This window comes from Sedimentitalea sp., from assembly GCF_039973035.1.
Taxonomy (GTDB): domain Bacteria; phylum Pseudomonadota; class Alphaproteobacteria; order Rhodobacterales; family Rhodobacteraceae; genus Sedimentitalea.
In genome coordinates this window covers 1-55,684 of record NZ_JBDWLR010000050.1, presented here as the reverse complement: position 1 = coordinate 55,684, position 55,684 = coordinate 1, and the positions used below count along the sequence as shown (strand labels likewise).

Annotated in this window: 58 protein-coding genes and 1 pseudogene (1 of these 59 cut by a window edge); 24 read left to right on the top strand and 35 right to left on the bottom strand. The window is 57.6% G+C overall.

All coding sequences use genetic code 11. The features are described 5' to 3' along the window. The 4 genes in view from flhA to ABJO75_RS12365 are tightly spaced (each overlapping or abutting the next) and all read left to right on the top strand, a layout consistent with a single transcriptional unit that may run on beyond the window. Nucleotides 1–1,228: the 3' portion of a flagellar biosynthesis protein FlhA gene (flhA, locus tag ABJO75_RS12380; RefSeq protein WP_348124635.1), read on the top strand. Its footprint begins 854 nt before the window's first position; 1,228 of the gene's 2,082 nt are visible here — the last part of the coding sequence; the start codon falls outside the window, past its left edge; it ends in the stop codon at nt 1,226–1,228. After that, a complete protein-coding gene (locus ABJO75_RS12375) occupies nt 1,225–1,998 on the top strand; it encodes a flagellar biosynthetic protein FliR (RefSeq protein WP_348124633.1) in 774 nt (257 codons plus the stop codon). Before flhA ends, ABJO75_RS12375 begins: the two co-directional genes overlap by 4 nt. After that, nucleotides 1,995–3,086, top strand: a complete 1,092-nt coding sequence (locus tag ABJO75_RS12370) for a flagellar type III secretion system protein FlhB (protein WP_348124631.1) — start codon at nt 1,995–1,997, stop codon at nt 3,084–3,086. Before ABJO75_RS12375 ends, ABJO75_RS12370 begins: the two co-directional genes overlap by 4 nt. Next, nucleotides 3,083–3,493 (top strand): hypothetical protein, encoded by a 411-nt coding sequence (locus tag ABJO75_RS12365; protein ID WP_348124629.1) that lies wholly within the window; start codon nt 3,083–3,085, stop codon nt 3,491–3,493. Before ABJO75_RS12370 ends, ABJO75_RS12365 begins: the two co-directional genes overlap by 4 nt. A 107-nt stretch (nt 3,494–3,600) precedes the next feature. Here the strand turns inward: ABJO75_RS12365 and ABJO75_RS12360 are convergent, their stop codons facing one another. The 9 genes from ABJO75_RS12360 to ABJO75_RS12320 form a co-directional block, all read right to left on the bottom strand. After that, on the bottom strand, nt 3,601–3,957 hold the full coding sequence (locus tag ABJO75_RS12360) for a flagellar basal body-associated FliL family protein (protein ID WP_348124627.1): 357 nt from the start codon (nt 3,955–3,957) through the stop codon (nt 3,601–3,603). Between the two features lie 119 nt (nt 3,958–4,076). Continuing rightward, nucleotides 4,077–4,817 (bottom strand): flagellar basal body L-ring protein FlgH, encoded by a 741-nt coding sequence (gene flgH / locus ABJO75_RS12355; RefSeq protein WP_348124626.1) that lies wholly within the window; start codon nt 4,815–4,817, stop codon nt 4,077–4,079. Continuing rightward, nucleotides 4,817–5,233 (bottom strand): flagellar basal body P-ring formation chaperone FlgA, encoded by a 417-nt coding sequence (gene flgA, locus ABJO75_RS12350; RefSeq protein ID WP_348124624.1) that lies wholly within the window; start codon nt 5,231–5,233, stop codon nt 4,817–4,819. Before flgA ends, flgH begins: the two co-directional genes overlap by 1 nt. After that, complete coding sequence (gene flgG, locus ABJO75_RS12345; RefSeq protein ID WP_348124622.1) at nt 5,233–6,018, bottom strand: flagellar basal-body rod protein FlgG; 786 nt, start codon at nt 6,016–6,018, stop codon at nt 5,233–5,235. Before flgG ends, flgA begins: the two co-directional genes overlap by 1 nt. 20 nt (nt 6,019–6,038) lie before the next feature. Continuing rightward, nucleotides 6,039–6,752 (bottom strand): flagellar hook-basal body complex protein, encoded by a 714-nt coding sequence (locus ABJO75_RS12340; protein ID WP_348124620.1) that lies wholly within the window; start codon nt 6,750–6,752, stop codon nt 6,039–6,041. Further along, a complete protein-coding gene (locus ABJO75_RS12335) occupies nt 6,752–7,024 on the bottom strand; it encodes a flagellar biosynthetic protein FliQ (protein WP_316781774.1) in 273 nt (90 codons plus the stop codon). The genes ABJO75_RS12340 and ABJO75_RS12335 overlap by 1 nt, the downstream gene beginning before the upstream one ends. 1 nt (nt 7,025) lies before the next feature. Next, complete coding sequence (fliE, locus tag ABJO75_RS12330) at nt 7,026–7,313, bottom strand: flagellar hook-basal body complex protein FliE (protein WP_348124618.1); 288 nt, start codon at nt 7,311–7,313, stop codon at nt 7,026–7,028. Between the two features lie 12 nt (nt 7,314–7,325). Next, nucleotides 7,326–7,715, bottom strand: coding sequence for a flagellar basal body rod protein FlgC (gene flgC, locus ABJO75_RS12325; RefSeq protein WP_348124616.1), 390 nt, complete (start codon nt 7,713–7,715; stop codon nt 7,326–7,328). A 13-nt stretch (nt 7,716–7,728) separates the two neighbouring features. Continuing rightward, nucleotides 7,729–8,112: a FlgB family protein gene (locus ABJO75_RS12320; RefSeq protein ID WP_348124614.1), complete on the bottom strand. Its 384-nt coding sequence runs from the start codon at nt 8,110–8,112 to the stop codon at nt 7,729–7,731. A gap of 88 nt (nt 8,113–8,200) precedes the next feature. On the opposite strand from ABJO75_RS12320, the gene ABJO75_RS12315 reads away from it, so the two are divergent. Next, complete coding sequence (locus ABJO75_RS12315; protein WP_348124613.1) at nt 8,201–9,544, top strand: FliI/YscN family ATPase; 1,344 nt, start codon at nt 8,201–8,203, stop codon at nt 9,542–9,544. Here the strand turns inward: ABJO75_RS12315 and ABJO75_RS12310 are convergent. After that, nucleotides 9,541–11,277, bottom strand: a complete 1,737-nt coding sequence (locus ABJO75_RS12310) for an acyl-CoA dehydrogenase (RefSeq protein WP_348124611.1) — start codon at nt 11,275–11,277, stop codon at nt 9,541–9,543. The two genes, ABJO75_RS12315 and ABJO75_RS12310, sit on opposite strands and share 4 nt — an antisense overlap. Before the next feature lie 151 nt (nt 11,278–11,428). Here ABJO75_RS12310 and ABJO75_RS12305 point away from each other — a divergent pair, with 151 nt between their 5' ends. The 7 genes from ABJO75_RS12305 (at nt 11,429) to ABJO75_RS12275 (ending at nt 16,207) form a co-directional block, all read left to right on the top strand. Continuing rightward, the gene (locus ABJO75_RS12305) at nt 11,429–12,043 is read left to right on the top strand and encodes a ribonuclease H-like domain-containing protein (protein ID WP_348124609.1); all 615 of its coding nucleotides are present in this window, start codon (nt 11,429–11,431) and stop codon (nt 12,041–12,043) included. Next, nucleotides 12,040–13,002, top strand: a complete 963-nt coding sequence (locus ABJO75_RS12300) for a KpsF/GutQ family sugar-phosphate isomerase (RefSeq protein WP_348124607.1) — start codon at nt 12,040–12,042, stop codon at nt 13,000–13,002. The genes ABJO75_RS12305 and ABJO75_RS12300 overlap by 4 nt, the downstream gene beginning before the upstream one ends. A 14-nt stretch (nt 13,003–13,016) precedes the next feature. Further along, a complete protein-coding gene (locus tag ABJO75_RS12295; RefSeq protein ID WP_348124605.1) occupies nt 13,017–13,616 on the top strand; it encodes a hypothetical protein in 600 nt (199 codons plus the stop codon). Nucleotides 13,617–13,619: 3 nt separating this feature from the next. Then, nucleotides 13,620–14,114 carry an LptA/OstA family protein gene (locus tag ABJO75_RS12290; RefSeq protein ID WP_348124603.1) on the top strand — a complete coding sequence of 165 codons (495 nt, stop codon included), beginning with the start codon at nt 13,620–13,622 and terminating at the stop codon, nt 14,112–14,114. Continuing rightward, nucleotides 14,111–14,869, top strand: coding sequence for an LPS export ABC transporter ATP-binding protein (gene lptB, locus ABJO75_RS12285; protein WP_348124600.1), 759 nt, complete (start codon nt 14,111–14,113; stop codon nt 14,867–14,869). The genes ABJO75_RS12290 and lptB overlap by 4 nt, the downstream gene beginning before the upstream one ends. 255 nt (nt 14,870–15,124) lie before the next feature. Then, entirely contained in the window at nt 15,125–15,688 is a 564-nt protein-coding gene (raiA, locus tag ABJO75_RS12280; RefSeq protein ID WP_348124598.1) for a ribosome-associated translation inhibitor RaiA, read from the top strand. A 54-nt stretch (nt 15,689–15,742) separates the two neighbouring features. Beyond that, a complete protein-coding gene (locus ABJO75_RS12275; protein WP_348124596.1) occupies nt 15,743–16,207 on the top strand; it encodes a PTS sugar transporter subunit IIA in 465 nt (154 codons plus the stop codon). 2 nt (nt 16,208–16,209) lie between these two features. Here the strand turns inward: ABJO75_RS12275 and ABJO75_RS12270 are convergent, their stop codons facing one another. From ABJO75_RS12270 to cysQ, 8 genes are all read right to left on the bottom strand, one after another. After that, a complete protein-coding gene (locus tag ABJO75_RS12270) occupies nt 16,210–17,622 on the bottom strand; it encodes a nodulation protein NodH (protein WP_348124594.1) in 1,413 nt (470 codons plus the stop codon). Between the two features lie 15 nt (nt 17,623–17,637). Further along, nucleotides 17,638–19,332, bottom strand: a complete 1,695-nt coding sequence (locus ABJO75_RS12265) for a beta-1,6-N-acetylglucosaminyltransferase (protein WP_348124592.1) — start codon at nt 19,330–19,332, stop codon at nt 17,638–17,640. After that, nucleotides 19,329–20,339, bottom strand: a complete 1,011-nt coding sequence (locus ABJO75_RS12260) for a glycosyltransferase family 2 protein (protein ID WP_348124590.1) — start codon at nt 20,337–20,339, stop codon at nt 19,329–19,331. Before ABJO75_RS12260 ends, ABJO75_RS12265 begins: the two co-directional genes overlap by 4 nt. A 165-nt stretch (nt 20,340–20,504) precedes the next feature. After that, nucleotides 20,505–21,524 (bottom strand): glycosyltransferase family 2 protein, encoded by a 1,020-nt coding sequence (locus ABJO75_RS12255; RefSeq protein WP_348124588.1) that lies wholly within the window; start codon nt 21,522–21,524, stop codon nt 20,505–20,507. Nucleotides 21,525–21,543: 19 nt separating this feature from the next. Further along, nucleotides 21,544–22,527 (bottom strand): UDP-glucose 4-epimerase GalE, encoded by a 984-nt coding sequence (galE, locus tag ABJO75_RS12250; RefSeq protein ID WP_348124586.1) that lies wholly within the window; start codon nt 22,525–22,527, stop codon nt 21,544–21,546. 19 nt (nt 22,528–22,546) lie between these two features. Continuing rightward, nucleotides 22,547–23,440: a UTP--glucose-1-phosphate uridylyltransferase GalU gene (gene galU / locus ABJO75_RS12245; RefSeq protein WP_348124584.1), complete on the bottom strand. Its 894-nt coding sequence runs from the start codon at nt 23,438–23,440 to the stop codon at nt 22,547–22,549. Nucleotides 23,441–24,124: 684 nt separating this feature from the next. Further along, nucleotides 24,125–24,925, bottom strand: a complete 801-nt coding sequence (locus ABJO75_RS12240; protein WP_348124581.1) for a manno-octulosonate cytidylyltransferase — start codon at nt 24,923–24,925, stop codon at nt 24,125–24,127. Then, nucleotides 24,925–25,722: a 3'(2'),5'-bisphosphate nucleotidase CysQ gene (cysQ, locus tag ABJO75_RS12235; RefSeq protein ID WP_348124579.1), complete on the bottom strand. Its 798-nt coding sequence runs from the start codon at nt 25,720–25,722 to the stop codon at nt 24,925–24,927. The genes ABJO75_RS12240 and cysQ overlap by 1 nt, the downstream gene beginning before the upstream one ends. A 116-nt stretch (nt 25,723–25,838) precedes the next feature. Here cysQ and ABJO75_RS12230 point away from each other — a divergent pair, with 116 nt between their 5' ends. Then, nucleotides 25,839–26,660 (top strand): ABC transporter permease, encoded by an 822-nt coding sequence (locus tag ABJO75_RS12230; RefSeq protein WP_348124576.1) that lies wholly within the window; start codon nt 25,839–25,841, stop codon nt 26,658–26,660. Between the two features lie 116 nt (nt 26,661–26,776). Here the strand turns inward: ABJO75_RS12230 and ABJO75_RS12225 are convergent, their stop codons facing one another. Beyond that, nucleotides 26,777–27,379 carry an alpha-ketoglutarate-dependent dioxygenase AlkB gene (locus ABJO75_RS12225; RefSeq protein WP_348124574.1) on the bottom strand — a complete coding sequence of 201 codons (603 nt, stop codon included), beginning with the start codon at nt 27,377–27,379 and terminating at the stop codon, nt 26,777–26,779. 217 nt (nt 27,380–27,596) lie between these two features. Between ABJO75_RS12225 and dnaK the strand changes: the two genes are divergently transcribed. The 3 genes from dnaK (at nt 27,597) to radC (ending at nt 31,642) form a co-directional block, all read left to right on the top strand. Then, nucleotides 27,597–29,504 carry a molecular chaperone DnaK gene (gene dnaK, locus ABJO75_RS12220; protein WP_348124572.1) on the top strand — a complete coding sequence of 636 codons (1,908 nt, stop codon included), beginning with the start codon at nt 27,597–27,599 and terminating at the stop codon, nt 29,502–29,504. Nucleotides 29,505–29,580: 76 nt separating this feature from the next. Further along, complete coding sequence (gene dnaJ, locus ABJO75_RS12215; protein WP_348124570.1) at nt 29,581–30,729, top strand: molecular chaperone DnaJ; 1,149 nt, start codon at nt 29,581–29,583, stop codon at nt 30,727–30,729. Nucleotides 30,730–30,883: 154 nt separating this feature from the next. Continuing rightward, nucleotides 30,884–31,642, top strand: coding sequence for a DNA repair protein RadC (gene radC, locus ABJO75_RS12210; protein ID WP_348124569.1), 759 nt, complete (start codon nt 30,884–30,886; stop codon nt 31,640–31,642). Nucleotides 31,643–31,652: 10 nt separating this feature from the next. Here the strand turns inward: radC and secA are convergent, their stop codons facing one another. Then, nucleotides 31,653–34,367: a preprotein translocase subunit SecA gene (gene secA / locus ABJO75_RS12205; RefSeq protein WP_348124567.1), complete on the bottom strand. Its 2,715-nt coding sequence runs from the start codon at nt 34,365–34,367 to the stop codon at nt 31,653–31,655. A gap of 173 nt (nt 34,368–34,540) precedes the next feature. On the opposite strand from secA, the gene ABJO75_RS12200 reads away from it, so the two are divergent. The 3 genes from ABJO75_RS12200 to ABJO75_RS12190 are packed head-to-tail and all read left to right on the top strand — an operon-like array spanning nt 34,541 to nt 37,018. Beyond that, nucleotides 34,541–35,392: a peptidylprolyl isomerase gene (locus ABJO75_RS12200; protein WP_348124565.1), complete on the top strand. Its 852-nt coding sequence runs from the start codon at nt 34,541–34,543 to the stop codon at nt 35,390–35,392. Nucleotides 35,393–35,396: 4 nt separating this feature from the next. After that, a complete protein-coding gene (gene argJ / locus ABJO75_RS12195) occupies nt 35,397–36,623 on the top strand; it encodes a bifunctional glutamate N-acetyltransferase/amino-acid acetyltransferase ArgJ (protein WP_348124563.1) in 1,227 nt (408 codons plus the stop codon). After that, the gene (locus ABJO75_RS12190) at nt 36,620–37,018 is read left to right on the top strand and encodes a (deoxy)nucleoside triphosphate pyrophosphohydrolase (RefSeq protein ID WP_348124561.1); all 399 of its coding nucleotides are present in this window, start codon (nt 36,620–36,622) and stop codon (nt 37,016–37,018) included. Before argJ ends, ABJO75_RS12190 begins: the two co-directional genes overlap by 4 nt. Nucleotides 37,019–37,090: 72 nt before the next feature. Here the strand turns inward: ABJO75_RS12190 and ABJO75_RS12185 are convergent, their stop codons facing one another. From ABJO75_RS12185 to ABJO75_RS12155, 7 genes are read right to left on the bottom strand one after another with little or no spacing between them, the layout of a single operon-like run. Beyond that, nucleotides 37,091–37,360 carry an amphi-Trp domain-containing protein gene (locus ABJO75_RS12185; protein WP_348124559.1) on the bottom strand — a complete coding sequence of 90 codons (270 nt, stop codon included), beginning with the start codon at nt 37,358–37,360 and terminating at the stop codon, nt 37,091–37,093. 3 nt (nt 37,361–37,363) lie between these two features. Next, on the bottom strand, nt 37,364–38,716 hold the full coding sequence (locus ABJO75_RS12180; protein ID WP_348124558.1) for a metallophosphoesterase: 1,353 nt from the start codon (nt 38,714–38,716) through the stop codon (nt 37,364–37,366). 12 nt (nt 38,717–38,728) lie between these two features. Then, on the bottom strand, nt 38,729–39,427 hold the full coding sequence (locus tag ABJO75_RS12175; protein ID WP_348124555.1) for a histidine phosphatase family protein: 699 nt from the start codon (nt 39,425–39,427) through the stop codon (nt 38,729–38,731). Further along, nucleotides 39,424–40,527 (bottom strand): HprK-related kinase B, encoded by a 1,104-nt coding sequence (locus ABJO75_RS12170; protein WP_348124553.1) that lies wholly within the window; start codon nt 40,525–40,527, stop codon nt 39,424–39,426. The genes ABJO75_RS12175 and ABJO75_RS12170 overlap by 4 nt, the downstream gene beginning before the upstream one ends. Beyond that, a complete protein-coding gene (locus ABJO75_RS12165; protein ID WP_348124551.1) occupies nt 40,524–41,405 on the bottom strand; it encodes a GAK system ATP-grasp enzyme in 882 nt (293 codons plus the stop codon). The genes ABJO75_RS12170 and ABJO75_RS12165 overlap by 4 nt, the downstream gene beginning before the upstream one ends. Then, nucleotides 41,398–43,035, bottom strand: coding sequence for a phosphotransferase (locus tag ABJO75_RS12160; protein WP_348124548.1), 1,638 nt, complete (start codon nt 43,033–43,035; stop codon nt 41,398–41,400). Before ABJO75_RS12160 ends, ABJO75_RS12165 begins: the two co-directional genes overlap by 8 nt. Next, nucleotides 43,028–43,432 (bottom strand): hypothetical protein, encoded by a 405-nt coding sequence (locus ABJO75_RS12155; protein WP_348124546.1) that lies wholly within the window; start codon nt 43,430–43,432, stop codon nt 43,028–43,030. Before ABJO75_RS12155 ends, ABJO75_RS12160 begins: the two co-directional genes overlap by 8 nt. A 117-nt stretch (nt 43,433–43,549) precedes the next feature. Between ABJO75_RS12155 and ABJO75_RS12150 the strand changes: the two genes are divergently transcribed. Both ABJO75_RS12150 and ABJO75_RS12145 read left to right on the top strand, forming a co-directional pair. Continuing rightward, the gene (locus ABJO75_RS12150) at nt 43,550–44,737 is read left to right on the top strand and encodes a GAK system CofD-like protein (RefSeq protein ID WP_348124544.1); all 1,188 of its coding nucleotides are present in this window, start codon (nt 43,550–43,552) and stop codon (nt 44,735–44,737) included. 46 nt (nt 44,738–44,783) lie between these two features. Continuing rightward, nucleotides 44,784–45,734: an NUDIX domain-containing protein gene (locus tag ABJO75_RS12145; RefSeq protein ID WP_348124542.1), complete on the top strand. Its 951-nt coding sequence runs from the start codon at nt 44,784–44,786 to the stop codon at nt 45,732–45,734. 115 nt (nt 45,735–45,849) lie between these two features. Here ABJO75_RS12145 and ABJO75_RS12140 read toward each other — a convergent pair whose 3' ends face one another. Then, nucleotides 45,850–46,830 carry a YVTN family beta-propeller repeat protein gene (locus ABJO75_RS12140; RefSeq protein WP_348124540.1) on the bottom strand — a complete coding sequence of 327 codons (981 nt, stop codon included), beginning with the start codon at nt 46,828–46,830 and terminating at the stop codon, nt 45,850–45,852. A 16-nt stretch (nt 46,831–46,846) separates the two neighbouring features. After that, nucleotides 46,847–48,010, bottom strand: a complete 1,164-nt coding sequence (locus ABJO75_RS12135; RefSeq protein WP_348124658.1) for an ABC transporter substrate-binding protein — start codon at nt 48,008–48,010, stop codon at nt 46,847–46,849. Between the two features lie 266 nt (nt 48,011–48,276). Between ABJO75_RS12135 and ABJO75_RS12130 the strand changes: the two genes are divergently transcribed. From ABJO75_RS12130 to ABJO75_RS12120, 3 genes are read left to right on the top strand one after another with little or no spacing between them, the layout of a single operon-like run. Next, entirely contained in the window at nt 48,277–48,816 is a 540-nt protein-coding gene (locus tag ABJO75_RS12130) for an SRPBCC family protein (protein ID WP_348124538.1), read from the top strand. Next, nucleotides 48,782–49,750, top strand: a complete 969-nt coding sequence (locus ABJO75_RS12125) for a beta-propeller fold lactonase family protein (RefSeq protein WP_348124536.1) — start codon at nt 48,782–48,784, stop codon at nt 49,748–49,750. The genes ABJO75_RS12130 and ABJO75_RS12125 overlap by 35 nt, the downstream gene beginning before the upstream one ends. Before the next feature lie 2 nt (nt 49,751–49,752). Next, nucleotides 49,753–50,571, top strand: coding sequence for a quinoprotein dehydrogenase-associated SoxYZ-like carrier (locus ABJO75_RS12120; protein ID WP_348124534.1), 819 nt, complete (start codon nt 49,753–49,755; stop codon nt 50,569–50,571). Between the two features lie 121 nt (nt 50,572–50,692). Here the strand turns inward: ABJO75_RS12120 and ABJO75_RS12115 are convergent, their stop codons facing one another. The 6 genes and pseudogenes from ABJO75_RS12115 to ABJO75_RS12090 all read right to left on the bottom strand — a co-directional run. Then, complete coding sequence (locus ABJO75_RS12115) at nt 50,693–51,232, bottom strand: PQQ-dependent catabolism-associated CXXCW motif protein (protein ID WP_348124532.1); 540 nt, start codon at nt 51,230–51,232, stop codon at nt 50,693–50,695. Further along, nucleotides 51,229–52,053: a substrate-binding domain-containing protein gene (locus tag ABJO75_RS12110; protein ID WP_348124530.1), complete on the bottom strand. Its 825-nt coding sequence runs from the start codon at nt 52,051–52,053 to the stop codon at nt 51,229–51,231. Before ABJO75_RS12110 ends, ABJO75_RS12115 begins: the two co-directional genes overlap by 4 nt. Next, nucleotides 52,046–52,552: a c-type cytochrome, methanol metabolism-related gene (locus ABJO75_RS12105; RefSeq protein ID WP_348124528.1), complete on the bottom strand. Its 507-nt coding sequence runs from the start codon at nt 52,550–52,552 to the stop codon at nt 52,046–52,048. Before ABJO75_RS12105 ends, ABJO75_RS12110 begins: the two co-directional genes overlap by 8 nt. A gap of 73 nt (nt 52,553–52,625) precedes the next feature. Beyond that, nucleotides 52,626–54,428: a methanol/ethanol family PQQ-dependent dehydrogenase gene (locus ABJO75_RS12100; RefSeq protein WP_348124526.1), complete on the bottom strand. Its 1,803-nt coding sequence runs from the start codon at nt 54,426–54,428 to the stop codon at nt 52,626–52,628. 253 nt (nt 54,429–54,681) lie between these two features. Continuing rightward, a complete protein-coding gene (fghA, locus tag ABJO75_RS12095; protein ID WP_348124524.1) occupies nt 54,682–55,533 on the bottom strand; it encodes an S-formylglutathione hydrolase in 852 nt (283 codons plus the stop codon). A gap of 10 nt (nt 55,534–55,543) precedes the next feature. Beyond that, nucleotides 55,544–55,684 (bottom strand): annotated as a pseudogene (locus ABJO75_RS12090) (S-(hydroxymethyl)glutathione dehydrogenase); the annotation flags it as partial.

Genomic DNA, 55,684 nt, shown 5'->3' with positions numbered 1-55,684 from the left:
GACTGTTGCAGTACTGATGGTCCTGTTCGCGCTTGTCCCCGGGCTGCCCTTTCTCCCGTTCATGGCCGGAGGCAGCATTCTTGGCTTCGCCGCCTATGCCATGAAACGGCGCGCGAAATCGGCCGACGCAGATGATCAGCCTCTTGAAAGTCACGAGCCAGTCCAAAAGGCACTTGGAGATGTCCTTGACCTTGACGATGTGCATCTGGAATTTGCCCCCGATCTTGTCAGTATGGTATTGGATCCGGGAACTGGACTGGACACGAGGATCGCCAATATGCGGACGCATGTGGCGACGGTGTTCGGGCTGATCCTGCCCGATATCAGACTGACCGATCAACCGGAGCTGCCGGTCGGGACCTATGTGATCCGCGTTCAGGGGGTCGAACAGGCGCGCGGCTCTCTGCACCCGGACCTCGTTCTCGCGCTGATGCCGGAAGATCAGCAATCCTTGCCGAATGGCACGGATGTCACCGAACCGGTCTATGGCGCGCCGGCTCGGTGGATTGCGCCGAAAGATCAGGAATCCGCAGCCTTGGTCGGGGCAACCATCGTCAGCCCGCCGGAAATTCTGGCGACACATCTGCTGGAGGTGATCAAGCAAAATTTCGCGCGGCTTCTGACACTCAAATCATTGCGGCGCTTGCTGACTGAAATGACGCGGCTGTCTGATCCGGAGCGCGCCGAGGCCAACCGCAAGCTGTTGGATGAAATTGTGCCCGACAAAGTGCCGATTGATACGTTGCATGCGGTTCTGCGGCTGCTGCTGGAGGAACGGGTGTCGATCCGCAACATGCCCCTGATCCTTGAGGCAATAGCCGAGGCGCGCCTGAGCACGACCCAACCCGAAGCAATCTGCGAGCACGTGCGTCAGCGCATGGGTTTTCAGTTGGTTTCGGAACTAAAACGTGACGATGGCAGCATCCCACTCGTTCAGCTTGCACCGGAATGGGAAGACACGTTCCTCACATATCAGGTCGAGACCAAACAAGGAGGGTTCGATATCGCATTGCCGCCGGATATCTTTAACAGGCTGGCCGATGGTGTTTCCGAGCGTTTGAGCCAGACATCGCATCAAGGTCTGTTTCCAGCCGTTGTGACATCTACCCGACGGCGCCGCTTTCTTCGGACGATCATGCGCGCGCGGGGGATCGCGAACCCAGTCCTTTCATTTGAGGAAATCGGGTTAGAGGCGCGCCCCGCTTTGGTCGGGATGGTAGCCGCGTGATCGCGACGCTGAACGAACTTCTCCCTTTGCTCTCAGAAACACTCTGGCATGGGATCGTCGTGTTCCTGCGAATGTCCGCCATGGTTTCGGTGATGCCCGCCTTTGGCGAAAGGGCTGTGCCCATGCGGGTCAAACTGGGGATCGCAATTGCCTTTGCCCTGGTCGTCATACCCGCGTTGCCCCTGCAATCCGCACCACCTGATCCGCTGGTCTTGACCCGGCTTGCGTTGACCGAAGTGGTTGTGGGGCTGGCGCTTGGTTTGGGCATCCGGTTGTTTGTACTGGCCTTGCAAACCGCGGGTTCGATCGCCGCGCAGTCCACTTCGCTGTCGCAGATCCTTGGCGGCGCTGCCGTCGAACCGATCCCGGCCATGGGATATGTTTTGGTCGTCGGGGGGCTGGCGTTGGCAGTGATGGCCGGACTGCACGTGCGGGCGGCGGAGTTGATGATCTATTCTTATCAGATTTTTCCCAGCGGCAACTTTCCCGCAGGACGGGACCTGTCGGTATGGGGCGTGGGGCGTATCGCGCATGCGTTTTCTCTCGCGTTCATGCTGGCCGCGCCATTTGTCATTACGTCTGTACTCTACAATCTGACGCTCGGGGTCATCAATCGGGCGATGCCTCAGTTGATGGTTGCCTTTGTTGGCGCGCCCGTCATCACGCTTGGCGGTATCTTTATGCTGTTTCTGTGCGCCCCGTACATGTTGTCTGTCTGGACCGATGCATTGACGGCTTTTTTGGCGAACCCGCTGGATGTTTCGAGATGAGCGGTGAACAACAGGACGAGTCGGAAAAGTCACACGAAGCAACACCGCAAAAGCTTCAAAAAGCACGAGAAAAGGGCGAAGTTGCGAAATCCAATGACCTGATGGTCGCCGCATCATACGCAGGTTTGTTGCTTGCGGCGATGGCGGTCGGAGCGGGGTCTTTGCAGTCGCTTGGCACTGCATTGATGGTCTTGCTGGATCAACCGGATCGTCTTGGTTCGCTGATGTTGGACGGTCCGGCCAGCGCCCCGGTCGGCGGATTGCTCATGGCCCTCACCAGATCGCTGATGCCCTGGTTTTTGGTCCCTGCAGTTTTGGTCGTGTTGTCCGTTCTCGCCCAGAAGGCTTTTGTCGTGGCTCCTGACCGAATCAAACCAAAGCTGTCGCGCATCTCGCTCGTCTCGAACGCAAAGAACAAATTTGGCCGATCTGGCCTGTTCGAATTTGCCAAGAGTTTCTGCAAGCTGGTTCTCTATTCGGTGTGTCTCAGCCTGTTCCTCGACTGGAGACTTACAGATATCGTTGCGATCACCGGTACGAGTGCGATGATCGCGGTGTCGCAGCTTTTGCATCTGTGCATCGAATTTCTGTTTCTGGTTCTTCTGATTGCCATTGTCATCGGTGGAGTCGATGCGGTCTGGCAGCATAAGGAACACCTGCGAAAAAACATGATGTCCCGCAAAGAGCTCACCGACGAAGCCAAGGAGGCTGAAGGTGATCCGCACATGAAACAGCAACGCCGGCAGCGTGGACAGGAAATCGCCATGAACCGGATGATGTCCGATGTGCCGACTGCAGATGTCGTCATCGTCAATCCGACCCACTTTGCCGTTGCGCTCAAATGGAACCGAAAACCCGGGGCTGCGCCGGTCTGTGTTGCGAAGGGCGTGGATGAAGTTGCCGCCCGAATTCGTGAAACGGCGCAGGCCTCAAGTGTGCCGATCCATTCGGACCCTCCGACAGCGCGCGCACTGCACGCCACTGTTGATCTGGGGCAGGAGATCCTCGAGGACCACTATATGGCCGTTGCAGCCGCGATTCAGTTCGCCGAAAAAATGCGTCTCCGCGCGCGAGGAGGAGTAAGATGAAGCATGACAAACTCGCACAGATGTCACAGGTCACTGAGGCCGTCTATCTCGCTGAGTTTCGAAAGGTTCAGCCGCTCTTACAAGAAGAAACCCGGCTTCGCGGCGCCCTCGCGCGCCTGAATGAGCAGGCCGATTCCGAGCGCAAAGCGCTTGCCACGGACATGCCTATGCAGACCATCGGCGCCGACCTGCTGTGGCAGGCGTGGCTGGTGCGCAGCCGCAAGCAACTCAACATCGAACTGTCACAGGTGCTTGCGAAAAAGTCTGTTGTCATGGAGCGCATTCGGCTGGCGTTTGGCCGTCGTAACGCCGTTCAAGCTATGAGTGACCGGTTTATAACTGACCGAGCAATAGCGCAGCGCAAGAAGCAATTTGAGCGTCTGTTGCAAAACCACAGCGACGGTTGATACCGGGGCGAACCCTGCGGCGCGAACGGGCGCTTTGGCATTTGTGCCTACGCCGTCGGCAATTGCGCAGGCACTCACCGACGGCTTTCATTTCGGGTTGAGATGCGTCAGTTGTCTTGGCGCGCGATGTCGGTAATCAGTACACTTTCGACATCATCGCCCAGCTCTTTTTGAGCCACATCCGCAAGAGATTGCCTGAGGACGTCCAGCTTGCCGGGGCGGGTGAACGATCCATCAAAGCCACCCATATTGGCGTGATCAAACAGGACGCGTAGAAACATGTCCCGCAGCTTTGGTTCGCGTTCAAAAACGCGCTCTCGGGCGCCGGCTTGCGTTTCAAGGCTGAGCGACAGGACGACCAGCGCGGCAACACGATCCGCCTGCACGATCGGTACAACGAACTGGTTGTTCAGCTTGACGAATTCGGTCGGCCCGACCTCTCCCTCATCGTGGGAAGGTACCACTCTTGCTTCCGTGCCTTCAGGGGTTGATTCGGGGGCCATGAAAAGGCCCGCTGCAATTCCAGCTCCGCTACCAACGAGCAAGAGCAGCAAGGGAATTAACTTGAGCATGGCGTTTCCCTTCAGAACGGCAGAACCGTGTCCAGGATTTGCTGGCCATATCGCGGTTGCTGAACATCGGTGATCTGGCCGCGACCGCCATAGGACACCCGCGCGGACGCGATCTTGTCATAGGTGATCTCATTCTGACGAGAGATGTCTTCGGGGCGTACATACCCGGTCACCAACAGTTCACGCAGCTCAAAATTCACGCGAAGCTCTTGCGAGCCTGAAATTGAAAGAACACCGTTTGGCAGAACGTCGACAATCGTTGCGGCGATACGCAGCGTCAGCTTTTCCTTGCGCTTGACCGAACCTTTGCCTTGCGTGGCGCTGGTCGACCCCAGCCCGACAGCAGCGGCCATTGACGCCCCTTCCGGTAGCTTTTCGTCAATGCGTTGTGGCAATCCCAACAGATTTGGAACCTCCATGGTTTCCTCGCCACTACGCGATCGCGCAGTGTCGTTGCTGATTTCGGCCTTTTCGTCGATCTCAATGACGACGGTCATGATGTCGCCCTTTCGCACTGCGCGCCGGTCACCCAGCAGGGATTGCGGGGTCGCGCTCCAGAGAGAAGATTGATCAACTGTGCGACTTGGCTGCGTTTGCAGCGGCAATCCGGGCATCAGCATCGCCACATGTTCCGTCGTTTCAGTGTTGTCTGAAAATGACGGCGGCTTGCCCAGATGATCGATGCGCCCGCAGGCCGACACCAAGAGCAGGCCGGAACAAGTAAGGACTCCGGCGAGTTTCGTGCGTTTCATCAGTATACCTCGATGCTGCCGTCGCTTTGGATGCGACCGGTCACTGTTGTTCGCGATGACAGGTTCATCGCCCGGATGCTTTCCCCCGCCGCGCCCCGACCCAGAGAGCGACCTTCGGTCATGATCCGCAGTGGACCTTGGATAAAAACAAGGGACACAATATCATTGCGGCCGACAATCGCGGGTGGGCCGATGTCGCCGGCGCGCACGGGACGCCCCGGATAGAGCGCCACGCGAGCCTCTTGGCCAATAAGGTCGCGAGGATCGGTCAGGGCACCGGCAACCGCGACTTCTTTGATGACAAAGTCGGCAGGTCCGATGATTTCCTTTGCCCGGATGGTGCGGACAGGCACGAGGATCTCGGCCCCCAATTCGGGTGCTGCCAGCATCAGGAGCGTGAGGGTCAACCGTTTCATCATCTTACCTGAGTTGTTGCGCCCATCATTTGATCCGCTGCTGAGATCACCTTGGCGTTCATTTCGTAGCCACGTTGCGCCTCGATCAGTTCGGTCACTTCGCGTACCGCATCGACCGAGCTGGCTTCGAGATAGCCCTGCCGCAACGTTCCGAGTCCGTCTTCGCCTGCGGTCGAGGTCAGCGCGGGTCCGGACGCCTCGGTTTCAAGGAAGAGATTGCTCCCCATTGCCTCAAGACCCTTGGCATTTGTAAAACCCGCAATCGAAAACTGTCCGAGCAGTTGACCTTCGGCTGAGTCATCGAAATAGGCATAGACCTCGCCTGCTGCATTGATCGAAACACTTCGCGCATCCGAAGGGATGACGATTTCAGGTGCGACCGTGTGCCCATCCGAGGTTACGATCACGCCCTCGGCAGACCGCTTCAGGCTGCCGTCGCGCGTATAGGCTGAGCTGCCGTTGGGCAGCGTCAGCTCGATATAGCCCTTGCCCTCGATGGCGATATCCAGATCGTTGCCCGTCGCTTCGAGCGCACCCTGCGCCAGATGCACCGTAACCGAGCTTGGCCGAACACCCAGACCGAGTTGAATGCCGGTGGGAAGCACTGTTCCGTCCGACGCGCTGACCGTGCCTGCGCGCGAGACTTGCTGATAGTGCAAATCGGAAAACTCGGCTCGGCGGGCGTTGTAGCCAGTCGTATTCATGTTTGCCAGGTTGTTGGAAATCGTCTCGACGCGCAGTTGTTGTGCGCTCATCCCGGTGGCTGCGATCTTCAAGGCCCTCATGAGGCTCTCCCTTGTTCAGTTCACTTGATCAGCGTTTTCACCGCGCTGCGGATCCGCTGATCTTCGGTTTCCAGAAAGCTCTGCCCCATCTCGTAGGCGCGCTGAACTTCGATCATCCGCGACACCTGGAGGATCGGGTTCACGTTGGAACCCTCGACAAACCCCTGCAGAATTGTCGCGTTTTCAGCGGGTTCGACCCCGCCATCGGCGCGAAAACGGACTCCGTCTTCTCGGGTCAGGTCCAACGGATCGGAGGGTTGAACCAGTCCGATCTCGCCGAGCAGTTGCCCGTTCGCGCTGAGCGTGCCGTCGGCAGCGACGCTGATGCCGGTTTGATCCGGCGAAATGAACACGGGCGCACCGCCCGCATCCAGCACGCGATAGCCATCCATCGTGACTAGATCACCGTCCGCATTCGGAGAAAAGCTGCCTGCGCGGGTCAGCCGCTCGCCTGCCGGAGTTTCGATCAGAAAGAAACCATCGCCTTCGATCGCAAAATCAAAGCTGCCGTTGGTCTTCGTCAGCGCACCCTGTTCATGCGAGGTGTTTCGGATGCGGGCGCGGCTCATCGACAACGAAGATTGATCCTGACCGGCCTGAACGTATTCTGAAAAGATCAATCCTTCTTGCCGGTATCCGCTGGTTGCGGAATTGGCGATGTTGTTGGCGATAATTCGCATCTCACTCATCAGCCCGGATTGACGGGAAAGGGTCACGTATCCGGCGGCTTCCATCAGCTACCTCCAATTATCAGCGGGATGATCTGCCCGTCAAAGAACGACACCAGCGTCTGGGTCATAAAGCCCATGGACAGCCAGAACACGACGACGATGGCGGCAAGTTTGGGAACGAAGGTCAGCGTCATTTCCTGAATCGACGTCAGTGCCTGAAACAGGCCGATGACGAGCCCGGTAACCAGTGCCACGGTCAGGATCGGGATCGAGATGGTGACGGCGATCCACAACCCCTGCCGCAACGTGTCGTAAAAGACGCCTTCGCTCAGCATATCAGACCGGCATCCGCAGGATTTCCTGATAGGCTTCGACCACCTTGTTGCGTACGGTGATGGCGGTTTCGACGGCCAGTTCCGTCTGTGCCAGAGCCTGTACCAACGCATGCGGGTCGGCATCGCCGGACATGGCGGCCATGGCCGTGTTTTCGCCGTGCTGCATTGTCGCCGCAAAATCCTGGAACGCGGATTTGAGTTGCGCCCCCGCACCACCTTCCGGGTCGGGCTGGGTTGCCGGACGCGCGGCGCCATAGTTTTGTACTGCTGATAGGCTGCGAATATCCATTCTGGATCTCCTTTATTTGCGCAACAGGTCCATCAGTCCGGCGGACATCTGCCGGGTCTGGTCGAACATTTTCAGATTTGCCTCGTAGCTCCGCTGCGCCTCGCGCGCGTCTGCGATTTCGAGCATTAGGTCGACGTTTGAGCCTTCATAGTGGCCCGAGTCGTCTGCCATCGGATGGGCCGGATCAAACACGCGATCCAGGGCGGATTTATCAAGTTGAACACGCCCGACCGTAAGCAGGTCGGTCTCTTCCGGACCACGCATCGTTTCAAACGCGACGGTTTTGCGCCGGTAGCCGGGCGTGTCGGCATTTGAGATATTTTCCGAGACGTGACGGAGACGGGTCGCCTGCGCCTGCAGGGCGTGGGCTGAAACGGAAAGGGCATTGGAGAACTCACTCATCTGGCAACCCTCCTCAGACCCGACCGAGGCTGGTGCGCAGCACGGAGAGCGAGGATTTATAGATCGCGATGGCGCGATCATGCTCGCGTTTGATCTCGACGCCTTTCATCAGTTCCAATTCCACCGAAACCGAATTGCCATTGGGATCTGTTGGTGACTCACTTTGAAAAGTGGGCAGGTTGCCCGCGCTGTCAGGTGCATTCAGGTGTCCGACGCGTCTGGCCCGCATCCCGCTTGCCGCATCGCCATCGAATACCTCGGCAAAGGGACGTATATCCTGCGCCTTGTAACCCGGCGTATCAGCGTTCGCGATGTTCTGCGCCACCAGTGTCTGACGTTGGCCGGCATGTGTTGCCATGGCGTGCGCAGCTTTAAAGACGTTCAACCCTTGGAACATCGGGGCTTCTCCCTCGATCAATTTCAATCAAGGCTTAACCCTGATTCCTTTAAGAAAGCGTTGTCGGTGAACAAAAGGAGACCGCAACGTGACGATTGATCTGAAATTGCTTGCTGCGTCATTCGCGGATGCTGAACTTGTGCGGTCGGTTGGGCGGGTCGTCGGAATTCGTGGCGGAGCAGTGCAAATTGCGGGTCTCGCGGATGAGGCGCATATCGGCGATCAGCTTATGCTGCGTCGGCGCCCCGGTCCTGAGCTTGCCGGAGAAGTTCTGCAGATAGATCAGGACCTCGTTCATATGCTACCCGACAGCGCCGCTGAAGGCGTTGCGATCGGCGATCGTGCGATACTGTACCCGATGCCGGTCTTTGCACCCGGCGATCATTGGGTCGGTCGTGTTGTCGATCCCTATGGCGCGCCACTGGATGGAAAACCACTTTTACGCGGCGGCGACGCGCGCAACATCATGGCCTCGCCTCCGCCAGCGGTCGAAAGACTGCCGCTGGGTGCGCGTGTCGGAACCGGGCTGTCCGTGTTGAACACCATGCTGCCGATTGTTGAAGGACAGCGAATCGGACTGTTTGCAGGGTCCGGTGTCGGCAAATCGAGGCTGCTGGCGCAACTGGCGCGTCACATGGCTAGCGATATCGTGGTCATCGCGCTGATCGGTGAACGGGGGCGCGAGGTGAACGATTTTGTTGACCGTGTCCTCGGCCCCGAGGGGATGAAGCGCGCAGTGGTTGTGGCGGCAACTTCGGACCAATCCGCCTTGACCCGGCGGCGTTGTGCGTGGGCTGCGATGTCTGTTGCCGAGCACTTCCGCGATCAGGGGCGGAATGTCCTGTTTCTTGCGGATTCTGTGACGCGATTTGCCGAGGCGCACCGCGAGATTGCGGTTGCTGGGGGGGAGGCACCTGCCTTGCGTGGATTTCCCCCGTCGGTCACCCCATTGATCACGGCCCTATGCGAGCGGGCAGGGCCGGGAAAGCTGGGGCAGGGGCATATTACCGCTATCTTCAGCGTGCTGGTCGCCGGGTCGGACATGGATGAACCTGTGGCCGACATCATGCGCGGGGTCTTGGATGGGCATGTGGTGTTGAACCGCGAGATTGCCGAGAGGGGGCGCTTCCCCGCCATTGATGTCGGCAAATCAGTGTCGCGCAGCCTGCCTGATGCGGCAAGCGATGCCGAGAACGAGGTCATCGGCGAGGTGCGCAAACTGCTGGGAACCTATGAACAATCCGAGGTCATGATCAAGGCGGGGCTTTATGCAGAAGGCGCCGATCCGGTGCTGGATCAGGCGGTCAAGGTCTGGCCGGAACTGGATGCGTTCTTTGCGCGGCCAGAGCCGGAGGGAGTGCGCAACAGTTTTGACAGACTGGGGCTTATCCTGCGTCGGGCGCAGGGCCCGGGCGGCGCGCGAGGGCGCTAAAACCAGCCGTCTTGCATGTCATAGGCACTGGCGTCGTTGGACATCAGCGTTTGCGACCACCCTTGCGTTCGCACAAGTTCACGCTGATAGAAATAGCACGCCGCCTGATGTTTTCCGCGCAGAAAATCACTGTCTCCGTCACGTGTCGCGACCCGACTGGCGGCTTGTGTGATCCGGAGCCACATCCAGCCCATGATCACGTGACCGAAACAATCAAGATAAAGCGTTGCATTGGCGAGGCCCTTGTCCGGATTTTCGACAACCAACCCGACCAGATGGCTGGTAACCTGTTCCAGACGCTGCAAGGCCTCTTTCAATTGCATGGCCAGTTCGGAGCCGTCGGAGCTCTCGATATCTGCGCGGATCGCGGCTGCGACGGCTGCGAAACCTGCGCCACCGTCAATCAGAACCTTCCGCCCCAAAAGGTCCATGCCCTGAATGCCGTGCGTGCCTTCGTGGATGGGGTTCAGCCGGTTGTCGCGGTAATGTCGTTCGACGGGGTAGTCTCGCGTATATCCCGCTCCGCCCAATACTTGGATCGCATGTTTGTTCGCCTCCAGGCAAAATTCCGATGCCCAGGATTTTGCGATCGGTGTCAACATTCCAAGCAAACCACCAACTGCTGTGTCGCCCTGACGTTCGCGGTCAACTAGCGTTGCGCAGAGTATGGCTAGCGCCAGCGCCGGCTCGACGCTGGCCTTTTGTGCGAGCAGCAATCGCCGCACGTCTGCATGTTCGATAATGGCAATCTGTCGGGCCGTTGGGTCCTTGCTGGCAGGCGCGCGCCCTTGTGGACGTTCGCGGGCATAGGCGAGCGATGCCTGATACCCCGCCTGCCCAAGTGCTGTGGCGCCCATGCCGACGCCGATCCGGGCCTCGTTCATCATCTGGAACATATAGGACAGCCCCTTGTGCGGTTCGCCTAGCAATTCACCGTAGCATTCACCGGACTCACCAAAATTCAACGCGCAGTTCGTTGTCGCGCGGTACCCCATCTTGTGGTTGAGGCCTGCGAGCGTCACGTCGTTGCGGCTGCCATCGCTGCGCAACTTGGGAACGATGAACAGCGAAATGCCTTTGACACCCGGCGGCCCGCCCGGAATTTTGGCCAGGACCAGGTGCACGATATTCTCGCTCAGGTCATGGTCACCACCTGAGATCCACATCTTGCGCCCGCTGATCCGATAGCGACCATCCTCCGTCGGTTCGGCACGGGTGGTGATGTCCGACAGAGACGACCCCGCCTGTGGTTCGCTCAGACACATAGTGCCGAAAAAGCGCCCTTCGACCATCGGAGTAAGCCAGGTGTGTTTCTGTTCGTCGTTCCCAAAGCTCTGGATCAATCGACCAGAGCCCACGGTGAGCAACCCGTAGCCGGACAAGGATACGTTTGATGCCGCAAAGACAAACGCCGCCGCCTGATGCACAGTCTCGGGCAGGCCCATGCCGCCATGCTCTGGCGCAAACCCTGCCGCGATGAACCCGGCCTGAACAAAGGCATCCACCGCTGGCTTGACCGCATCTGGCAAGACCGCCCGACCGTCGATGAACGCGGGTTCCTGTTCATCGATCTCGCGCCCGATCGGCAGGAAAAAATCATTCGCTATCTGGTCTGCGGTGTCCAGAATGCCATTCACCGTCTCACGATCCAGATCGGTCTCTGCGATCAGATCGCACAACTCGGCCACCTCCCACAGTTGAAACTGCAGGTCTTCACGATCATAGGCGCGCATCCGGTTCCTCCATCCCTTGTGATTCTACCCTAGCGGAAGAAACTCCGGATGGGCCAGTTGTTGCCACGAATGACGCTGCGACAGTTGAGTTTACACCTTAAACCGCCTATCTCGGCGAGAACGTATTTGTGGTATTTCAGAGGACTTCAGCTTGGCCAATCATCTCTATCAGAACGATCTGCCCGACGGGCTTGACCTTGGGCCGGTTGTCGCCATCGATTGCGAAACCATGGGGCTGAACCCTCACAGGGACCGTCTTTGCGTGATCCAGATGTCGGGTGGCGATGGCGATGCCCATATCGTTCAGGTCGCCAAAGGGCAGACCGAGGCACCGAATCTCTGCGCCATGCTGGAAGACACCAATGTCTTGAAACTCTTTCATTTCGGGCGCTTTGACATTGCCGCAATGTATAATGCGTTCGCGGCACTTGCCGCGCCGGTCTATTGTACAAAAATCGCCTCGCGGCTGATCCGCACCTACACGGACCGGCACGGTTTGAGGAACCTGACACAGGAACTGATCGGGGTGGATATCTCAAAACAGCAACAAATGAGCGATTGGGGTGCCAAGGATCTGACGGCGGCCCAGCTTGAGTATGCGGCGTCCGATGTCCTGTACCTTCATCGGCTGCGCGAGGAACTGGACAAGCGATTGGCCCGCGAAGGGCGCAGTGATCTGGCGCAGTCATGTTTTGATTTTTTGCCCACACGGTCGCGGCTCGATCTTGCAGGCTGGCCCGAAACCGACATCTTCGCGCACTCATGAGCAGTACATTCCAAACCACCGCCCGGCGCGTCATTCGTATTGAAGCCGAAGCGCTCACCCTGCTTGAGCAGAGCCTGGACGGCGAATTCGATCGCGCGATAGAGCTGTTATTGGGCGCAAAAGGCCGGGTCATCATCAGCGGGATGGGCAAATCCGGCCATATCGCACGCAAGATTGCGGCGACCTTTGCCAGCACCGGCACACCGGCCCACTTTGTGCACCCGGCCGAGGCCAGCCACGGCGACCTTGGCATGATGGCGCAGGGCGACGTGGCGCTGGTTCTGTCAAATTCTGGCGAAACGCCGGAACTCGCCGATCTGGTGGCCTATACCCGCCGGTTCGGGATTCCGCTGATTGGCGTCGCCAGCCGTCCGAATTCAACGTTGTTGCGCCAATCCGATGTAGCACTTGTACTGCCCGCCGCAGAAGAGGCTTGCGGAACCGGCATTGTCCCAACCACCTCGACCACCATGACATTGGCACTTGGCGATGCGCTGGCCGTTGCCTTGATGGAACATCGCGCCTTTACACCGGAACACTTCCGCGAGTTTCATCCCGGTGGCAAACTTGGCGCACGGCTGTCCAAGGTTCGCGATCTGATGCACAAGGGTGATGCGTTGCCTCTGGTCGATGCCTCCGCCCCGATGAGTGATACGTTGATCGAGATCAGCCAGAAGGGTTTTGGCGTTGCCGGAGTCCGCAATGACGATGGAACCCTCGCCGGGATCATCACGGACGGCGATTTGCGTCGCAAGATGGACGGGTTGTTGGCCCACTTGGCGAGCGAAGTCATGACTGCAGACCCGACCGTGATTGGCCCCGATGCCCTCGCCGAAGAAGCGGTGGCCGTCATGAACCAACGCAAGATCACCTGCCTGTTCGTCGTTGATCCCGAAGGGCCGGCAACACCGCTTGGGCTCTTGCATATTCATGACTGCCTGCGCGTTGGTCTGGGCTGAATCGGGGGGCGCTTGTGGATCGTTACTCGCGCACGGTCGCCTTTTTGAGGGTCCTTCTGCCGCTATCGGCGTTGGCGATTCTGGCGACACTCTTCCTGTTGTCACGCAGTCAGGATCAGGTCGCGACCATTCCGTTCACCGACGCGGATTTATCTGAGCGTACAAAGGGTCAACAGGTCACGAAACCGTTCTTTTCTGGCACGACAACCCAAGGTGAAGAGATCATCGTGACCGCTGATAGCGCGCGTCCGGGAAACAAGTCGACACCGGGTGATGCGGACAATTTGAACGCTCGCCTGAAACTCGCCGACGGGCAGTTGATAACCCTGCGCTCGGATGCCGGGTCGCTCAACCTGCTGGGCGACACTGCGACGTTTGAGGGCAACGTGCGCATCGAAACGCCAACCGGGTTGGTGGTCTTGACCGACGTGATGAACACCGCGCTTGACGCGATCAAGGGGAATACGCCCGGTACCGTGACCGGCACAGGACCGATGGGGGATTTCACCGCTGGAAACATGGAGTTCTCTGCAAAAAGCGGTGATGGCGACGTGCACATGCTTTTCAAGAACGGCGTTAAGCTGATATACGACCCTAAACAGTCAGAAAGATAAATAGTGAACTATATTGTTGCCCTTCTCCTGTGTGTGGTGCTCGGTCCGGGTGCCGCGATGGCACAGGCGCAGGGCACCAAGGTTGCATTTGGTGCGATCAAGGCAGATCCGACACTTCCTGTTGAAGTCACCTCCGACACGCTTGACGTCAACCAGGCCAATGGCTCGGCTGAATTCAAAGGGAACGTGCTGGTGGGGCAGGGAGAAATGCGCCTCTCTGCCAATAGGGTTCTGGTTACCTACGCAGAGACGTCAGGTGGCGTCGAACGGCTGGAGGCGGTCGGTGACGTGGTGCTGGTCAATGGCCCTGATGCCGCGAGCGCGGAACGGGCGGATTACTCCATCAACAGCGGGGTCGTCGTTATGACGGGCGATGTCCTGCTGACCCAGGGACCGAATGCCCTGACCTCCGAAAAGATGACCGTGAACCTGACAACCGGAACCGCCAACATGATCGGTCGGGTCAAAACCATCCTGCTGCCGGAAAAATCAGAATGAGCACGCCGGAACTGACGGTCACCGATGGGGAGTCGGGCCTGAAAATCGAGCGATTGCGCAAATCCTACCGCAAGAAACTTGTCATTCGCGATGTAACAATGGCGGTCAACCGCGGCGAGGTTGCGGCGTTGCTCGGGCCAAACGGGTCGGGCAAGACGACGACGTTCTATGCCATCGCCGGGTTGGTCATTCCAGAAGCAGGAAGTGTCGCGATCGACGGACAGGTCGTGACCGGGCTGCCGATGTACCGGCGCGCGCGACTCGGCATCGGATACCTGCCGCAAGAAATGTCGATCTTTCGCGGTCTCAGCGTCGAAGACAACATTTCGGCCGTTCTCGATATCACCGAAACGCATCACCACAAACGCCGCGAGCGGCTCGAAGAGCTGCTGTCGGATTTTTCCATCGAGCACTTGCGCCGTGCCCCGGCACTGGCACTGTCAGGTGGTGAACGCAGGCGCGTTGAGATCGCACGCTGTCTAGCAGCGAACCCGAAATACCTGTTGCTTGATGAACCATTTGCCGGTGTCGATCCGATTTCCGTGGGGGACATTCGTCATCTTGTCGCCGACCTGAAAAAACGCGGTATCGGCGTGCTCATCACCGACCACAATGTACGTGAGACGCTGGAAATCGTTGACCGTGCCTATATCCTGCATGATGGTCAGGTCCTGATGTCGGGCACCCCTGCCGAAGTCGTGGAAAACGAAAACGTGCGCCGGGTGTACCTGGGCGAAAATTTTCGAATCTACTGACATTACAGTAGTTTTGTTCTGCCAAGAGCTATTTCCGACATTATTGACGCGGCTTTGCATTGACACCGACCCCGACTGTCGCCTCAAATGGTGTCATGGCAAAACTCCAGTTTGATGCAGTTTTTGATCCGCCCTTCATCGAAGGCGTTAAGCAAACTCAACGACAAGAACGATTGCCAGCCCCCCTCAGCCGGACCTGACGTCTACGCGGCCATTCTGTGCCGCATTGCCGGTTGAAACAGAGAAGGAGAACATATGCGTTACCAAATCAGCGGAAAACAGATCGACATCGGCGAGGCCTTGCAAACGCACGTCAAGACCGACCTGGATGCGGTGGTCGAAAAATACGCCGAGCGCCCAACCGGCGCCAATGTCATCTTTTCCCGCTCAGCGAGCGAGTATGTCTGCGAAGCAACGATCCACCTTTCGACCGGTCTGAACGCGACTGCAAAGGCACATGCGCATGAAATTTATGCAGCATTCGAGGCTTGTTCCCAAAAAATGGAAAAGCAGTTGCGCCGATACAAGCGGAGGCTGAAAGATCATCACCGTGACCGCTCACAACCGGTTGAACTCTATGGCGCCTCCTCTTATATCCTCGCCTCGGAAGAGCAGGCCGAGGATGCCGAACCTGACACGCTCCAGCCGATTATCGTTGCCGAGATGGAAACCCAGATACCGTCGTTGTCTGTGGGAGAAGCGGTGATGCAGATGGAGTTGGCAGGCGCACCGGTGCTGATCTTTCGCAACGAAGGCAAGGAAGGGCTGAACGTCGTGTATCGCCGCGAAGATGGCAATATCGGCTGGATTGATCCCTGATCGGCAGAAAATTACCCTGAGCGCCCCGCGGCGCCCAAGCGGAGACAATAAGACATGGAGCTGACAAGCATCCTCAAACCTGAGGCCGTGAAGGTCTTTTCGGCCGCATCCAGCAAGAAGCGGTTGTTTCAGGAGATCGGCGAGGTGGCTCATAGCGCTTATGGGCTGGATGCCTCTGTGACTGTGGACGCATTGTTGGAACGCGAAAGCCTTGGCCCCACAGGTGTGGGCCATGGCGTCGCGCTGCCTCATGCGCGGATGGATGGGCTGACCAAGGTTGTCGGTGCATTTGTAATGCTGGAAAAGCCGATCGACTTTGGCGCGGTCGATCGCCAGCCGGTTGACATCGCCTTTGCCCTCTTTGCACCTGAAGATGCGGGCGTGGATCACCTCAAGGCGCTGGCGTTGGTCTCGCGTACGCTGCGCGAACCATCCCTTTGTTCAAAGCTGCGCGCCAATCTGGACACAACAACGCTCTATGCGTTGCTCTCAGAAGCGCAGTCTGTTCAGGCAGCCTGACGTCAGCGCCGCGACCCAAAGCCAAAAAGCAGATAGTCGCGCCGGTAGATCTGTGCGGCTTTCTTCTCCAGGTCGGCATTGTAGATTTGTGACAGCGAAAACGGCTCATCCTCTGCCGGTTTGGGCGGCTTTGGGCCGACATCGCGCCCGGATAGCTCGACCAAAATTGGCGACATCCGTGGCAATTCATCTTCGCGCAGCACAAAGTCCGGCAATGCGAATTCCCCAAACCCGGTGAGCGCGTTGGATTGGCTGCACAGCGCGGGGTGCGGGGCCAAAGCGGTTTGTCCCGCGATGTTTGAGCGCGCGAAATCCAGAAAGACGGAAAAGGCGTTGCGATGTTCATCCGCCGTGGCCCAAGGCTCTCCGCGAGGAAGTTTCAGCTTGAACTGGCGGGCCAGTCCCTCGCGCATCTTCGGCTCCGCTAGGGGCCCGTCCGACAAGATCGCCGAGCAGAAAACAGAATGCGCGCGGGCAAGCGGATGACGTAGCACCGTAAAACTGCGGTGGGTGGGATGCTCCCGCATCCATTGGCGCAGACGTTTTTGGTTCATACCGGTTTGCAGCGCATCTACTGAAACACCGTCCAGTGCCGCGAGCCAGTTCTCGATCTCGGATTCTGGCCCGCCCGGGATCGGCATAAACAGCAGGGGGGCCTTGGCTGCGGCGACATAGTTCGGTACCGCAGGTCCACGGCGTGGCTCAAAATTCGGGGTGCGGGACAGGTTGAACCTGTCAAACTTTGCCAGCGCCTGTTCCATCTCAGCCGGGTTATCAACGCGGTCGACAGCTGCGGTGGGGTTCTGCGGCTTGAGGCTTTGGTCCAGTTTCGCAAGTCGGTCGCTTGCACCCAGCCACTTGGCCAGACCGTTCAGAACGTCGACCTCTCGGAGGTCTTCGTATGCTAGATAGAATGCACTTTGGCCGCTGACCTGCAGACGGTTCAGAATCTTGGCCTGAAAGGCCTGGGTTGCATCAAGGTGCCGAGCGAATTCCTCCGGATCAAAATGGGTTATGGCTTCCTTGCGGCGTTTGACGTCCGTCAGCTTCCATTGTCCGGTCTGTGCGGCGATCTTCCAGGATACAAAACTGTCCAACGGATTGCGGGTCAGCACGATCTTTGCACAGCGCGGATCGTCAATGACAGGCTCAAACACCCGCGCATCATGGTCGTGAAAATACCGAAATCCGTTGAGAGTTCCCGGCACAGATCGAATGGCGGAGAGCAATTTCTCGGGTGCGGCGTCGCGCTCGGCTCTGGTTATGGCCATCAATTCCGTGCGTTTGGGATAGCCAATGAAATTTGGATTGAATGCCTCGCCGTGGCATTGAACATCGGCGAGCGCATTCAAGTTGGTTTCCAGAAAATTGGACCCCGTCCGCATCTCGGCAAACAGGACGAAATAGTCAAACATGCCTGACATTCTGTTTTACTGTACCAGATAAGGTTTGCTTGGCCGTTTTGGCAGTACGACCTGTGGTTCCTCCAAGGGGAAATCGCCCATGAGATGGGGGTGCATCCCCTGATTCTTCAGATTTTGCAGGAATTGTCCGAACCCTGCCAGATCGTTCATCTTTGGCGCCTCCGTCAGAATTCGGCTGTTGGTCTGTCCGATTTCATCGACAATTTCCTGCAGCGCCTCCATCGGGGCGTCCACAAATTCCGCCAATGACCATATCCGGATCTGTGCCTTGGCTTCGCCTGACTTCAGAAAGGCCAATTGCTTGGCTTCAATTTTTTGCAGCTTTGCCACGCGTTTGCGCAGATCGGCGAAATTGCAGTTGGAATGAAACAGAGGGATCGCCCACGCCCCGGCAATGACGGAAATCTGGGCATTCGGATCACGCGCAATGAATTCAGCGATGCGCTGCACGTCGGCAGGGCCATACTGAAAAGACTGTCGCTCGCCCCGCGTGTTCCAGATCAGGCTGGTGAGAAAGGTCTCGGGAGCATAGTCTCGCTTGGCTGCACTGTCACTGAGTCCCCCATTGATCAATTTGGCCTGCCCGGCGAATGACACCCGGTCAGGCGCAAAGAGGTGCCCGTGCACCTGTGTTCCCGAGGTCTTGGTGAGCCAGTCCTCAAAATTGTAGAATAGGTCTGCAAACCCTTGAAAAACCGAATAGGGGTTCGAGGTCGGCGCGTTCACGGAACTTGGTCTCGGCATGCGACTTTGCATGTAGAGACCCGGCCGCCCTCGGGTGCGTTGTTCGACAGCTCGGGCAAAAACGCGGTCGATCTTGGCAGGATTGGGCTCTGTCTGGTTCGACGAATTGGCGTTATTAAGAAATGCGTCATATAGCCGGTTGGCACGAGGCCAGATCTTGCGGCCCACGAAACAATTTGAACGTCGGAGCAGTTGCAGGTGATCGTCATAGAAGACATGCGGTTTACCCTGATGGTCAAACTTCGACAGGGTCAGCGAACGGCTTTCTATATTGCTTGAAAAACGTCGTGCCAGTGTCTGGTAATAGCTTTCGTCCGGAATCCAGACGCCGCGGAAATAGCGATCGTACTTGTCCCGGTTTGGGTCCTGAAGAATTGCTGACAAGGTTTGACGTGTCAGGCACCACCACTGGCTGCCGATATGGGGGACCAACCCGTCGGGAATCTTTCTCTTGATGCCGAACCGGCGCTGAAGCCGCACATATTGATCAAACCAAGTACGCCGGCGTTTCCATGAAAATGGAAACCGCAATGTGAAACGTTCTTGCTGCAGGCCGCCCTTGGCCCAAGGTACATCGGCCGTCGTCGCACTTTCGATAAAGTCGGTGCGCCGTCGCTGGGCCAGATAGCCAACCAGCTCATGCACGGGGCGCAGCGGAAGGCAGGACCCCGATACGAGGTAGACATGGTGGATGTCTGGAAAAGTCGCGAGCAACAATTCCGAGGCTGATTGCGATGCGGCGACAATGCCCCAGCGGCCCCATTCGCATCGGTGTCGTTCACAAAAGCGGATCATTGGTTGGTCGGCCAAGGCTGCCTTTAGTCCGTCAAAAGCGTCTCGGGGTACATTCAGATCTACATGCAGCGCGACCGGACAGCCCGCCGCGGCCCAATGCCGCGCCACCTGTTCAACCCGGTCCAGCGCAGTGTGAACCAGCATGGCGATGCCAACGCTCATGCCCAGTTGCCCTTGGACATCAATCCCAAAATCTCGATCTGCCGCCAGTTGATGTACTTCTCGCTCCACTCGTTCCACGGCCCTGCGCCGTCTTTCAGTTTTTCCAGATAGGCCCGGTACTCAACCGAACCATAGAAATGTTGCTTGCGAGTCAATTCCTCGGATGCTTTCACCGAAAAATTGTCGAGGAACTTGGCATGTAGCAAGACACCGCTCGCCTTCTCTCCACCGGTCTCGTCATAGACAAGGTTCAGCCCGCGCGGCAGCAACATATGCGTCGAGCTGACATAGGTGTAGCGTCGGTCCCAATTTACCAATGGGATCTTGTTCAGGGCAGGGGCCTTTTCGGGGTTGTCGGCAAAGAACATGCGACTGCGCGGCCCACCCTGGATCCAGAGATTGCCCAGTTCGGGATTTCGTTTCAGCGTGTAGTTGCCGCTATCGAACCATTCCGCGATCTCCATCGGGTTCTGGCCCGGTTCATAGTGCTGAGCATCCAGTCGGCCCCGCGGGTACATATCAAGCAACATTGCTCCGAATGATTTCACCGATGAGGCCGAAAGCCAATCAGTCAAAGCGCGCAGGGGGCGGGTGTCACAGAACGGATAGACAAAGAATTCGTCCGGGTCCACGACCAGCGTCCAATGCCCGTGCCCATAGGTACGCAAGAGGTAATTCAGCCAATCCGTTCCATAGTTCGACGCCTTGTAACTATTTGCCGTGTGCCAGACCGAAATGTCCGGCTGTTCGGCAACGAGTTCCGAGGTGCTGTCATCACTATTGTTGTCGACAAACAGAAAGTGATCGACTCCCAGTTCGCGATAATATTCCAGAAAATAGGGCAAACGCGCGCCTTCGTTGCGAAAGGTGCTGAACAGGAGGATGTCTTCGGGACCGATTGCGGCGGTGTTGTCTTGTGTCGGTGTCAATTCACGGGATTTACGAAGGCAGCGCAACAGGCGGCGCCTGCGCCGCAGTCTCATACGATAGGAAGTCCACAGGCTCATGTATTGGCCCGCCCCTGACAGAATGATGCTTGGCAACCGTTGGATGGTTTTCGGTTTTGAAATACCTGTCTCATAATTGCCGTTTGGTTGCTCATATCAAAGAATTTTCAGAACCTTACGGGGAGCTTTGTTAAGATTGTCACCTATTTGAAACGTATGTCGGCGTTACCAGCCTCCGGACTGCATCAAACCCAGTGATTCGAGTTGCTTCCAACCTTTAAACCGAACCGAGTCCGGCGACCACAGATCAGGCCCGGCAGCGATTTCATCATAGTATTTCGTAAACTCGGTAGGCGCATGAAAATGCTGACTGCGCGCTTTTTCGATTGTGGACCGCTCGATCACCTGGGGCAGGAACTTGGTGTGCAGTAATACGCCGGACGGGGCGTCTGCGTCTGCGCCGGGGCCGTCATAGCCAAAGTTCAGGGCGCTGGGCAGAATGGAATGACAGGAATTGACATAGGCGTCTCTGCGAGACCACCGCACCAACGGTATCTTGTTCAGGGTCGGAGACCGTCGTGGAGAGTCAGCAAAGAATACGCGCTCGCGCGCACCGCCCTGCACCCACAGGTTTCCGAGAGGCTGCTGTCGTTGCACCCGGTAGGGTCCGGGATCAAACCAGGGCAGAACCGCGACCGGATCATCTCCTGCTGCGTATCGCTGATAGCCAAGCGGCCCCTTGGGATAAAGATCGAGCATCAGCGCGCCAAAGACCCTACGCCCCTGCGCCTCAAGCCAACTCGTCAGATTATGTAAACTGCGTGTTTCATGATGCGGATAGATCAACAGTTCGTCGGCATCGACCATTAGGGTCCAGTGATCATGGGCGTACCGCATCTGCAGCCACGTCATCCAGTCCAAGCCAAAGCGGGAGTTGCGATAGCTTTGATCGGTGCTCCAGAGCGAAACATCCGCCTGCTCGGCGAGATACGCGGCAGAGCCGTCGCCGCTGTCGTTGTCGACGATCAGAAAATGTTCGACGCCCAACTCGCGATGGTGGTTCAGAAACCAAGGCAGGCGATCGATTTCATTGCGGATTGTGCTGACAGCCAGAATAGCACCGCGTGTGATCCGGTCTGTGCGATCCTTGACGGACCGCAATTGTTGCCTGCTGCGAAAGGAACGCCACAACAGCCCGCGTCGCCTCCACCTCAGACGATAGGCGTCGTAGGCGCTGATCGGCACGGCGCCGCTGCTTATCCGGTCACTTGTCGTAATGACCTGTCTCGTGCCAGCGCCAGGCGTCCGCGATCATGGTGCGCAGATCGGAACGTGCCGGTTTCCAGCCAAGCTCTTGTTCTGCCCGAACAGAGCCTGACACCAGCTTGGTTGCATCTCCGGCGCGGCGCGAGCCGATGACATGAGGCACTTCGCGATTGGTGACGGTGTGGGAATGGTCGATCACCTCACGTACCGAGAAACCCGTTCCGGTGCCAAGGTTAAAGACCTTGCTGCCTTTGCCATCCTTGAGCCAGTTCAACCCAAGAACATGGGCGTCCACCAGATCGCTGACATGCACATAGTCGCGAATACAGGTGCCGTCAGGCGTGTCATAGTCCGTGCCAAACACGGTCAAGGCATCGCGCTTGCCATCAATCGCCTCGAGCATCAGCGGCACCAAATGTGTTTCAGGGCGGTGATGTTCGCCGACCTCGGCCTCAGGATCCGCTCCGGCGACGTTGAAATACCTGAAGATTACCTTCCGCAGCCCATAGGCGGCTTCGAAATCGCGCAGGATATCCTCGATTGCCCTTTTGGATGCGCCATAGGCGTTGAGCGGCATCTGAGGCGTGTCCTCGTCAAGCACGACATTGTCATGCTCGCCATAGGTGGCGCAGGTCGACGAAAACACGAAGTCCAGACAACCCGCAGCTACGGCTGCCTCAATCAGGGTTAAAGACCCTTCGACGTTGTTGCGCCAATAGCGACCGGGTTGGCTCATCGCTTCGCCAACCTGACTGAGTGCGGCAAAATGCATGACCGCCACCGGCTTATGGGTCGCAAACACCTCGTCCAGCCGCGCCCGATCCAGCAGGTCGCCTTTTTCAAATGGGCCGAACTTGACCGCGTCCTGCCAGCCGGTCTCAAGGTTGTCGAATGTAACCGGGATATAGCCCGCAGCTTTTAATGCCTTGCAGGCATGTGAGCCGATGTAACCGGCGCCGCCGGTCACCAGAACGGTGTTCATGTTTGATCCTCGTGCAGCCTTATTCGGCTGCTTTATCCAGTTGCACAATATCGCGCAAATACCGCGATAGGTCATCGCGCAGGTCGTCGCGCGCCAATGCAAATGCCACGGTGGCTTGCAGGAAACCAGCCTTGGAGCCGCAATCGAAACGCTGTCCCCGGAACCGGAAACCATGGACCGGATTGTCGGTGCCGATGTCTTGTGCAATCGCATCGGTCAACTGGATTTCGCCGCCAGCGCCTTCTTTCATCTTGTTCAGGTTCCGCAAGATCGACGGGCTGAGGATATAGCGACCAATCACCGCAAGGTTGGACGGAGCCTCGTTCTCTTTGGGCTTTTCGACCATGCCGCGAACCTTGACGATCGAACCTCGGTCTTCTTCCAGGTCGAGAACACCGTAAGAGGATGCCGCCTCGGGCGGAACCTCCATCGCCGCAACCATGTTGCCGCCGGTTTCTTCATAGGCCTCGACCATTTGCTGCAAGCAAGGTGTTTCAGCCGCGATCACGTCATCGGGTAGGATGACCGCAAAGGGTTCATTCGCGATCAGACGACGCGCGCACCAGACGGCATGGCCCAGACCCAACGCCCGATGCTGGCGGATATATGCGATCGCGCCGCTTTCCATGTTGGTCGCCTTGAGAATATCCAGAAGCTCGTTTTTCCCCTTACGGCGCAGCTCTTGTTCGAGCACGGGCGAATGGTCAAAATAGTCTTCAAGAGCGCCTTTGCCCTTGGATGTGACAAAGATGAACTCTTTGATCCCGGCTGCGCGTGCCTCGTCAATGGCGTATTGAACCAGCGGGCGGTCAACCAGCGTCATGATCTCCTTTGGCACTGATTTGGTCGCTGGAAGGAACCGTGTTCCCATCCCTGCCACCGGAAAAATTGCTTTCGTTACTTTCTTGCCCATGGATTTCTCTCAGTTCAAAAATTTCTAAGTCCGGAACGCGCCACCTGCATCATCGTACATGATCTGATGTCGGTAGTCACATGCGCTCCACTTTGGTGCTACAGAACGATATGCGAGCCTTTGCCATCCCCAAGTCTATGGCCTCAGGCCTTCATGCTGTCGAGACCTGCAACGCCTCGCGACACAAAACACATGTATTGGCTGGGCGTCAAAAGGGGAAATATCTCGATCTCCAGTCATTATGCGTAGACGGGTCATTGTCTGTAACCAGCATAGTGGGTGTGCAAATACCACTCTAGGTTGCTTTTTGAGCGATCGCAATCAAACGGTTGTAATCGGGCGGCTTGTCGCCATCGGGCCATTGTAAGAGCTTAGTCTTGCCATTTTGGCCTTTTCTATCAACGGGAAGCGACGAAGCCAGCATGAATGGTGCGATTTCTCACAGCACTTTTGGTCCGCACAAACCAAGACGTTATTCTTTTAGGATGGCGCACGCGACTTGTCATTTCGGTGTGTGGTTTCGGTCAGAAAGAGGACCGCGCAATCTCTGCGCCATATCGCCACGGAGAGTCGCCTCGCACGAAAGTTGGGCAGCCTGACCCGATCCGGCACTGGCCGTGTGAAACACGTCTGGCGTTTTTACGGATTCGTCCGATCAAGTAAGGCCGATGTCATGAGGCCCGATTACTCGAGTCCCATCTGTTTCATCATCGTCTCCAATCGCGGCACGTCTTCGGGATTGTTCAGCTCCCAGAACTGTCGGTCACGAGCCTCGACCTCGACGCATAATACCTTGCGGCCATTCTCCATAAACCGAAGCTGCTCGAGCCCTTCCAAACGTTCCAGTGGGCCGGTGGGCCATGCGCCATAGGACGCAAGCGCATCCGGTCTGTAGGCGTAGACCCCGACATGGTGAAACACCGGTGTTTCGGCGTCGTCGGCATATGTTTCGGAGGTAAACGGAACGACTTCCTTGGAAAAATACAGCGCACTCTTGTCGGCGGCAAAAACTGCGGTGGTTCCCCCGACGCGGTCGTCCTTGCGGTCCGCAAGAAACCCATTCAGTGCCGCCCCGTCGCAGCGCAGCACCGGCGTCGCGACACCGGCGTCAGGTGCCGCGCGCAGTCCGGCGATAAGGTCTTCGATGAACCAATGCGGCGTCAGCGGTGCGTCGCCCTGAAGATTGACGATGATGTCATATTTCCCCCCGAGCGCTGCATGTGCCTCGGCACAGCGTTCGGTGCCATTGGCGCAGTCCGAAGAGGTCATGACGACTTCGGCACCAAACCCCTCGCAGGCGCCGCGGATGCGGTCATCATCGGTTGCCACCACCACCCGGTCAACGCCATCGACCGCCTGCGCAGCACGCCACGAGCGTTCGATCAGCGTTCGTGCCAAACCGCTCGCCCCGGTCAACGGCACCAGCGGCTTACCGGGATAACGGGACGAGGCATAGCGCGCGGGAATGGCAACCAATACCGCCATCAGGCGCTCTTCAACTCGACACCGGGCGCGTAGGCAATGAAAAAGGGATTGGCATAGCCATCCTTGCCATAGGTCAGCGGGCTGTGGTCGTCAAAGCGTACGACCTTGCCGCCTGCACCCTGCAAAACGGCGTGACCGGCTGCCGTGTCCCATTCCATCGTGCGTCCCACGCGCGGATACAAATCGGCCTCACCCGTCGCCACCAGACAGAACTTTAGCGATGATCCCGCGCTCTTCATGTCCTGCACGCTGTATTTGTTGATATAGTCGTCGGTGGCCTGATCACGGTGCGACTTGCTGGCCACGACCATCAGCGCGGCGTTGTCGGATGCCGCAACATTGATCGGGCTGACCGGGCCGATGGCCTCCGCGCTCAGATCGCCGGTTTCTTCCACCGACTGCCCGTCGGCCAGCGTGTAGAACATGCGGTCCTTTGCCGGTGCATAGACAACGCCGCGCGTTGGCACGCCGTTTTCGACCAGCGCGATGTTCACTGTAAAGTCGCCCCGGCGATGGATAAACTCTTTGGTTCCGTCCAGCGGGTCGACAATCAGGAAGGTGTCGCCCTTCGCACTGTGGCTGTCTGCCTGTTCTTCGGTCACCAGCATCATATCGGGAAATGCGGCGCGCAGTCCGGCCGAGATGATTTCGTCGGCGGCTTCGTCGGCTGCGGTTACCGGGCTGTCATCGGATTTGACCTTTACGTCGAAATCATCCGAATTGTAGATCTCCATGATCTTGGCGCCAGCCTCAATGGACAGGCGGCGGATGACGGGGATCAGCTCTTCATGGGTCACGCGGGGCACTCCGATGCGGTTTGTTGATTAGCGATTGCCGACCCCTTATGATGGGATGGCAACGGTTCGGCAAGATTTCCGTGTCAAACTTGCCAGCGTCACAGGATCACAGGCCAATGTTCGTACAACCCCGACGTCAAACACGGCTGGCAGGCGCCGCACAGATCGCCGAACTGATATATCATGCGGTCGCGCGGAGCGTGCGTAAACGCCACAACAATGCGCTCGTCGCGATTCTGCTGAACATGGTGCAGATCGTGGTGTTCGTGCTGGTGTTCTATTTCATGTTCATTGTGCTTGGGCTTCGCGGCTCCGCTGTTCGTGGCGATTTCCTGCTCTATGTCATGTCGGGCATCTTCCTGTTCATTTGCCATACCAAGGCTGTCGGTGCCGTTGCCAGTGCCGAAGGTCCGAATTCGGCCATGATGCAACACGCCCCAATGAATACCATCGTCACCATCTCGGCTGCCGCTCTCGGCTCGCTCTATGTCCAGACGTTGTCGATGTTCCTGATTCTCCTCGTCTATCACATTGGCTTCACCCCGATTGAGATCGACCAGCCTGCCGCGGCCTTTGGCATGCTGCTGTTGGCCTGGTTTACCGGCTGTGGCGTGGGCTTGCTTTTCCTTGTTCTACGACCCTGGTTTCCCCTCGCGGTCGGCATCATGGTAACGATCTATCAACGGGCGAACATGATCGCGTCGGGCAAGATGTTTCTGGCCAACACCCTGCCAGGCTACATGCTAGCGATGTTTGACTGGAACCCGCTGTTTCACGCGATCGATCAGGCGCGCGGCTTTGTGTTCATCAACTACAACCCGCATTTCAGCAACTGGCATTATGCGTGGTGGGTCGGCGTGGTCTTAATCGTGATCGGCCTGATGGGAGAGTTCTATACCCGCCGCCATGTCTCAGTCAGTTGGTCTGCGCGCCGCTGATCCACCGCGCCGGGCCCCTCTTCATCTTTGGTCAAATACCCCGGGGAGTTTGAGGGGCAGCGCCCCTCATCTTACGGACGGTCCCTCTGTTCGCTGCTATCGTTGCCCTGCACCATTCAAGTCACAACACGGAGCGTCAGGTTCAAACGCCCGCCTCGTGACAACAGCCGGGACGACCCAAATCGAATGCGGTCGATACCATGATAGGTCAACCGCGCATCGCCACCCATGACCACCACGTCACCGGATGCCAGCCAGACCGACTCGGTCTTGCCGCCACGCGTCCGATTGCCGATGCGAAAGAGCCCGTCATCGCCCAAGGATACTGAAACCACAGGCCAGGAAAAATCCGCTTCGTCGCGATCCTGATGCAGCCCCATTCTTGCGCCTTCGCCATACCAGTTGACCAGACAACAATCCGGAGGGCGCTCAAGCCTGGTCACGCGATCCCAGATTGCCAGTATTTTCTTTGGGATTGCAGGCCATTCCATACCATCGGGATGTCTGGAAATGTAGCGATACCCACGTTGATCCGAATGCCAACCAAAGCTGCCCGCCGAGGTCATCCGCACCGACATTGGCCGTCCATAGGGCGTGTCGGGTTGAAACAGGGGGGCTGCCAGAACCAGTTGGCGCACGACCGCGACAACTGCTTCTTGAGTGGCTACATCCAGATAACCCTTCCATATCTGGAACCCGCGCATTTCAAGACAGGTCATCGGCGGTTCTCCATTCATTAACAAACCCATTCAAAATTCCGCAAAGATTCGTGAATTCAGACCCGCAACGATGGTTGCAGGCCGCATTGGCGCTCCCTATATACGCCGAGACGCGCAATGGCGGGACCCGCTATCGCGCAGAACAATCGGGGTCGGGATGCCATAACGGGTTCAGGCCTCGGGTCATCGCCTTGAAACAGCTTGGGATCAAAACAAAATGAGCAAAGTAATCGGAATCGACCTGGGAACCACCAACAGCTGCGTGGCCATCATGGACGGCAGCCAGCCCCGCGTTATCGAAAACGCCGAGGGCGCCCGCACAACACCATCCATTGTTGCCTTTACGGACGACGAGCGTCTGGTTGGCCAACCTGCCAAACGTCAGGCCGTCACCAACCCCGACAACACGATTTTCGGCGTCAAGCGCCTGATCGGTCGCCGCAATGACGATGCGGATCTGGCCAAGGACAAGAAAAACCTGCCCTTTAACGTCATCGACGGCGGCAACGGCGACGCGTGGGTTGAAGCCAAGGGCGAGAAATACAGCCCGAGCCAAATCTCGGCCTTCATCCTCGGCAAGATGAAAGAAACCGCTGAGTCCTATCTCGGCGAAGAAGTGACGCAGGCCGTCATTACCGTTCCTGCCTATTTCAACGACGCTCAGCGTCAGGCCACAAAAGACGCCGGCAAGATCGCTGGCCTTGAAGTGCTGCGGATCATCAACGAACCCACTGCTGCTGCGCTGGCCTATGGTCTGGACAAGGAAAATACCCACACGATCGCGGTCTATGACCTCGGCGGTGGTACATTCGACGTGACCATCCTGGAAATCGACGATGGCCTGTTCGAAGTGAAATCCACCAACGGTGACACGTTCCTGGGCGGTGAAGACTTTGATATGCGCATCGTCAACTATCTGGCGGGCGAGTTCAAAAAAGAAAACGGCGTCGATCTGACCAAAGACAAGATGGCTCTGCAGCGTCTCAAGGAAGCTGCGGAAAAGGCCAAGATCGAACTGTCCAGCTCCAGCCAGACCGAGATCAACCAGCCGTTCATCTCGATGGACCCCAAGGGCGGCCAGCCACTGCACATGGTCATGAAACTGACCCGTGCGAAACTGGAGAGCCTGGTTGGCGATCTGATCAAGGCATCGCTGAAGCCTTGTCAGGCAGCACTCAAGGATGCCGGCATGTCCGCCGGTGATGTTGACGAAATCGTTCTCGTCGGCGGTATGACCCGCATGCCCAAGGTCGTCGAAGAAGTCACCAAATTCTTCGGCAAAGAGCCCCACAAGGGTGTGAACCCTGATGAGGTTGTCGCGATGGGTGCGGCGATTCAGGCCGGCGTTCTGCAGGGCGATGTCAAAGACGTCGTACTTCTGGACGTGACGCCGCTGTCGCTGGGTATCGAAACGCTGGGTGGTGTCTTTACCCGTCTGATCGATCGCAACACGACGATCCCGACCAAGAAATCACAGATCTTCTCGACTGCCGAAGATCACCAGAACGCAGTGACCATCCGGGTGTTCCAGGGTGAGCGCGAAATGGCCGCAGACAACAAGATTCTGGGTCAATTCAACCTCGAGAATATCCCACCAGCACCCCGTGGTATGCCGCAGATCGAAGTGACCTTTGACATCGACGCCAACGGCATCGTGTCGGTTGGTGCGATGGACAAGGGCACTGGCAAGGAACAGAAGATCACCATTCAGGCTTCGGGTGGTCTGTCGGATGCTGACATTGAAAAAATGGTTCAGGACGCCGAAGAGAATGCCGAGGCGGACAAGGCGCGTCGCGAACTGGTCGATGCCAAGAACCAGGCGGAGAGCCTGATCCATTCGACCGAAAAGTCGGTGGAAGAGCACTCCGACAAGGTCGATCCGACAACCGTCGAAGCAATCGAACTGGCGATCGCCGCGCTCAAGGACGAGCTGGAAACAGAAAATGCCGACAAGATCAAATCCGGCATCCAGAACGTCACCGAAGCGGCGATGAAACTTGGCGAGGCGATCTACAAGTCCAGCCAGGAGGCCGAAGAAGAACCGACAGCCGCCGATGCGGGTCCGGCAGATGACGATATCGTCGATGCTGAGTTCGAAGATCTGGACGATAACAAGCGCGCCTAAGGCGCTTGTTTGAACCTGGACGGGCCGGCCCGATTGCGGCGCCGGCCCTCTGACGTTCAGACAGGAGGACAACAGAATGTCAAAACGCGACTTCTATGACGTGCTTGGCGTGTCCAAAGGCGCTTCGTCCGACGAGATCAAGAAGGGCTATCGCAAGAAAGCCAAGGAATTGCATCCCGACCGAAACTCGGACAACCCCGAGGCAGAAAGCCAGTTCAAGGAAGCCAATGAGGCTTACGAGATCCTCAAGGACGCTGAAAAGAAGGCGGCGTATGACCGGTTTGGTCATGCCGCGTTCGAAGGCGGTATGGGCGGCGGCGGTCAACGACCGGGGCAGGGCTATGGCGGAGGAGATTTTTCCTCGGCATTTTCCGATGTGTTTGACGACCTCTTTGGCGATTTCATGGGCGGGCAACGTGGTGGCGGTGGCCGACGCGCGGCGCGCGGCGCTGACCTGCGCTACAATCTGCGTATCACGATGGAAGATGCCTACTCCGGTCTGCAGAAAACGATCAACGTGCCTACTGCTGTGGCGTGTTCGGACTGTGACGGTAATGGCGCCGAAGGTGGTGCAGAACCCTCTACCTGTCCGACCTGCTCGGGCATGGGTAAGGTGCGCGCGCAACAGGGCTTTTTTACGGTTGAGCGTACCTGTCCGACCTGTTCCGGTCTGGGCCAGATCATCAAGAATCCGTGCAAATCCTGTGGCGGTCAAGGCCGCGTCGAAAGGGATCGCGCGCTGAACGTCAACATTCCCGCAGGTGTCGAGACGGGCACTCGCATTCGCCTTGCAGGCGAAGGCGAAGCAGGCATGCGTGGCGGCCCTCCGGGCGATCTCTATATCTTTGTCGAAGTTCAGGCACACGAGCTGTTTGAGCGGGACGGCACCAACCTCTATTGTCGCGTGCCGGTTAGCATGTCCAAGGCAGCACTTGGTGGTGCCATCGAGGTGCCGACGATCGACGGTGGCCGCGGTCGGGTTCAGATCCCGGCAGGCAGCCAGTCAGGCCGTCAGATGCGCCTGCGCAGCAAGGGTATGCCGGCGTTGCGTGGTGGTGGGACAGGTGACATGTTCATCGAGTTGGCCGTGGAAACCCCGGTGAACCTGACCAGTCGCCAGAAAGAGTTGTTGAAGGAATTCGAGGACCTCAGCGAGGACAACAATCCCGAATCCCATTCGTTCTTTTCGTCCGTAAAGTCCTTTTGGGATGGGATGAAAGGGTAAACGAGCGCCCTTCCCAGCGGCAGAGCATTCTAAGAAAAACGTCAGCCTTGCGGTTGGCGTTTTTTTGTTTCGCAGACATGTCTGCTGCCGTCTTGCCAGAGGATAGCAGGCCAAGCTTAACCAATAATTCACCTTGTCCCATGATCTTTGGGCCATGAGTAACGGTCATGCATTTCACGAAGCCCGGTCGCTGTTTGACAGCGATGAGGCCCCGGTCCAGCGACTACCGGATGGCAAGCTGCCCTCCTACATTGCCGATCACCGAAAAAGACTGAGGGCAAGGTTTATGCAGGGCGGTGCAGTTGCGGTGCCGGATTACGAGATGCTTGAGCTGATCCTGTTCCGTTCGATCCCGCGTCGGGATGTAAAGCCGCTTGCGCGGGAACTGCTGGAGAAATTCGGGGATTTCAACCGGGTCCTGTCCGCGCCGCCCGAGCGGCTGGCCGAGGTCAAAGGGGTCGCGGAGGCCGTGATCACCGATCTCAAGGTTGTCGAGGCTGCAGCGCACAGGATGGCCCGCTCCAAGGTGCTGCAAAAGCACGTGATTTCAAGCTGGGATGCGATCTTGGACTATTGCCATACCACCATGGCGCATCGCGAGACCGAGCAGTTTCGTGTGCTCTATCTGGATCGCAAGAACGTGCTGATCGCGGACGAAGAACAGGCCAAAGGCACGGTCGATCACGTGCCAGTCTACCCACGCGAGGTGGCCAAACGGGCTTTGGAACTGAACGCCTCGGCGCTCATTCTCGTCCACAATCACCCGTCAGGCGACCCTGCTCCGTCACAGGCAGACATTGATATGACCCGACAGATTCAGCAGGCCTGCACCGCCCTCGGGCTAACGCTGCATGACCATCTGATCATCGGCAAGTCCCGCGAACTCAGCTTTAGCGGACAAGGCTACCTCTGACGTCAGTCAGCTACAGCACGCGTCCGTGGCAATGCTTGAACTTCTTGCCGCTGCCACAGGGGCATTTGGAATTGCGGCCGGGATTGCCCCAGGTTTCCGGGTTGTTTTCATCAAACCCCGGCAAGGCCTCGCCCGGCTCTGTCGCCGCCTCATCTTCGACGATAGTCTCTGGGGCCGTCGCGGCCTTGTTCAGCTGAGCCTGCTGCGCCGCAATCTGCGCCATCATCTGTTGCTGTTCTTCCTCGGTCAGAGGGCGAATCTTGGCGAGGTTTTCGGTCACGGTTTCACGCAGCCCGTCCAGCAAGCTTTCGAACAGCTGGAACGCTTCGGTCTTGTATTCGTTCAAAGGATCCCGTTGCGCATAGCCGCGAAAGCCCACAACCGAACGCAGGTGTTCCAGCGTCAGCAAATGCTCGCGCCATTTGCTGTCGATTGTCTGCAAGAGGATTTGCTTTTCGATGTTGCGCATCGATTCCGGGCCAAAGTCGATGGCTTTCTTGGCCATCAATTCGTCGGTGGCCTTGACCAGCCGTTCGCGGATCACATCGTCATCCACGCCTTCTTCGGCGGCCCATTCCATGACCGGCAGATCGGCACCCAGCTTTTCGATTACCTGCGCATATAGCTTTTCGGTATCCCATTGATCGGCATAGGATTTTGGCGGCATGTAGGTGTCGATCAGGTCGTCAATGACCTGATATCGCATGTCGGCTGTAATCTCCGACAAGTCTTTGGCCGCCATGATCTCGCGCCGTTGACCAAAGATCACCTTACGCTGATCGTTCATTACATCGTCGAATTTCAACACGTTCTTGCGCATGTCAAAGTTGCGACCTTCGACCTTTGCCTGCGCCCGTTCCAGCGATTTGTTCACCCAGGGGTGAATGATCGCCTCGCCCTCTTTCATGCCGAGCGTCGACAGCACCTTGTCCAGACGGTCAGACCCGAAAATCCGCATAAGATCGTCTTCGAGGCTGAGATAGAACACCGTGCGGCCCGGATCGCCCTGACGACCAGAGCGGCCCCGCAATTGGTTGTCGATCCGGCGACTTTCGTGCCGTTCCGATGCCATGACATATAGCCCGCCAGCGTCCAGAACCTTTTGTTTTTCTTCGGCATGTAGTGCCTCTTCGGCTGCTCGAAGCTCTACCGGATCGGCATCGGGGTTCTCTTCGAGCGCTGCGAGTACTTTCAGTTCAACGTTGCCGCCAAGCTGGATGTCGGTGCCTCGACCGGCCATGTTGGTGGCAATGGTCACGGCCCCTGGACGACCCGCATCGGCGACGATCTGCGCCTCTTGCTCGTGCTGGCGCGCATTGAGAACATTGTGTGTGATCCCGTCCGTGGTCAGCAATTGCGACAGCATTTCCGACTTTTCGATCGACGTCGTGCCAACAAGAACGGGTTGCCCTTTTTTGTTGGCCTCTTCGATTTCCCGGATGATCGCCTCGTGTTTCTCGCGAGCGGTGCGATACACCTGATCGTCTTCATCAACTCGGGCGATGGGTCTGTTGGTGGGCACCTCAAGAACGCCCAGCCCGTAGATTTCTTCGAATTCATCCGCTTCGGTCAGCGCCGTCCCGGTCATGCCCGACAGCTTGTCATAGAGGCGGAAATAGTTCTGGAACGTCACGCTGGCCAACGTCACGTTTTCCGGCTGAATCTTGGCGCCTTCCTTGGCTTCGATGGCCTGATGCAGACCTTCGGACAGGCGCCGACCGACCATCATGCGGCCAGTGAATTCATCAATCAGAACGATCTGATTGTCCCGGACGATATAGTCCTTGTCCTTCTGAAACAACTTGTGCGCGCGCAGACCTTGGTTGACGTGATGCACGATTGTCGTGCTTTCCGGATCATACAGAGACTGTTCCGGCTCAAGCAGGCCGCGAGCGTGCAATTGCTCCTCCAGAAACTCGTTGCCTTCATCGGTGAAGGTGACGTTCCGGGTCTTTTCATCAATCGTAAAGTGCTCATCCGTCAACGACGGAATAACCGCATCGATCGCGACATAAAGCTCTGAGCGGTCTTCCGCAGGGCCGGAAATGATCAACGGTGTCCGCGCTTCGTCGATCAGGATGCTGTCGACTTCGTCCACGATGGCAAAGTTATGCTGCTTCTGGAACACTTCGCCCAAATCGGACTTCATGTTGTCACGCAGATAGTCAAAGCCCAACTCGTTGTTGGTGGCATAGGTCACATCGGCGGCATAAGCGGCTTTTTTCTCGGCCTCGGGCTGCTGAGGATAGACGACGCCGGTGCTTAGACCGAGGGCCGCAAACACCTTGCCCATCCATTCAGAGTCACGTTTGGCGAGATAGTCGTTGACGGTGACGACATGGACGCCCTTGCCGGTCAGAGCGTTCAGATAGGCAGGAAAGGTCGCAACAAGGGTTTTACCTTCGCCGGTTTTCATTTCGGCAATGTTGCCCTGGTGCAGGAACACGCCGCCCATCAACTGCACATCAAACGCGCGCAGGCCCAATGCCCGCCTTGCGGCCTCGCGACAGTTGGCAAAGGCTTCGGGCAACAGATCGTCAAGACTTTCGCCTTCCATGGCACGTTTGGCGAACTCTTCGGTTTTTTCCTTGAGCCCTTCATCAGTCAATTTTTCAAAGTCGGCTTCCAATGCGTTGATCTGTTCGATCAAGGGGCGCGTCGCCTTTACTTTGCGGTCGTTCGGTGTTCCGAACACCTTTTTGGCGATTGTTCCGAATCCCAGCATGATCACTCCAGCCGATCTGACTTTTACTCTTTGGTGCAGTCTTGCCCGTCCTGATCGCAACCCATAGATACACGACAGATAGACGGCGCTGCATAGGCCACAAGGCGATGTAAGGGTCGGGTGAAACAGTGTCAACGCCACGCCCCGTCGTGGCCCATGAATAGGAAGATTTCATGCCCAAACACCTCACATTTCTGCCTGCGCTGGTCCTGAGCGCCATAATATCGACAGGCGCCATGGCCGACTCGGCCCCAGATGCGGCTACGGTCGTCGCAAGTGTGAATGGCGAAGAGATCACCCTCGGCCATGTCATCATGGCGGGTGCGTCCCTGCCCGAAGAGTATCAGCAGGTGCCTGCCGATGTTCTCTACAATGCGATTCTGGACCAGTTGATCCAACAGACGGCGCTGGTTCAGTCCCGCGAGGGTGATGTTCCTGCCGTGGTCGAAATTTCGCTGGATAATGAGCGCCGGTCTTTGCTTGCGGCAGACGCGATCGAAAGTGCGATGGCCGAAGTTGGCAGCGAAGACGAAATCCGCGCGGCTTATGACGCCAAATATGCAGACGGGAAGGGCGAAGTTGAATTCAATGCTTCGCATATTCTGGTCGAGACCCAGGAAGCTGCCGATGCGATCAAGGCCGAACTGGATGAAGGAGCGGATTTTGCGGAAACCGCCAAGGCCAAGTCAACCGGTCCTTCAGGTCCGAGCGGCGGCGAACTAGGCTGGTTCAGCGACGGACAGATGGTTCCTGAGTTTCAAGAAGCCGTGAACACGTTGGAATCTGGGCAGGTATCGGACCCGGTGCAGACGCAATTTGGCTGGCATGTCATCATCCTGAACGACAAGCGCGACAAAGAAGCGCCCGAACTTGAGGCCGTCGCAGCAGAGCTGCTTGGCGAACTGCGCCAGAATGCGCTTGAGGACAAGATTGAAGAATTGACCAGCAAGGCCAGCATCGAACGGCCCGTGGTCGAGGGCCTGAAGCCCGAGATGATCAAGGACCTTGGACTGATCGGAAACTGATAGCATGGCAACGATCACATCTGTTTCTCCGCTTGCACCCGAAAGTTTCCCCGATTTGCCGGTGGTGAACGGAGTCCGCTTTGCAACGGTTGCTGCCGGGGTCCGTTATCAAGGGCGTACGGATGTGATGCTGGCAGTACTTGATCCCGGCACATCGGTTGCCGGGGTCTTTACCAAATCGGCGACCCGTTCGGCGCCGGTGCTGGATTGTCAGGCCAAGCTTGGCGGTGCCGCCGACGGGCCTGCGGCGATCTTGGTGAATTCAGGGAATTCCAACGCCTTTACAGGGCATTACGGCCAGACATCCGTGCGGGAAATTACCGATGCGGTTGCACGTATCAGCGGAGTGGCCTCCGAGCGGGTGTTCACCGCCTCAACTGGTGTGATTGGCGAGCCCTTGCCACATGACCGCATCGTTCAAAAGCTTGGCGAACTGAACGATGCGCTGGATGCTGATCGGATTGAGGATGCGGCACAGGCGATCATGACCACCGATACCTTCGCCAAGGGCGCCAGCGCCCAGGTCGAGGTTGATGGTCAGACTGTCACCATCGCGGGTATTGCCAAAGGATCAGGCATGATCGCGCCTGATATGGCGACGATGCTGGTCTATATCTTTACCGACGCGGTCGTGGCGCAGAACAGCTTGCAGACGCTGTTGTCGGAACTAACCGACACGACATTCAACTGCATCACGGTCGACAGCGACACCTCGACCAGCGACAGCCTGATGCTGTGTGCGACCAGCGCTTCCGGCGTGAATGCCGGGGGGAGTTCGGCATTTGCAAACGCGCTGCACGACGTCATGCTCGACCTGGCGCACCAAGTCGTGCGCGATGGAGAGGGCGCGACCAAGTTCGTGGAAATCCGTGTGACTGGCGCGGCCTCGGATGCAGACGCCAAGATTCACGGAATGGCAATTGCCAATTCGCCGCTGGTCAAAACTGCTATCGCGGGAGAAGATCCGAACTGGGGCAGGGTGGTCATGGCCATCGGCAAGTCTGGCGCGGCGGCTGATCGAGACTTGCTGAGCATCCGGTTTGGTGAAACGCTTGTCGCAGAGAATGGCTGGGTGAGCCCCGATTATCGCGAAGAAGACGCGGCAGCGCATATGAAGGGACAGTCACTGGTGATCTCGGTCGATCTGGGCCTCGGCAAAGGGAACGCGACCGTCTGGACCTGTGATCTGACGCATGGCTATATCGACATCAACTCGGATTACCGGTCATGAAAACCGTTCTGGTTTCTGCTGTCGCGCTGATTGATGTGGACGGCCGTGTGTTGCTGGGCCAACGCCCGGAAGGCAAATCCATGGCTGGGCTGTGGGAGTTTCCGGGCGGCAAGGTCGAACCCGGCGAAACGCCCGAGGCTGCGCTGATCCGCGAGCTTGAGGAAGAGATTGGGATCAACACATGGGAATCCTGCCTTGCTCCGCTGACATTCGCCAGCCACAGCTATGACAGCTTTCACCTGCTCATGCCGCTCTTCGCTTGTCGCAAATGGGAAGGCATCCCACGATCCGTTGAGGGGCAAGCGCTGGCATGGATCCGACCAGAGAAACTGCGCGATTATCCGATGCCGGCCGCAGACATACCGCTGATCTCGATCTTGCGAGACTGGTTGTAGATTTCCGCTGCGACCGCGTGAATACGCGAAGTTGGCAAGAGGGGAATTGGCGCCGCAGTTCTGTGGGGCGGCCTATTGAATGGAAGGCTTAGTCTTGACGTGCGAGACCTGAATGTCTTCGGACCATGACAGCCTGATTCCGACGACACAGTTACCATCAGAGCGACTTGCCTTTATGCGCAGGGTCAACAGATCGTCTATGGGCAACGTCAGATCGCCTTCTTCATCACTCAAGCTGATTTCGCCCTTTCCGATGGACCTGGTAAGAGCCTCGAGCAGCGCCTTGACGGATTTACGATCTTGCAGGGATTTGTGAAGAAACTTCCCGTCAGAATTGGCCATGAATTATCTATTTTCCCATAAAAGGCTGTCGGGCTGAAAGAGCTTTGCCTTGGGAAAGTCCGTACTTAGCCCGACAACGTCGCCGCTGGGATAGATCAAAGTCGCCCCGACGCCAATCCCCGGCAGCCCTTCTAGGCTGCGAGAGGCGCGGTCCAGCGTGACATCGCCTTCCAGATGCAACAGTCCGCTCTTGACGAGCAGACGCTGGCCGGCGTGGTTGTTGACATGCCCCTGCACTACCATTTTCAGCCCGGCACGGTGCAGGCTCTGCACGCCTTTGCTCGTTAGTTCCCGGTCGGTTGGCCGATACTTGGTGCGAACCAAATTCGCGACTTTGCCAAAGTAGAATGCAAAAGGCTCGGCTCGGGCCTCGTCGATAAAGCGGGAATTCACTGTTTCCAAACCGTCTTGGGAAACGATCTCGCACAGTGAATCGCAGAGGCCCGCGTGGATGAACAGGATCGACCCGGATCGTTTCATGACATCCATGCGATCATAGAACCAACGGTACGCACCATTCTCGGCGAAGAACAGAGTCTGACAGAGCATCGCGGCCGCGTAGACTTGGCGCAGGGTCAGGCCGGATTTGGCAACCTCGGCATCGAAACTTGCGATTTTTGCCGTCAGTTTCCAGCACTCACTTGCTATGGCTTCGGGAGAAAGATACGGCGCTGCGGCACCCGGAAACCGCTCGTTCCACTGCGCACCGGGATAAACACGGTCGCGGCATTCGCTTTCGCTCGGAATGGGGTGTTGCGTATCAAAGACGTCGTACCGCTCGCACACTTCCCGAAACAGCGGTATGGCCTTGCGGGCCATTCGCACGAACAGATGTTCAGTCAGCGCGCTGCGCGGGTTGCTGAGTGCGGCCAAGGCGACAACGAGCCTGATGTCATGGTTTCCGGCGAGAAGATGTACATCTGCACCGGAGTCATACAGCGCCGCGATCGCGTCGAGTAGATCCAGATTGCTGGGCCCCTTGTCGAGGCAATCTCCGCCGATGATGATCTCGGCGCTGCGCCCGAATTCCGTTAGTTCGAACGCATCGGTCCCCGAGCCGTGGCGAACAATGGTTCCTGCGGCCACGAGAGAGCGCAAGAAGCCTTCGGCGTCGGCATGCGGGTCAGAAACAAAGACCACCGGTCGCTGTGGCCATTGCCACGGACCATGGGTGGCGGCGTTGCGCAGGCTGTGCTGAAGGCGTTGCAAACAGGTTTTGGTGCCACCTGCCGAGTGCGCCTGATCAAGCGGCCATCTGGCGCAGTCACTCGGAAGACTGTCGAGTTCAGACAACTCGTCAAAAACGGTCGGAAGCAGGGGTGACCTGTCCCTTTGTTGCGGTGCGATTTCGACCAACTGCCCGGTCCTTTAGTCTGTTTCCAAACTGGAGCGGGACCGGTGTTTCCAATCTCCGCCAAAGTGTTCCCACTGTGAAGAACGGTTGTAACAGAGGAATAACGGTCGGGCGTGATACATGCTCAGCTGTGCAATTTCTTCGCGCGCGAGCACTCCAAGGTTGAATGCCGCATGGCGGAAAGAGGCGCCATGACCAAAGAACAGTGTTAATTGCGGCGTTGATGCCTGCGAGCGCTTTTCAATGACGGAACGCAGATAAACCGCCACGCGAGCCCCCGCCATCATCAGCGACTCGGCTCCATGATATGGCAGGCTATACTCACTGTTCGATTTCCAGCCTTCGGGCGGGTTTGGATAACGCGGATCATCTGCAAGCGCCTGCTCGATCTGGTGCACCGTCAGGTTGGCGGCGCTCCCAACAGAGCGTTCGGACAGCAACGGCGTTTGCGTGGTTTCGATCTCGTGGCCGCTCCTTGACAGCTCATCCCTCGCAACCTGTGCAGTTTGCCATGCACGCAATTCGGTCGAACAATGTGCTACAGGGTCCAATGACCAGCGATGGCGGAGCAGGATGTCAGCAATCTCTGCGCCGCACTGGCTTGCCTGAGCCCGCCCCGTTTGCGTCAGCGGGTAAGGTTGCAACGCCGAGGGCGTTTCTCGTTGTTGGTGGTACGCGCCGTGACGGATCAGTGCGATGTATCGGTCTGTCACTGATCCTTACCGCCGGTTTCAAACAGCGCTTTGCCCTCTTCGAAAATCTTGTCAAAGTCGATCCCGCCTGTCACTTCTCGTGTGCGAACGCCTCGCAGGGCCTGCAGATAATCCGCTTCGCTGCACTGATCGGTGTCTCTGGAAAATGACCCGTCGGTCTTTTGATAAAACGGGCCCGGGCTCTTCATGATCGCGCTCAGGAGGTCCGGCCGTGTGGCCAGATCGACATCAACCAGTCGTGTGGCCTCGGTACTTTCGCGGTTCCAGTTCAGCACCCAGAAATCGGTCAGGGGCGCGTCATATTGCACCCGACCAGCGCCAAAGACATTTGAAATGATCAGATCGTATTTCTCCTCTAGGTGCCACAGCTCATCCCCCGCCATCTCTGACAGTTCCGCTAGTCTTTGCTCGCTCAGCATTCCGCGCAGGCGCGGGTTATGTAGGATGGTGCCGGGATTGATCCGTGGCTCTTTCGGGATGCCCAATGCATCAGGGAGGGGTTGACCCGCGCGGGCCAGCAGCCGGTCATTAGTCATGAACTTGAGCGCAGGAAGGTCCATCAAGCGCAGGACTGATGTTGATTTTCCGCCACCAGAGAGCCCGGCAATCGCCAGTGTTCGCGCGCCGTTGGTAATCGCTGCAGCATGACAAATCTGCCAACCATCGCGTAGCGACATGTTAAGAAACTGGGTATTGATGAAATTAACAATCTGGTTGGAATTTTGCGCACATGGCCCGAACGCAATGATCGCTTGCGGCGACTGCAGGAATGTGACGCCGGTGCGCACCTTACCGACCAAGCGACCATCCTCAAGGTCATGAATAGCGTCCTTGCGGCCCGACTTCCCCGGATCGCGTGCCCAGTTCACCCAGTCAGGCGACGACATCAGGTTTTGCCCTTCGAGAACCTCCACCACGGCATCTGTCGGGCCGGGTTCTGCAATGGCGTTACCAAAATACCCGCGCAGTTCCGAGTTCAGCGGCTCGGCACAAAGAACTTTGATCCGGTTCTTGCCGATGCCCAACCAGATCGGCGGCGCATTGGCGATGCAACTGCGATCAAGCTGTGCCAGAACATCTTTGCATTCTTGAAAATTCATGCTGATACCTTTTGGATTACGGTGTCGGTCAGCAACGCAGCCGCATCAAGGCCGCAGCCTTCCAACACACCACGAAACCCTCCAAACGCGGACACTTCAAAGACAATTGGTCCATCGTCGGTCAATGCAACATCCACGGTCGTGAATGTCAGGCCAAAGGGGGCCTGCGCGCGCCGGGCCATTTCGATCAATTCGGGCGTCGGTTCATACGGAGCATACTTCCCTCCGCTATGAATGGTGGTGTTCCACGTGCCACCCGCCGAGACACGGGCATAGGTGCATAGGTATTCACCATCCAGAAACACCATCCCAAGGTCCTGTCCGGACAGGTTCAGCATCCGCTGAATGTACATGACCGGATTTTCCGCCGCAAAGGCCGAAATCTGTTCCAAGGCGTCGGGGCTATCCTCGATCACGGCCATTCCACGCGCTTTTGTAGAATAGAGGGGTTTGAACACCGCCTTTCCATACCGGCGGACAGCTTCAAGAGCGACGCCATGATCCTCGGTTACCACGGTCGACGGCATCGGTGCGTCCGCAAGTTGCAGAGATACGGTGCAGGCGAGCCTGTCGATCAACCGCAATACAGCCTCGGGGCGGCTGAAAAGGCGCACGCCTTTCTTTTCCGCGATGCGCAGGAGTTCGAGTCGGTCGAGCGCATGTGGACTGTAGATTTCGCTGATCTTCTTGATGATCAGGGCATCGAAGGTGCACAGGTCCACGCCGTCGTGCATAAGTTGCCCGGTTTCGGTGTCCAGCGAAACCTTAGCCATGTCGATTACATACCGACTCCCGGTGCGCGCCTCGACCGCGTCGGCAAGCGCTTCGGTAGACCACTTTCCCGGAATACCGATCACGCCGATTCGTATGCTATCCATTGAACAATTCCTTGATGGGCAGTTTCAGCCTGTGTTCCTTGCCGATTGGGCAGGCCAACGCAGTTTCCAGCAGATACCGCGTGCGTTCGAACATTCGGTTGGCATGCGCCTTGTCGAGAACGAAACGGGTTGATGTTGCAAAGGACCGGGCAAGACCAAGCGCCAGACGGTACTCGAAAAAGCGGTCATCGTTTGATTTTGCGAATTTCCGCGCCATTGCGTGAAACTCGGTCGCGACACGTGCGACACGCTGCCGGATGACCGGGTCCTGAATCTGCAAACGATAGTTTGAGACCATGAAGACCGAGACATCCTGCACATAATCCATATAGCGCGAGCGATGCAGGTCGATGAAGTGGATCTGCTTTTCCGACGCGTCATAGATGACATTGTCGAGGTTGAAATCCCCGTGAATATGCACGGAAAACGGGGCGACCAGAGTCGCTTCCCGGTCTTTGGCACGTTCCACCAGATCCACAAATCCGGGCATTTCGAGGCTCCCGATCCGCGAGGGGCGGGATCGGAAATCAGGATGTACGCGCCAGATGTCCGGCATACGGGCCGAGAGTTGCGTCATCGAGGCCATCTCGGCGCATTCAGGATTAATCGTGCGCTTCCAGACATCCCGCAACGTGCGCGACAGCGCGGTCAAAGCCTCGTCCAGCAAGACATCGCTTTCATTCAGCAGCACATGTTCGAACGTCTCGCCGGGCAGGTATTCGATCAACAGCGCAGCGGATTGCCCGCTTTTCTTGTAAGACAGGATTTTGGGGGCGAGGCCGGGATAGATCGAGTGCCAGCTTTTCACGCCGGCGCGCTCTTCACGCACCTTGTCGAGTTGGCCGTCCTTGAAAACAGCGGAAAATTCATCGCCATTTTCCGCAAGGCCCCGGACACTGGAAATTGCACTTCCTGACCGAGTTTCCGCAAGTGGTTCGAGCTCGAGGTTGCTGGCGTCCAGATCGCCATCCGACAAGATATCCCTCAATGCAAAGTAGCGCTCGAACTGGACAGGGTGCCCGATATTGACGGACAGAATTGCCTCGCTGATCCCTTGCAGGGCGTCACCGATCCGGTGGATCTCATTCGCCGCAAGCAGCGCGTTTGCAAGGTCTTCGGTATGTTTCGATTTGCCCATGTCGCGCGTATAGGTTCGGAAAAGCCGGTCGTACAAATCGTCAAGCGGGGCTCGGCCTTGCCCGATACAGACAGCCCGTGAACTGTCTTGCGCGTCAAAGGCGGGCAGAATTTCGGGCAATATCTTGCGAACCGATTTGATGACTTTCGGGTAGGCATCTGGGCGAAGCAACTGCTTGCGGCCCACCTTTTCCGCATGTTCCAGGCTGCGCCGTGCCATGCGTGTGATCAGTTCGAGATTTCGCGCAACCAACGCGCTGTTTTGCAACACGAGACGGCGGTTTTCCTTGATCCTCTTTCGGGACAGGGCCTGCAAGCCAGCATTTTGCACCCGTGTGAGAAGGTTGTAGGAATAACCCGCCCGCAAGATCACCTTTTGGGCAATCGCCGCGTTTGGCGCTTCGAAATAGGCTTGCAAGTTGCTGAGCTGCCCTTCGAGCTCTGCACAGAGCAAGCGCAGGTTTTCCGCGACCGCGCGGGGCAGATCAACCATGGAAACGTCCCGGATAAACGTGGGCGTTGCTGCCGGTCGGCGCGGCGTCATGGGCTGATCTGAGACGATCCGCTACCGTGGAACGATCAAACCAGATCGGATTGATCTGCGCCTTATCCGGATTTGGGCCCATGGCGGCCTCGTAGGCATCGGATATGGAACATTCAGACAGGTGTTCGGGTTGGTGGCGAACGCCATCCTTTCGCGATTTGAAGACTTCTTCCACGTGCAGCAAACGCCCAACGTCGACGCGGAAATCTTCCTCTTCGCAATGGCGTCTGACGCACCGGTGAAGGGTTTCACTGGGCTCTTGCTTGCTTCCGGGGAGTGTCAAATAGGTTCCTTTTCTCCGCGTTTCTTTCAGTTGCACCAATAGCTTCCCTTCTCTCCAGATCACCGTTCAGGCCGTGGGGCGACTAGGCTGAAGAAAGTGTGTCGTTGTTTCATCCATCCGGTGATATAGCCTCAAGAGAACAGGAATATGTCAACGTCGAGCAGAGGCGACTTCCTTTAAGTGTCAGAGCTGAAGATCACCCGCAACGTTCAATTCCCGGATGCCTTGCGCATCTCGCGCGCGACAAGCCTGCCAAGTCTTGGACCCAGGTTCCTATTTTTCAGTGGTGGCAGTGCCCTGAATGACATTGCACGGCGACTAAAGCGATACACGCATAACTCCTGCCACCTGATCACGCCTTTTGATAGCGGCGGCAGCTCGCAGGTGTTGCGAGAGGCGTTTGACATGCCTGCGGTCGGCGATCTTCGGTCAAGATTGATGGCGCTGGCCGACGAGACGGATCTGGGGCAGCCTGACATCTATCGCCTGTTCACGTACCGGTTTTCTAGCGACGCCAAGGCCAGCGTGTTGCGGGCGGAGTTTGAAACGGTCTTGTCCGGCCAGCACGAGCTGATGCGAGCGATCTCTCAGCCGATGCGAAGCCTGATCTTGACGCAGCTCCGCGTGTTTTCAGAGCATTGCCCGGACGACTTTTCCTTTGCCGGGGCGAGTCTGGGGAATCTGATCCTTGCCGGTGGTTATCTTGCCAACGACCGCGCATTGGAACCGGTGTTGTTTCTGATGTCCAAGATGGTTGCTGTTCTTGGCACGGTGCGTGCCATCGTGGACAAGAATCTGGCCATCGGAGCGCATCTGACGAATGGTGAAATCGTTCTGGGGCAGCGCCAGATCACCGGCAAGGAAGTGGCACCGATATCGGCTCCGATTCAGAACCTGTTTTTTGCCAAAGGTTCCAAACCGGTGCCGCGCGACAAAGTCGTTCTCCCCAAGCGGAACCGAAAGCTCATCGAAGGCTCGGACCTGATTTGTTTTCCGCCCGGCAGCCTCTACACCAGCGTGATCGCCAATCTGTTGCCGAGCGATGTCGGAGCGTCGATTGCGCGGAGTGGCGTTCCAAAAGTATATATTCCCAGTCTCGGAACTGACCCGGAATGCCCGGATATGGACCTGTGCGATCGGGTCAGTGCTTTGCTCGCCGCCTTGCGCGCTGATGCTGGAGATGCCTGCGCAAACAGCGATTTGATGACGGCGATTATCTGCGACAAGCAGGCGGTCAGTCCCGCCGAAATCAAGCGGGTGCACAAAGAGCACGGCATTCCCTGCGTGCCGCTGCCTCTCGCCAAGACGGACCAGCCCGACCGATATGACCCCGAGTGCGTTTGCGAGGCGTTGCTTTCGCTGGCGTGACGGTTCCCTGCGACTGCTGCGCTCGCAAACGAGAAAGGATTGCCCGATGCCAAGGGATTTGCTTTTGATGCGCGCCGGAAAATCGCGAAAGATCAGGGATGGTGATCGTTCCGTGCGGGAGCTGAAAGACGAGGGCAAACGCGGGGCGCAGAAAATGGGGATTTGGCTCTGCGAACGCGGCCTGCACAACGTTCAGGTGCTGAGTTCGCCACGGCCGGACGCAAAGGTCAGCGCAGAGAAACTGCTGAAGGCCGCCGGAGCGAGCGCTGAACGCATCACAGTGGATGCCCGGCTTGCAAAGGCAGATGTGAACCAAGGGCTGAACCTGCTGGCAGAAGCGAACAACACAACGGGTCCCGTGCTTTGCGTGGGTCACAAGAGATGCATCGACAATCTGGCAGACCATATCGTCGATCAGCCAACGGCACTTGGCGCGGGTGATTTGCTGCATCTGCGGATACCCGACGGATGGTCAGCATTGTTCAGAGGCGCCGGGGAGATGATAGAGCATGTAACACCTCAAGATCTTCCCGATGGCTTTCCCTATCCCGATATCAGTTGGGCAGAGCGCCGCGAACGACCTGCCTATTACTATTCCCAATCGGCGGTGCTGCCTTTTCGCCGAATTCAGGGAAGGCTTGAAATTCTGATCATCACGTCGAGCAAGCAAAACCACTGGGTGTTACCCAAGGGCATTCATGAACCCGGATTGACCGCTGCGGACTCTGCCGCAAAGGAAGCGTTGGAAGAAGCAGGTATCAGAGGCCGGGTCGACACCGTCTCAATCGGGAGGTTTCATCAGGAAAAATGGGGCGCAGAGTGCAGCGTCGATGTCTTCCCGATGGAAATCACAGAGATTTTGCCACCCGAGGAATGGGTCGAAAACCACCGGGGGCGCTGTTGGGTTTCTGTCGAGACTGCCGTCGTGCGGTTGCGAAACCGGGACCTCGCGGAAATCGTCGCAAGGTTCGGCGCCACATCATCCGTTGGTCCATGACGGAAAATCACTTGTGTCGAGCATAGTTGGCAGATTGGGGATCCAGGTGGCAGTGGAACCATATTTGTACTGTGAACCTATGCCAAAACGCAATTCCGCTCGCGGCCCTCGCTGATTAGCCGTCACGATCCGGGGTAACAGCCACACCCCAAGGCTGTTGGCCAACCTCGACCGACTTCAGCGCCTTTTGCGTTTCGACATCGATGATCGTGACGTCGTTGGAATTGCCATTGGTGGTGATCAGATATTTTTCATCGGGTGTGAAGGCGAGTTGCCAGACCCGTTGACCGACGATGATGTAATCCACGACTTCGTCGGTTTCCGCATTAATGACAGCGATCCGGTTGGCGGGCCCCAAGGCCACAAAGAGCCATTTGCCGTCGGACGTGGCGATGGCCCCCACGGGTTGCAGCCATTCCGGCAGCACACCGGGCACCTCAAAGCTGATCTTCTTGCGCAAGGTTGGCGTGCCGTCCTCGGCGATGTCGATGACGCTGACCGTTCCACCGATTTCGGAGGTGACATAGAGTTTGGTCCCATCCGCCGTGTAATGCGCATAGCGGGGGCGCTGATCGACGAGGATGTTGTGTTTGATTTTGTAATCGGACGTGTCGATGAAATGCGCCATGTTGGTGGTTTCGGACGTGTTCACCACAAAGGCCGCGTTCGGGCTGATGCCCATGCCTTCGGGCTCGACGCCCACAGGAACTTCGGCAAGAACCGTATGGCTCTCGGTATCGACCACGGTTACGAGGTTGTCGTCTTCGTTGGCGATATAGAGCGGGTTGCCGGACGGATGCAGCACAAAGAGTTCGGGATCCGGGCCGGAGGGCAGGGTGTAGAGTTCTTCGAACGTCGTGGTGTCAAACACTCGTACCGTGTCATCGTCTGAGGCGCAGACATAGAGAAGAGCGCCATCCGGGCTGATGGTGATGCCGCGAGGTCGATTGCCAGCCGCGAATTCAGTGACAACTTCCCAGGTGTCGCTGTCGATCACCGTAACGGTATTGCCCTTTTCATTGCTGACAAAGACGTTGTTCGCAGCAGCGCCGGTGGCGATCAGTGCAGATAGGCAAGTGGCGAGTGCAAGCTTCATCTTAGTGTCTCCGATATCAGTTGAAGGCGGCACAGCTGGATTCGGGCGCGTCGAGTCCAAGCGTGTCCAGTGGTGATCGTTGATGCAGGTATCCTTCCTGCGGTGAAACGCTCACGGTGATACGCCCGTCATAGAGCAGGATCGGTTGCCGCATCTGCCCGTTCCAGGGCCGGAACGTCACCTTTTGGCCCTTGAAGGCAGCCAGTTCAAACGCATCGCTGAGTATGTAAGACTGCAGTGCGACGATGTCCGCCCCACCGGTCCGGGTGACGGCCTCGCCGACGACGCGCAAAGCAAGCCAGGCTTGGTAGTCCTCTTCACGGCTATAGCGGCCGGTCAGCTTTTCAAAGCGACGCTGAAACTGTGTCGCGCCCCAGGCCTCGTGCGCCGCGTGAAATGTCACCGGTCGCAATCCGGCAGAGCCCATGACCGGGCGCGGTTCCCACAGGTGAAAGGGCAGATATGGCGCAAATACATCCGAGGCATCGGCGGCGATCACCACATCATGCGTGCTGGCGTCCTGCGTAAAGACGGGCAACTGTCGCTGCACCAGAACGTGGCCGGTATCCGTGCGGCGCGACCCGCCGGTATCCTCAAGTTCCCGCTCTTCGGTGATGCGCGCCCCGAATTTCGCGGCTGAACGCCGATAGGCGTCGCCAAGGGCAATGTCGGCAGGGTTTGAGCCATGGATCAGGAACCAGCGCGACCATTTTTTCCACATGGTGAACTGGGTGACAGCATCCGCCATCATCGCATCAGAGGGCGCAACATGCAGCAGATTGGCGCGACACGCGTCATCCCGCAATGCCGTGTCGCGTGCCAATGCGTTGATGACGAGCCGGTCAGGCCCGGCCTTTTCCGTAAATCGCAAAAGGTCTTCGGCGGATGCCATGATCACGATGATGTCAAACGCATCTGCCAAAACAGCATCAAACGCAGCGTCTGCGTTTTCCGGCGATGTGGCGATGGTTTCAAGTGCGTAGGTGTGGCCGAGAAACCCGCCCGTGGTCATGTTGTCTTCGGTGGCGAGCAGGGCACCGGCAAACCCAAGATCATCGGGCGCAACATCATAGCGTGAAATCGGCGCAACCTGCGGATAATCAACGCGAAAGACCGCCGTTTTGACATCGACGGCGTGTCCCTTGCCCGCGCAGAGCGTCAGAACACAAGCCAGCAGCATGATTGCGATGTGACGCAAGACGTCCTCCCCCGGATGCAGTTGTGCCGTATGTGGTGCCATAGTGCCAGACACTCGGCCAAGCCCAACCGATACTTTTGGCTCATTGCAGGAAGGCCGCGGAAATTTACGATACGACCGACGGTGACCAGAGGTCACTTGGTCAATGAAACAGACCTGCCCGTTTTGACACGTACCCAAGGGTGATGTTGGAAACGACGCAGGAGGTGGTGGATGGAACGCCACACCAAGGGAGGTACGAGAAACATATGCGCTATCTGAAATTTCTGATCGTGATGATCGGGGTTATGATTCCGGCCATGGTACTGGCGCACGGGCCAACCCGGCAAAAGATCACCCTGACAACCGATGTCGCGGCGAGCCCTGCCAAAGTCTGGGAGGTGATCGGCAACTTTCAGGACATGAGCTGGCATCCGGCCGTTTATGAAACGGCTGGCGAAGGTGGCAACGAGATTGATGCGACCCGCGTGCTGACACTTGGCGAGGCGGGCGGCCCGACGATCTCGGAGATCCTCTATAAATTCAGCGATGAGAAGATGAGCTATTCCTACCGGATAATGGACGTTCTGGTCGAGGTGCTCCCCGTGACGAATTATTCCTCGCATCTGACGGTGAAACCACTGGACGATGGCGGATCACAGATCGAATGGCGCGGAGCGTTCTATCGTGGATACCCGAACAACGATCCTCCCCCTGAACTGAATGACGAGGCCGCGATTGCCGCTGTAACCGGTGTCTACCAGGCGGGTCTCGATGCACTGGCCGCGCGTTTTGGTAGCAGCAACTAGACGCATCGTTTCTTGGCTTCTCCCCGCCCTCGTTGTCACCTCTGTGGCAGCGGGGGATTTTGCCTATGTGACCAATCAGAACAGCGACGAGGTCAGCGTTCTGGATCTGGACGCGGGTGTCGAGCTGCGGCGTGTTTCCGTGCCGGGAAAGCCCGCTGGGATCGCTGCGGACGGGCAGGGGCAATTCTATACGGTATCACCCGACAGCAAAACCGTCCGCCGCATTGATGCGGCCACAGATGCAATTTTGGCAGAGGCTGTGCTGGAAGGCGGGCCTATCGGTGTCGCGCTGGACATGGCGCGCGGCCATGCTTTTGTTTCTGACTGGTACAACGCGCGTTTGTGGGTCTTGGATGCCGCGACACTTGTCGAGTTAGGCACGCTGGAAACGGGAAGCGCGCCTGCCGGTCTGGCGGTGTCGCCTGACGGTGGGCTGCTGGCGTGTGCTGATCGGGATGCGGATGAAGTTTCGGTTTTTGAACTTGCGACATTGACCTTGTTGCATCGCGTGGCCGTGGGCGAGCGTCCCTTTGGGCTGGGGTTTGCCCCGGATGGGCGGCTGTTCGTTGGGAATGTCGGATCGGATGATGTGACCGTGCTTGACGCCTTGACCGGCGAGCGGCTCGCAACCGTCCCCGTTGGGTCGCGCCCATACGGCGTCGCTTTTGCCGCGGGGCGCGCTTTTGTCACAAATCAATATGCTGATACTGTCAGCGCCATCGACCTTGCCACGCTGGCACCCATTGCCACAATCGACGTCGGCGAATACCCTGAAGGGATCGACAGTACGACTGACCAGACCCGCGTGGTCGTGGCAAACTGGTTCTCAAACTCGGTCAGCGTGATCGACGCAAACAATCTTGAGGTCGTTGCGGAGATCGAAACCGGGGACGGTCCGCGGGCCTTTGGCAAGTTCGTGGTGAAGGGGAAATGAGGATGAAGAGAACAATTGCATCCGTTCTGGTGTTGCTGGCTTTTGCAGTGCCCGCGCAAGCGGTCGAGGACCCCAGTTGGCCAGACTTGTCCGCCAGTATTTTCGATGAGCGCACGTTGTTGGATGGGTCTGACATCATCGCCATCGACAGCCCCTATCGCACGGGGAATGACTCACGCACGCTGATCGCCGCGCAGCTCGAGGCACCGGGCGGCAGGATGCTGGGCAAGGTGACATTGGTGCTGGATGAGAACCCGATGCCGGTCTCTGCGGTGTTCAAATTTGATACACCACTTCCGCGTTTCTACTTTCAGGCCACGATGCGGATTAACGGGCCGACGCCCCTGCATGTGGTTGCCGAGACCACGGATGGGCAGCTGTTTGTCGCCGAGAGTTTTGTGAAGACATCGGGGCAGGGAGCCTGTGCAGCGCCGCCGGGAACAGATCCGAAAGAGGCGCTGGCGACGCTCGGTAACATGAACATCGGTATTGACGCGTTGCCGGGTGGCGGCAGTTCTCTCGATCTGTTGGGAGGTCTGGCGCTGCGCGACAAGCAGGTCGACGTCGACATCAGTCATCCCAGCCATTCAGGGATGCAGATGGACCAGATTTCGTTGCTGTTCATCCCTATGCGCTATGTAGAGAACGTCGAGATTGATCTGGACGGGGCAGGCTATGTCGACATGACTGGCAGCATTTCCTTGTCGGAGAACCCGCGGGTCAGCATGACGGTTCCGGCGCGAACGCGAACTGTCGATGTCACGATGACGGATACCGATGGAACGATCAGCAAAGCGCAGAAAACGCTGGCTGGCTACTAGCAAGAACTGACTGCTTCGGTTTGGGTCGCGTTGGGGCTTGGAAATTTGCGTGCTTTCGGATGAGGAGCGCTGCCCCTCAAACTCCTCGGAGTATTTTGACAAAGATGAAATGGCGGCGGTGTCAGGGTAGAGGTTCTGGGATCAGCTTTTCAGTCGGATAGTCAAAAAAGGTCCAACCGTCAGTTCCATCCGGCATCCAGTAGACGGTTTCGTATCCGTATTCGAGCGCCCGCTTGGCGGCGTTCCAGGACATCCAGCACTCCTCCAGGCAGAAGAGCAGAACAGGGTGGCCGAGGTCGTTGTCGGTTGCTCTTGCAAGGCCTGCGCGGAAATAGTCATGGGTTACTTCGGCAAGCGCGCCATAACCGACATTGGGGAGCCAGAGCGCGCCGGGGATTGAATGGCGCGGCTTTTCACGCCAGATCGTGCCTTCCGGCAGGTTCTCGGGCTTTGGTGGGCGTGGAAGAACGTCGATGAAAGCGACGGTGCCTGTGCTCCACAGGTCATGAGCGGTTTCGGTATCCACAACCGTGGCTCCGGCCAGGGTATCAGGCACCGGCGCGCGGTAGTGATCCATGCGGTAGTCATCGGGTTCTTCGACCTGAGCGGCAGCCATCATCGGCGCGAGCAGCAAACCGACGAGAGCTGCCGTACGGATCATTTTGACAGGTCCAGTGGCTCTGTGCCCATGTCGTTGAGCAAGGGCACACCCGCCTCGTCGAGCAGGACGTTGATCTCGGCCTGATTGCGGCGGATAAGCGAATTCAGCTTGCGCTGCCACACTTTTTCGCCCTGACGCACACCCATCGTGATGCGAAAAAACAGGCGTGGGGGAAGCTCTTCGCGTGTCAGCGGCGAGACCTGGAGGCTGGGGTAGCCTTGTTTTACCAATGGCCCCGCAATTGGGCCCCACAGGATCGCGGCGTCATTTTTGCCTGCTGCGAGATCGTCGAGCATATCAATGGCCGGGGATTCGTGACGCCGGTCTACAACGAGGTTATAGGCCTTTGCCTTGGGCAGCAGACCGTTTCGAGCCATATGCGTTGCGGGCGGGCTGCCTGCGATTATTCCGATCACCTTGCCCTGCAGAGCCGGATCCGACAGCGTGTTGACGTCTGCCAATGCCCCATCGGTCGGCACCACCAACGTATAGGCCGAGGTGTAGTAATGGTTGGTGTTCAGGACCAGTTCATGACCTTGTGCATAGCCCATCACGACATCACATCTGTTGGCACGCAGGGAATTGCGAATGAAACCGGTGGCCATGGGATACCAAGTATATTGCACCGGAACGTCTAGTTTGGATGCAATCAGATCAGCCAGTTGGTTTTCAAAGCCGGTGCCTTCATTGTCGGACATCGGATAGTTGGCCGGATCGGCGCATACCCGAAGCGCGGTTTTGGAAACCAGATCGGATGTCTGTGCCTGTGCGCCGCCGCTGAGGATCAGCGCACAGATCAATGCGGCAAAGCGTTTAGCCAAGACAGGCTTCCTCGTCTTCGCGGATGACGTCTGATTTTGCCTCTTTCTTCGGGGGACGTCCACGTGGCACGGCGTCGGTGCCGCGACCCTTGAGATAGACGTAGATGTCGTTGAGATAGCACATCACGTTCGGATTGTCGCCGAAGGCTGGCATAACCGAATTTTCTGCCGCACTGATCTTTTTGCGCCCATTCACCACGACGTCATAGAAATCGTAATAATCCATGTCGATCGCGGAGAGCTTGAGCGCGGGCGCATAGCTTGAACCTTCTCCCTCTGGTCCGTGGCAGACATGGCATTCGGAGTGATATCGGCGGAAACCGGAATAGGTGAGCCAGTCAACGGCACCGTCTTCGCCGATGTTGTAGGTCGGAATATCATCCTCGGTGAAGTAGCGTCCGTCTTCGCTGTAGGCGGCGGTGATGTTGTCCTGTGCACTGACAAGTGTTGCCAACCCGGCGAAGATGCTCGCTGTCAGAAGGCTACTCAGAAATCTCATTGTTTTCCCCTGTTTGTATAGACGAATTGGCACGGTACAGACCGTGCCAATTCCAGTCACTTTGGGCTGTCGTTTAGTCGGGCAGCGCGAATACGGTCAGCTGGCCACCGAGCGCGGTGTAATCGCTGAGCGCGGCGTAACCACCAACGGCGCCGAGGCCGTCATTCGGATTGGTCAGACCTGCTGCTAGACCGATGCCGGCCCAGCCACCCACACCGGACAGAATACCGATGTATTGCTTGCCGCCGTTGGTATAGGTCATCACGTTGCCGATGATGCCGGACGGTGTTTTGAACTTGTAGAGTTCTTCACCCGTCGTAGCGTCAATCGCCTTGAGATAGCCTTCGAGCGTGCCGTAGAACACGATGTCGCCAGCGGTTGCCAAGGCACCGGACCATACCGAGAACTGCTCGGGCAGAGACCACTTGATTTCACCCGCGATGTTGTCCCAGGCGATAAAGTTGCCCATGCCACCATGGCTTTCAGGTGCCGGGTACATCGACAGGGTCGCACCAACATAGGGCTGACCTGCGGTATAGCTGACGCGGAACGGTTCATAGTCCATGCAAACGTGGTTTGTCGGGACATAGAATAGCTGTGTTTCCGGCGAGTATGCAGCCGGCTGCTGGTCTTTTGACCCCAGAGCCGCCGGGCAGATACCCGTCGAGTTCACGTCTTCACCGTTCTGTTCGGTCGAGTACTGAGCAACAACGGCAGGACGGCCATAGGTCTCGGAGTCAGGATCCATATCGACGCCGCTCGTCCAGTTGACGGCCGGGTCGAACTTCTCAGCGACCAACAATTCACCAGTTTCACGGTCAAGAGTGTAGCCCAGACCGTTGCGGTCGAAATGGGTCAGAAGCTTGCGGGGTTCACCGTTAAAATCCTGATCTGTGAGGATCATTTCGTTGATCCCGTCAAAGTCCCATTCGTCGTGCGGTGTCATCTGGTAGAACCATTTGGCCATACCATCATCGGGGTCACGCGCCATGATGGTCATCGACCAGCGGTTGTCGCCAGGGCGTTGTGCCGGGTTCCAGGTCGATGGGTTTGCCGAGCCGTAGTAGATCAGATCGAGTTCCGGGTCATAGGAATACCAGCCCCAAGTGGTGGCACCGCCAATTTTCCATTGGTCGCCTTCCCAGGTCTTGATCGAACTGTCCTTGCCGATGGGTTTGCCCAGATGCGTGGTTTTTTCCGGATCAACCAGCAGTTGGTCGTCTGTCCCGACGGAATAGGCGCGCCATTCCAGATCTCCGGTTTCGATGTTGTAGGCCGTCACATGGCCCTGAACGCCGAATTCGCCGCCAGAGATGCCTACGATGACCTTGTCCTTTACCGGAAGAACAGTGGCTGTGTTAGTTTCACCCTTGGACGGGTCGCCGTTGACCACCGACCATTCGACTTCGCCAGTCTCTGCATTCAGGGCGACCACTGTCGTGTCGGCCTGATGCAAGAAGATCTTGCCTTCTGCGTAGGCGACACCGCGGTTCACCGTGTCACAGCACATGACCGGAATGACGTCCGGGTCCTGCTTGGGTTCGTATTTCCACTTGATCTTGCCTTCGTTGGCCAGGTCCAGCGCGTAGACGATGTTTGGAAACGGTGTGTGCACGTACATCATGTCGCCGATCACCAGCGGTGAGCCTTCGTGCCCGCGCAAAACGCCGGTCGAGAAGGTCCACGCGACCTGAAGGTCGCCCACGTTGTCTTTGTTGATCTGGTCGAGGGTCGAGTACCGTTGGTTCTTGTAGTCGCCGGTTTGGATCGCCCACTGATCCGGATTTGCGATATCGGCCGCTAGCCCGTCATTTGCACTGGCCATCGTGGCCGCGCAAAGCGCTATCGTCGATGTCAAAGCGAATAGCTTCTTCATGTTCAACTCCCTTGTTGATGGTTTTCCGTATGTCCGCGTCAAATGCCAAATGGATGTGACGTACCCGAAGGTTTGCGTGTCATGCGGTCAGAGCCCGGTTCTGTAATTGGTCCACCTCCCACCGGGCCGAAATATTGTGTGTGTCGATCTCCTCCCTTGTTCGCTCGCCAACCGCCATCTGGCGGTCATGCGGAATATTTTCAGTTCAAGGCACAAAGTGCGGACAACAACCGTTTGGTTGTTCATTGCCCGCTCAGTTTGAGCCTAGGCCGTTTGCTGTTTTTTTCAACCGTGTGGCGTGCCAATCGACGTGATCACCCGCAAAGGTCGAAACGAAATAATAGCTGTGGTCATATCCCGGCTGCATGCGGATCAGGCCGGGTTGCCGGCGTTTGGTCATCACACTCGCAAGTGCTTCGGGTCGTAGAAGATCGAGGAACTGATCGCTGGCGCCCTGATCAACCAGAATGTCGCCTTTCCAGCCATGTTCTTCCAACAGGATAGAGGAATCATGACACGCCCACGCGGATTCGTCGTCGCCCAGATATTCACTCAGCTGCTTGCGGCCCCAGTCGGACCGGGTTGGATTGGTAATTGGCGCAAAGGCCGAGACCGAGTCAAAACGATCAGGGTTGCGCAGCGCCAAGGTCAGTGCGCCGTGACCTCCCATCGAATGTCCGGTGATCCCGTGGCGATCGGCAACAGGGAAATTGTCGGAGATGATCCCTCGCAATTCTGTCAGCACATAGTCGTACATCTGAAAATTGGGGCGCCAAGGGTCGCGCGTGGCGTTCACATAGAACCCTGCGCCCTGACCCAGATCATAGGCCTGATCATCGGCCACGCCATCACCGCGCGGCGACGTGTCCGGAAACACCAGCGCCACGCCGTGTTTCGCCGCATGTTTCTGAAACCCGCCTTTGGTCATGGCGTTCTCATGGGTGCAGGTCAGGCCGGACAGATACCAAAGGGCCGGCACCGGGCCGTCTTTGGCCTGCGGTGGCAGGTAGAGCGCAAAGGTCATTTCGACACCACAGGTGCCCGAGTCGTGCGTGCTGACTGTTTGCACGCCCCCGAAACACCTGTTTTCCGAAATGACTTTCATGATGCCTCTTTCAATACTCGACGACAGCCCTGATGGATTTGCCCTCGTGCATGAGGTCAAAGCCCTTGTTGATGTCCTCAAGACTCATGGTGTGGGTGATCATCGGGTCGATTTCGATCTTTCCGTCCATGTACCAGTCGACGATTTTCGG

What these genes read in the sequence shown, in the direction of transcription:
- ABJO75_RS12370 (WP_348124631.1), top strand. Translation starts at nt 1,995, where the DNA reads ATGAGCGGTGAACAACAGGACGAGTCGGAAAAGTCACACGAAGCAACA.
- ABJO75_RS12365 (WP_348124629.1), top strand. Translation starts at nt 3,083, where the DNA reads ATGAAGCATGACAAACTCGCACAGATGTCACAGGTCACTGAGGCCGTC.
- flgH (WP_348124626.1), bottom strand. Translation starts at nt 4,817, where the DNA reads ATGAAACGCACGAAACTCGCCGGAGTCCTTACTTGTTCCGGCCTGCTC.
- flgA (WP_348124624.1), bottom strand. Translation starts at nt 5,233, where the DNA reads ATGAAACGGTTGACCCTCACGCTCCTGATGCTGGCAGCACCCGAATTG.
- flgG (WP_348124622.1), bottom strand. Translation starts at nt 6,018, where the DNA reads ATGAGGGCCTTGAAGATCGCAGCCACCGGGATGAGCGCACAACAACTG.
- ABJO75_RS12340 (WP_348124620.1), bottom strand. Translation starts at nt 6,752, where the DNA reads ATGGAAGCCGCCGGATACGTGACCCTTTCCCGTCAATCCGGGCTGATG.
- ABJO75_RS12335 (WP_316781774.1), bottom strand. Translation starts at nt 7,024, where the DNA reads ATGCTGAGCGAAGGCGTCTTTTACGACACGTTGCGGCAGGGGTTGTGG.
- fliE (WP_348124618.1), bottom strand. Translation starts at nt 7,313, where the DNA reads ATGGATATTCGCAGCCTATCAGCAGTACAAAACTATGGCGCCGCGCGT.
- flgC (WP_348124616.1), bottom strand. Translation starts at nt 7,715, where the DNA reads ATGAGTGAGTTCTCCAATGCCCTTTCCGTTTCAGCCCACGCCCTGCAG.
- ABJO75_RS12320 (WP_348124614.1), bottom strand. Translation starts at nt 8,112, where the DNA reads ATGTTCCAAGGGTTGAACGTCTTTAAAGCTGCGCACGCCATGGCAACA.
- ABJO75_RS12310 (WP_348124611.1), bottom strand. Translation starts at nt 11,277, where the DNA reads ATGCGCGCCTATGATCGTGAAGACCTGCAGTTTCAACTGTGGGAGGTG.
- ABJO75_RS12300 (WP_348124607.1), top strand. Translation starts at nt 12,040, where the DNA reads ATGAGCAGTACATTCCAAACCACCGCCCGGCGCGTCATTCGTATTGAA.
- lptB (WP_348124600.1), top strand. Translation starts at nt 14,111, where the DNA reads ATGAGCACGCCGGAACTGACGGTCACCGATGGGGAGTCGGGCCTGAAA.
- raiA (WP_348124598.1), top strand. Translation starts at nt 15,125, where the DNA reads ATGCGTTACCAAATCAGCGGAAAACAGATCGACATCGGCGAGGCCTTG.
- ABJO75_RS12275 (WP_348124596.1), top strand. Translation starts at nt 15,743, where the DNA reads ATGGAGCTGACAAGCATCCTCAAACCTGAGGCCGTGAAGGTCTTTTCG.
- ABJO75_RS12270 (WP_348124594.1), bottom strand. Translation starts at nt 17,622, where the DNA reads ATGTTTGACTATTTCGTCCTGTTTGCCGAGATGCGGACGGGGTCCAAT.
- ABJO75_RS12265 (WP_348124592.1), bottom strand. Translation starts at nt 19,332, where the DNA reads ATGAGCGTTGGCATCGCCATGCTGGTTCACACTGCGCTGGACCGGGTT.
- ABJO75_RS12260 (WP_348124590.1), bottom strand. Translation starts at nt 20,339, where the DNA reads ATGAGCCTGTGGACTTCCTATCGTATGAGACTGCGGCGCAGGCGCCGC.
- galE (WP_348124586.1), bottom strand. Translation starts at nt 22,527, where the DNA reads ATGAACACCGTTCTGGTGACCGGCGGCGCCGGTTACATCGGCTCACAT.
- galU (WP_348124584.1), bottom strand. Translation starts at nt 23,440, where the DNA reads ATGGGCAAGAAAGTAACGAAAGCAATTTTTCCGGTGGCAGGGATGGGA.
- ABJO75_RS12240 (WP_348124581.1), bottom strand. Translation starts at nt 24,925, where the DNA reads ATGGCGGTATTGGTTGCCATTCCCGCGCGCTATGCCTCGTCCCGTTAT.
- ABJO75_RS12230 (WP_348124576.1), top strand. Translation starts at nt 25,839, where the DNA reads ATGTTCGTACAACCCCGACGTCAAACACGGCTGGCAGGCGCCGCACAG.
- ABJO75_RS12225 (WP_348124574.1), bottom strand. Translation starts at nt 27,379, where the DNA reads ATGACCTGTCTTGAAATGCGCGGGTTCCAGATATGGAAGGGTTATCTG.
- dnaK (WP_348124572.1), top strand. Translation starts at nt 27,597, where the DNA reads ATGAGCAAAGTAATCGGAATCGACCTGGGAACCACCAACAGCTGCGTG.
- dnaJ (WP_348124570.1), top strand. Translation starts at nt 29,581, where the DNA reads ATGTCAAAACGCGACTTCTATGACGTGCTTGGCGTGTCCAAAGGCGCT.
- radC (WP_348124569.1), top strand. Translation starts at nt 30,884, where the DNA reads ATGAGTAACGGTCATGCATTTCACGAAGCCCGGTCGCTGTTTGACAGC.
- secA (WP_348124567.1), bottom strand. Translation starts at nt 34,367, where the DNA reads ATGCTGGGATTCGGAACAATCGCCAAAAAGGTGTTCGGAACACCGAAC.
- ABJO75_RS12200 (WP_348124565.1), top strand. Translation starts at nt 34,541, where the DNA reads ATGCCCAAACACCTCACATTTCTGCCTGCGCTGGTCCTGAGCGCCATA.
- argJ (WP_348124563.1), top strand. Translation starts at nt 35,397, where the DNA reads ATGGCAACGATCACATCTGTTTCTCCGCTTGCACCCGAAAGTTTCCCC.
- ABJO75_RS12190 (WP_348124561.1), top strand. Translation starts at nt 36,620, where the DNA reads ATGAAAACCGTTCTGGTTTCTGCTGTCGCGCTGATTGATGTGGACGGC.
- ABJO75_RS12185 (WP_348124559.1), bottom strand. Translation starts at nt 37,360, where the DNA reads ATGGCCAATTCTGACGGGAAGTTTCTTCACAAATCCCTGCAAGATCGT.
- ABJO75_RS12170 (WP_348124553.1), bottom strand. Translation starts at nt 40,527, where the DNA reads ATGAATTTTCAAGAATGCAAAGATGTTCTGGCACAGCTTGATCGCAGT.
- ABJO75_RS12165 (WP_348124551.1), bottom strand. Translation starts at nt 41,405, where the DNA reads ATGGATAGCATACGAATCGGCGTGATCGGTATTCCGGGAAAGTGGTCT.
- ABJO75_RS12160 (WP_348124548.1), bottom strand. Translation starts at nt 43,035, where the DNA reads ATGGTTGATCTGCCCCGCGCGGTCGCGGAAAACCTGCGCTTGCTCTGT.
- ABJO75_RS12145 (WP_348124542.1), top strand. Translation starts at nt 44,784, where the DNA reads ATGCCAAGGGATTTGCTTTTGATGCGCGCCGGAAAATCGCGAAAGATC.
- ABJO75_RS12140 (WP_348124540.1), bottom strand. Translation starts at nt 46,830, where the DNA reads ATGAAGCTTGCACTCGCCACTTGCCTATCTGCACTGATCGCCACCGGC.
- ABJO75_RS12135 (WP_348124658.1), bottom strand. Translation starts at nt 48,010, where the DNA reads ATGCTGCTGGCTTGTGTTCTGACGCTCTGCGCGGGCAAGGGACACGCC.
- ABJO75_RS12130 (WP_348124538.1), top strand. Translation starts at nt 48,277, where the DNA reads ATGCGCTATCTGAAATTTCTGATCGTGATGATCGGGGTTATGATTCCG.
- ABJO75_RS12125 (WP_348124536.1), top strand. Translation starts at nt 48,782, where the DNA reads ATGCACTGGCCGCGCGTTTTGGTAGCAGCAACTAGACGCATCGTTTCT.
- ABJO75_RS12120 (WP_348124534.1), top strand. Translation starts at nt 49,753, where the DNA reads ATGAAGAGAACAATTGCATCCGTTCTGGTGTTGCTGGCTTTTGCAGTG.
- ABJO75_RS12115 (WP_348124532.1), bottom strand. Translation starts at nt 51,232, where the DNA reads ATGATCCGTACGGCAGCTCTCGTCGGTTTGCTGCTCGCGCCGATGATG.
- ABJO75_RS12105 (WP_348124528.1), bottom strand. Translation starts at nt 52,552, where the DNA reads ATGAGATTTCTGAGTAGCCTTCTGACAGCGAGCATCTTCGCCGGGTTG.
- ABJO75_RS12100 (WP_348124526.1), bottom strand. Translation starts at nt 54,428, where the DNA reads ATGAAGAAGCTATTCGCTTTGACATCGACGATAGCGCTTTGCGCGGCC.
- fghA (WP_348124524.1), bottom strand. Translation starts at nt 55,533, where the DNA reads ATGAAAGTCATTTCGGAAAACAGGTGTTTCGGGGGCGTGCAAACAGTC.